The 57,671-nt window shown below is 31.5% G+C and carries 50 protein-coding genes (1 of these 50 cut by a window edge); 34 read left to right on the plus strand and 16 right to left on the minus strand.

Annotated elements, in window-relative coordinates; translation table 11 throughout:
• Positions 1-394 precede the first annotated feature (394 nt).
• The 11 genes from nirB (at position 395) to HMPREF3241_RS05090 (ending at position 14,306) form a co-directional block, all read left to right on the plus strand.
• Positions 395-2,800: a nitrite reductase large subunit NirB gene (gene nirB, locus HMPREF3241_RS05040; RefSeq protein ID WP_070846288.1), complete on the plus strand. Its 2,406-nt coding sequence runs from the start codon at positions 395-397 to the stop codon at positions 2,798-2,800.
• A gap of 2 nt (positions 2,801-2,802) precedes the next feature.
• Positions 2,803-3,117, plus strand: coding sequence for a nitrite reductase small subunit NirD (nirD, locus tag HMPREF3241_RS05045; RefSeq protein WP_001831573.1), 315 nt, complete (start codon positions 2,803-2,805; stop codon positions 3,115-3,117).
• Positions 3,108-4,043, plus strand: coding sequence for a uroporphyrinogen-III C-methyltransferase (cobA, locus tag HMPREF3241_RS05050; RefSeq protein ID WP_002490626.1), 936 nt, complete (start codon positions 3,108-3,110; stop codon positions 4,041-4,043). Before nirD ends, cobA begins: the two co-directional genes overlap by 10 nt.
• A gap of 179 nt (positions 4,044-4,222) precedes the next feature.
• Complete coding sequence (locus HMPREF3241_RS05055; RefSeq protein ID WP_070593071.1) at positions 4,223-7,906, plus strand: nitrate reductase subunit alpha; 3,684 nt, start codon at positions 4,223-4,225, stop codon at positions 7,904-7,906.
• Positions 7,896-9,449, plus strand: coding sequence for a nitrate reductase subunit beta (narH, locus tag HMPREF3241_RS05060; RefSeq protein ID WP_001831534.1), 1,554 nt, complete (start codon positions 7,896-7,898; stop codon positions 9,447-9,449). The genes HMPREF3241_RS05055 and narH overlap by 11 nt, the downstream gene beginning before the upstream one ends.
• The gene (narJ, locus tag HMPREF3241_RS05065) at positions 9,442-10,017 is read left to right on the plus strand and encodes a nitrate reductase molybdenum cofactor assembly chaperone (RefSeq protein ID WP_002495940.1); all 576 of its coding nucleotides are present in this window, start codon (positions 9,442-9,444) and stop codon (positions 10,015-10,017) included. The genes narH and narJ overlap by 8 nt, the downstream gene beginning before the upstream one ends.
• Positions 10,010-10,687, plus strand: coding sequence for a respiratory nitrate reductase subunit gamma (gene narI, locus HMPREF3241_RS05070; protein WP_070853499.1), 678 nt, complete (start codon positions 10,010-10,012; stop codon positions 10,685-10,687). Before narJ ends, narI begins: the two co-directional genes overlap by 8 nt.
• 19 nt (positions 10,688-10,706) lie before the next feature.
• Positions 10,707-11,159, plus strand: a complete 453-nt coding sequence (gene nreA, locus HMPREF3241_RS05075; protein ID WP_070853500.1) for a nitrate respiration regulation accessory nitrate sensor NreA — start codon at positions 10,707-10,709, stop codon at positions 11,157-11,159.
• 9 nt (positions 11,160-11,168) lie between these two features.
• Positions 11,169-12,203 carry a sensor histidine kinase gene (locus tag HMPREF3241_RS05080; RefSeq protein WP_002475311.1) on the plus strand — a complete coding sequence of 345 codons (1,035 nt, stop codon included), beginning with the start codon at positions 11,169-11,171 and terminating at the stop codon, positions 12,201-12,203.
• 28 nt (positions 12,204-12,231) lie between these two features.
• Entirely contained in the window at positions 12,232-12,888 is a 657-nt protein-coding gene (gene nreC / locus HMPREF3241_RS05085; protein WP_002457306.1) for a nitrate respiration regulation response regulator NreC, read from the plus strand.
• Positions 12,889-13,142: 254 nt separating this feature from the next.
• Positions 13,143-14,306 (plus strand): nitrate/nitrite transporter, encoded by a 1,164-nt coding sequence (locus tag HMPREF3241_RS05090; RefSeq protein WP_001831433.1) that lies wholly within the window; start codon positions 13,143-13,145, stop codon positions 14,304-14,306.
• 698 nt (positions 14,307-15,004) lie between these two features.
• Here the strand turns inward: HMPREF3241_RS05090 and HMPREF3241_RS05095 are convergent.
• Entirely contained in the window at positions 15,005-15,451 is a 447-nt protein-coding gene (locus HMPREF3241_RS05095; protein WP_002438330.1) for a MarR family winged helix-turn-helix transcriptional regulator, read from the minus strand.
• 163 nt (positions 15,452-15,614) lie between these two features.
• Here HMPREF3241_RS05095 and HMPREF3241_RS05100 point away from each other — a divergent pair, with 163 nt between their 5' ends.
• From HMPREF3241_RS05100 to HMPREF3241_RS05110, 3 genes are all read left to right on the plus strand, one after another.
• A complete protein-coding gene (locus tag HMPREF3241_RS05100; RefSeq protein ID WP_002475318.1) occupies positions 15,615-16,244 on the plus strand; it encodes a nitroreductase family protein in 630 nt (209 codons plus the stop codon).
• 123 nt (positions 16,245-16,367) lie between these two features.
• Positions 16,368-16,733: a DUF3139 domain-containing protein gene (locus HMPREF3241_RS05105; protein WP_001831482.1), complete on the plus strand. Its 366-nt coding sequence runs from the start codon at positions 16,368-16,370 to the stop codon at positions 16,731-16,733.
• A 166-nt stretch (positions 16,734-16,899) separates the two neighbouring features.
• Positions 16,900-18,180 (plus strand): dicarboxylate/amino acid:cation symporter, encoded by a 1,281-nt coding sequence (locus tag HMPREF3241_RS05110; protein ID WP_002475316.1) that lies wholly within the window; start codon positions 16,900-16,902, stop codon positions 18,178-18,180.
• Positions 18,181-18,401: 221 nt separating this feature from the next.
• On the opposite strand, the gene HMPREF3241_RS05115 is transcribed toward HMPREF3241_RS05110, so the two are convergent.
• The 4 genes from HMPREF3241_RS05115 to HMPREF3241_RS05130 all read right to left on the minus strand — a co-directional run bounded on the left by HMPREF3241_RS05115 (position 18,402) and on the right by HMPREF3241_RS05130 (position 23,106).
• On the minus strand, positions 18,402-18,752 hold the full coding sequence (locus HMPREF3241_RS05115) for a DUF4889 domain-containing protein (RefSeq protein WP_070853501.1): 351 nt from the start codon (positions 18,750-18,752) through the stop codon (positions 18,402-18,404).
• Positions 18,753-18,942: 190 nt separating this feature from the next.
• Complete coding sequence (locus HMPREF3241_RS05120) at positions 18,943-19,365, minus strand: pyridoxamine 5'-phosphate oxidase family protein (protein WP_002487036.1); 423 nt, start codon at positions 19,363-19,365, stop codon at positions 18,943-18,945.
• A 72-nt stretch (positions 19,366-19,437) separates the two neighbouring features.
• Positions 19,438-21,543, minus strand: coding sequence for an AraC family transcriptional regulator Rsp (rsp, locus tag HMPREF3241_RS05125; protein WP_002487020.1), 2,106 nt, complete (start codon positions 21,541-21,543; stop codon positions 19,438-19,440).
• A gap of 1,185 nt (positions 21,544-22,728) precedes the next feature.
• On the minus strand, positions 22,729-23,106 hold the full coding sequence (locus HMPREF3241_RS05130) for a YbgA family protein (protein WP_002490607.1): 378 nt from the start codon (positions 23,104-23,106) through the stop codon (positions 22,729-22,731).
• A 153-nt stretch (positions 23,107-23,259) separates the two neighbouring features.
• On the opposite strand from HMPREF3241_RS05130, the gene HMPREF3241_RS05135 reads away from it, so the two are divergent.
• The gene (locus HMPREF3241_RS05135; protein ID WP_002490587.1) at positions 23,260-24,705 is read left to right on the plus strand and encodes a sucrose-specific PTS transporter subunit IIBC; all 1,446 of its coding nucleotides are present in this window, start codon (positions 23,260-23,262) and stop codon (positions 24,703-24,705) included.
• Positions 24,706-24,794: 89 nt separating this feature from the next.
• On the opposite strand, the gene HMPREF3241_RS05140 is transcribed toward HMPREF3241_RS05135, so the two are convergent.
• Entirely contained in the window at positions 24,795-25,742 is a 948-nt protein-coding gene (locus HMPREF3241_RS05140; protein ID WP_002438349.1) for a magnesium transporter CorA family protein, read from the minus strand.
• Positions 25,743-26,354: 612 nt separating this feature from the next.
• Between HMPREF3241_RS05140 and HMPREF3241_RS05145 the strand changes: the two genes are divergently transcribed.
• The 4 genes from HMPREF3241_RS05145 (at position 26,355) to HMPREF3241_RS05160 (ending at position 29,309) form a co-directional block, all read left to right on the plus strand.
• Positions 26,355-27,599 (plus strand): copper resistance CopC/CopD family protein, encoded by a 1,245-nt coding sequence (locus HMPREF3241_RS05145; protein ID WP_232166287.1) that lies wholly within the window; start codon positions 26,355-26,357, stop codon positions 27,597-27,599.
• Positions 27,600-27,610: 11 nt separating this feature from the next.
• A complete protein-coding gene (locus HMPREF3241_RS05150) occupies positions 27,611-28,198 on the plus strand; it encodes a YcnI family protein (protein WP_002490650.1) in 588 nt (195 codons plus the stop codon).
• A gap of 224 nt (positions 28,199-28,422) precedes the next feature.
• Complete coding sequence (locus HMPREF3241_RS05155) at positions 28,423-28,839, plus strand: DUF2871 domain-containing protein (RefSeq protein WP_002457296.1); 417 nt, start codon at positions 28,423-28,425, stop codon at positions 28,837-28,839.
• 68 nt (positions 28,840-28,907) lie between these two features.
• Positions 28,908-29,309, plus strand: coding sequence for a GNAT family N-acetyltransferase (locus HMPREF3241_RS05160; protein WP_002457295.1), 402 nt, complete (start codon positions 28,908-28,910; stop codon positions 29,307-29,309).
• A gap of 63 nt (positions 29,310-29,372) precedes the next feature.
• Here the strand turns inward: HMPREF3241_RS05160 and HMPREF3241_RS05165 are convergent, their stop codons facing one another.
• The gene (locus HMPREF3241_RS05165) at positions 29,373-30,365 is read right to left on the minus strand and encodes an NADPH:quinone oxidoreductase family protein (protein WP_002490630.1); all 993 of its coding nucleotides are present in this window, start codon (positions 30,363-30,365) and stop codon (positions 29,373-29,375) included.
• A 241-nt stretch (positions 30,366-30,606) separates the two neighbouring features.
• Between HMPREF3241_RS05165 and HMPREF3241_RS05170 the strand changes: the two genes are divergently transcribed.
• The 3 genes from HMPREF3241_RS05170 to HMPREF3241_RS05180 all read left to right on the plus strand — a co-directional run bounded on the left by HMPREF3241_RS05170 (position 30,607) and on the right by HMPREF3241_RS05180 (position 34,359).
• Positions 30,607-31,137 carry a GNAT family N-acetyltransferase gene (locus HMPREF3241_RS05170; protein ID WP_070853502.1) on the plus strand — a complete coding sequence of 177 codons (531 nt, stop codon included), beginning with the start codon at positions 30,607-30,609 and terminating at the stop codon, positions 31,135-31,137.
• Between the two features lie 280 nt (positions 31,138-31,417).
• Positions 31,418-33,583, plus strand: coding sequence for a bifunctional glycosyltransferase/CDP-glycerol:glycerophosphate glycerophosphotransferase (locus HMPREF3241_RS12145; protein WP_002490667.1), 2,166 nt, complete (start codon positions 31,418-31,420; stop codon positions 33,581-33,583).
• Between the two features lie 128 nt (positions 33,584-33,711).
• The gene (locus HMPREF3241_RS05180; protein ID WP_002490609.1) at positions 33,712-34,359 is read left to right on the plus strand and encodes a hypothetical protein; all 648 of its coding nucleotides are present in this window, start codon (positions 33,712-33,714) and stop codon (positions 34,357-34,359) included.
• 131 nt (positions 34,360-34,490) lie between these two features.
• Here the strand turns inward: HMPREF3241_RS05180 and HMPREF3241_RS05185 are convergent, their stop codons facing one another.
• A complete protein-coding gene (locus HMPREF3241_RS05185) occupies positions 34,491-36,170 on the minus strand; it encodes a CDP-glycerol glycerophosphotransferase family protein (RefSeq protein ID WP_002490628.1) in 1,680 nt (559 codons plus the stop codon).
• Between the two features lie 349 nt (positions 36,171-36,519).
• Here HMPREF3241_RS05185 and HMPREF3241_RS05190 point away from each other — a divergent pair, with 349 nt between their 5' ends.
• A complete protein-coding gene (locus HMPREF3241_RS05190; protein WP_002447219.1) occupies positions 36,520-38,121 on the plus strand; it encodes an L-lactate permease in 1,602 nt (533 codons plus the stop codon).
• A 203-nt stretch (positions 38,122-38,324) separates the two neighbouring features.
• Here the strand turns inward: HMPREF3241_RS05190 and HMPREF3241_RS05195 are convergent, their stop codons facing one another.
• On the minus strand, positions 38,325-39,470 hold the full coding sequence (locus HMPREF3241_RS05195; RefSeq protein ID WP_002490661.1) for a glycosyltransferase family 4 protein: 1,146 nt from the start codon (positions 39,468-39,470) through the stop codon (positions 38,325-38,327).
• Positions 39,471-39,801: 331 nt separating this feature from the next.
• Here HMPREF3241_RS05195 and mqo point away from each other — a divergent pair, with 331 nt between their 5' ends.
• Positions 39,802-41,280, plus strand: a complete 1,479-nt coding sequence (gene mqo, locus HMPREF3241_RS05200) for a malate dehydrogenase (quinone) (protein WP_070853503.1) — start codon at positions 39,802-39,804, stop codon at positions 41,278-41,280.
• Positions 41,281-41,424: 144 nt separating this feature from the next.
• Here mqo and HMPREF3241_RS05205 read toward each other — a convergent pair whose 3' ends face one another.
• Both HMPREF3241_RS05205 and HMPREF3241_RS05210 read right to left on the minus strand, forming a co-directional pair.
• Entirely contained in the window at positions 41,425-42,780 is a 1,356-nt protein-coding gene (locus HMPREF3241_RS05205) for a HAMP domain-containing sensor histidine kinase (RefSeq protein ID WP_002447222.1), read from the minus strand.
• Complete coding sequence (locus HMPREF3241_RS05210; protein ID WP_002447223.1) at positions 42,773-43,447, minus strand: response regulator transcription factor; 675 nt, start codon at positions 43,445-43,447, stop codon at positions 42,773-42,775. Before HMPREF3241_RS05210 ends, HMPREF3241_RS05205 begins: the two co-directional genes overlap by 8 nt.
• Before the next feature lie 131 nt (positions 43,448-43,578).
• On the opposite strand from HMPREF3241_RS05210, the gene HMPREF3241_RS05215 reads away from it, so the two are divergent.
• Both HMPREF3241_RS05215 and HMPREF3241_RS05220 read left to right on the plus strand, forming a co-directional pair.
• A complete protein-coding gene (locus HMPREF3241_RS05215; protein ID WP_070853504.1) occupies positions 43,579-44,631 on the plus strand; it encodes an ABC transporter permease in 1,053 nt (350 codons plus the stop codon).
• Positions 44,631-45,299, plus strand: a complete 669-nt coding sequence (locus tag HMPREF3241_RS05220; RefSeq protein WP_070853505.1) for an ABC transporter ATP-binding protein — start codon at positions 44,631-44,633, stop codon at positions 45,297-45,299. The genes HMPREF3241_RS05215 and HMPREF3241_RS05220 overlap by 1 nt, the downstream gene beginning before the upstream one ends.
• 211 nt (positions 45,300-45,510) lie before the next feature.
• On the opposite strand, the gene HMPREF3241_RS05225 is transcribed toward HMPREF3241_RS05220, so the two are convergent.
• On the minus strand, positions 45,511-46,467 hold the full coding sequence (locus HMPREF3241_RS05225; RefSeq protein WP_002447226.1) for a YdcF family protein: 957 nt from the start codon (positions 46,465-46,467) through the stop codon (positions 45,511-45,513).
• A 187-nt stretch (positions 46,468-46,654) separates the two neighbouring features.
• On the opposite strand from HMPREF3241_RS05225, the gene HMPREF3241_RS05230 reads away from it, so the two are divergent.
• The 3 genes from HMPREF3241_RS05230 to HMPREF3241_RS05240 all read left to right on the plus strand — a co-directional run bounded on the left by HMPREF3241_RS05230 (position 46,655) and on the right by HMPREF3241_RS05240 (position 50,046).
• Complete coding sequence (locus HMPREF3241_RS05230; RefSeq protein WP_002447227.1) at positions 46,655-47,110, plus strand: MarR family transcriptional regulator TcaR; 456 nt, start codon at positions 46,655-46,657, stop codon at positions 47,108-47,110.
• Positions 47,111-47,389: 279 nt separating this feature from the next.
• A complete protein-coding gene (locus tag HMPREF3241_RS05235) occupies positions 47,390-48,778 on the plus strand; it encodes a glycopeptide resistance protein TcaA (RefSeq protein ID WP_070853506.1) in 1,389 nt (462 codons plus the stop codon).
• A 56-nt stretch (positions 48,779-48,834) separates the two neighbouring features.
• Positions 48,835-50,046, plus strand: a complete 1,212-nt coding sequence (locus tag HMPREF3241_RS05240; RefSeq protein WP_070853507.1) for a putative multidrug effflux MFS transporter TcaB — start codon at positions 48,835-48,837, stop codon at positions 50,044-50,046.
• Positions 50,047-50,082: 36 nt separating this feature from the next.
• Here HMPREF3241_RS05240 and HMPREF3241_RS05245 read toward each other — a convergent pair whose 3' ends face one another.
• Positions 50,083-50,634, minus strand: coding sequence for a TetR/AcrR family transcriptional regulator (locus tag HMPREF3241_RS05245; protein WP_002475293.1), 552 nt, complete (start codon positions 50,632-50,634; stop codon positions 50,083-50,085).
• Between the two features lie 140 nt (positions 50,635-50,774).
• On the opposite strand from HMPREF3241_RS05245, the gene HMPREF3241_RS05250 reads away from it, so the two are divergent.
• Both HMPREF3241_RS05250 and HMPREF3241_RS05255 read left to right on the plus strand, forming a co-directional pair.
• Positions 50,775-51,422 carry an HlyD family secretion protein gene (locus HMPREF3241_RS05250; RefSeq protein ID WP_001831502.1) on the plus strand — a complete coding sequence of 216 codons (648 nt, stop codon included), beginning with the start codon at positions 50,775-50,777 and terminating at the stop codon, positions 51,420-51,422.
• Between the two features lie 12 nt (positions 51,423-51,434).
• Positions 51,435-53,411: a DHA2 family efflux MFS transporter permease subunit gene (locus HMPREF3241_RS05255; protein WP_020363047.1), complete on the plus strand. Its 1,977-nt coding sequence runs from the start codon at positions 51,435-51,437 to the stop codon at positions 53,409-53,411.
• Between the two features lie 179 nt (positions 53,412-53,590).
• Here the strand turns inward: HMPREF3241_RS05255 and HMPREF3241_RS05260 are convergent, their stop codons facing one another.
• Complete coding sequence (locus tag HMPREF3241_RS05260) at positions 53,591-54,223, minus strand: hypothetical protein (RefSeq protein ID WP_002475059.1); 633 nt, start codon at positions 54,221-54,223, stop codon at positions 53,591-53,593.
• A gap of 217 nt (positions 54,224-54,440) precedes the next feature.
• Between HMPREF3241_RS05260 and HMPREF3241_RS05265 the strand changes: the two genes are divergently transcribed.
• A complete protein-coding gene (locus tag HMPREF3241_RS05265; protein ID WP_002475061.1) occupies positions 54,441-55,340 on the plus strand; it encodes an alpha/beta hydrolase in 900 nt (299 codons plus the stop codon).
• Between the two features lie 150 nt (positions 55,341-55,490).
• Here HMPREF3241_RS05265 and HMPREF3241_RS05270 read toward each other — a convergent pair whose 3' ends face one another.
• Positions 55,491-55,865, minus strand: coding sequence for a hypothetical protein (locus tag HMPREF3241_RS05270; protein WP_070853508.1), 375 nt, complete (start codon positions 55,863-55,865; stop codon positions 55,491-55,493).
• Positions 55,866-55,867: 2 nt separating this feature from the next.
• Positions 55,868-56,344, minus strand: a complete 477-nt coding sequence (locus HMPREF3241_RS05275) for a thioesterase family protein (protein ID WP_002496255.1) — start codon at positions 56,342-56,344, stop codon at positions 55,868-55,870.
• Positions 56,345-56,450: 106 nt separating this feature from the next.
• Here HMPREF3241_RS05275 and corA point away from each other — a divergent pair, with 106 nt between their 5' ends.
• Together corA and fni are read left to right on the plus strand one after the other, a co-directional pair.
• Positions 56,451-57,398 carry a magnesium/cobalt transporter CorA gene (gene corA / locus HMPREF3241_RS05280; RefSeq protein ID WP_002447236.1) on the plus strand — a complete coding sequence of 316 codons (948 nt, stop codon included), beginning with the start codon at positions 56,451-56,453 and terminating at the stop codon, positions 57,396-57,398.
• A gap of 43 nt (positions 57,399-57,441) precedes the next feature.
• On the plus strand, positions 57,442-57,671 hold the 5' end (the start) of the coding sequence (gene fni / locus HMPREF3241_RS05285) for a type 2 isopentenyl-diphosphate Delta-isomerase (protein ID WP_002447237.1). Its footprint extends 820 nt past the window's final position; 230 of the gene's 1,050 nt are visible here — the first part of the coding sequence; its start codon is at positions 57,442-57,444; its stop codon lies beyond the right edge, outside the window.

Here is a 57,671-nt window from a genome sequence, read left to right on the forward strand (position 1 = left end):
TTTTCAATAGAAATTGTCCTTATTTACTTATCTTGGAACTTGCCTACTTAATGCTCGATGATATTGTTTAGATAGTGAATGCGGTTCATTATAAAATAGTTTGTGCTTTAAAATGACAGAGTAAAGTGTCATTTCAATTGCAACATATATTATAAATTAATTTATAATATATGTTTTAATTTTGATCTCAATTCCATCCTAGAAAACCATATCCATGCTATTAGGGAAATCCCCGATTTTCATTTTAAATGTGAATTACATCACAAAAAACTGAAGTTTTGTTATAAGATGAACATGAAGAGAGAAATACAAAATGATTAAATTTCTGACCTTTTATAAAGTTACATTGTGTTTTGTATTAAAAATTTATATTGATAAAAGGGGCATTTAAAGTATGGCAAAACAAAAACTTGTAATGATTGGTAACGGCATGGCAGGGTTAAGAACGATAGAAGAGATTTTAGAACGTTCACAATCACAATTTGATATTACTATTATTGGAAAAGAACCTTATCCGAACTATAACAGAATTATGTTATCCAATATTTTACAGAAGAAAATGACCGTCGAAGATACGATTATGAATTCTTATGATTGGTATCAAGAGAATAATATTGAACTTATAAATAATGATCCAGTGGAAAAAGTTGATAAAGAAAACAAAATAGTTACTACTTCTAAAGGTATTGAAGTAGAGTATGACATTTGTATTTTCGCTACTGGATCAAAAGCTTTTGTATTACCTATACCGGGTTCAAATTTTCCCAGTGTCATTGGATGGCGAACAATTGATGATACAAATAAAATGATTGAAATTGCCCAAACGAAAAAACGTGCAGTTGTCATTGGTGGAGGTCTTCTAGGCTTAGAATGTGCTAGAGGACTTCTAGATCAAGGAATGGAAGTGACAGTTCTTCATTTAGCTGATTGGCTCATGGAAATGCAATTGGATCGTAAAGCTGGAGACATGCTTAAAGCAGATTTAGAAAAGCAAGGTATGAAGATTGAACTTCAAGCAAATTCTAAAGAAATCATTGGTGATAAAGATGTTGAAGCTATTAAATTAGCTGACGGTCAGGTGATTGAAACAGATTTAGTAGTCATGGCTGTTGGTATCAGACCTTATACTGAAGTTGCTAAAGATAGTGGATTAGATGTCAATAGAGGTATTGTTGTAAATGATTATATGCAAACATCTGATTCTCATATTTATGCAGTCGGTGAATGTGCCGAACATGATGGGAAAGTTTATGGTTTGGTGGCGCCACTCTATGAACAAGGTAAAGTGCTAGCAGATTATTTAACTGGTAAAGAAACAAAAGGTTATAAAGGATCTACTACTTTCACTTCACTTAAAGTATCTGGTTGCGATTTATATAGCGCAGGGCAAATTGTTGAAGATGAAGATATCCATGGTGTAGAAATCTTTAATAGTGTCGACAATATTTACAAAAAAGTGTATTTAAGTCAAGGTCAAGTCGTTGGTGCTGTCTTGTATGGTGATACTGATGATGGATCACGATTTTATAATATGATGAAAAAACATGAAACGCTTGAAGATTATACACTTGTTTCTTTATTGCATAAAGGTGATGAAGATGCGGGGACATCTATCGCTGATATGTCTGATGATGAAACGATTTGTGGATGTAATGGTGTTGATAAAGGAACAATTGTCAATGCTATAACAACTAAAGGCTTAACGTCTGTAGATGAAGTAACTAAAGCAACAAAAGCAGGTAATTCATGTGGTAAGTGTAAAGGTCAAATTGGTGAGTTATTACAATATACATTAGGTGACGACTTTATTGCAGCAAAACCAACAGGTATTTGTCCATGTACTGATTTAACAAGAGACCAAATTGTAACTCAAATCAGAGCTAAAAATCTCAAAACATCAAAAGAAGTACGACACGTTCTTGATTTCAAAGATAAAGATGGTTGTCCTAAATGTCGACCAGCAATTAATTATTATTTAAATATGGTTTATCCTTTTGAACATCGAGATGAAAAAGACTCTCGCTTCGCTAATGAAAGATATCATGCAAATATACAAAATGATGGTACTTTCTCAGTGATCCCTCAAATGCGCGGTGGCGTTACAGATGCTGATCAACTTATTCGATTAGGGGAAGTTGCTAAAAAGTATAACGTACCACTTGTTAAAGTAACAGGTTCGCAACGTGTAGGTTTATATGGATTGAAGAAAGAAGAATTACCACAAGTTTGGAAAGATTTAGGAATGCGTTCTGCTTCTGCTTATGGTAAAAAGACGCGTTCTGTTAAAAGTTGTGTTGGTAAAGAGTTTTGTCGTTTTGGTACACAATACACAACTCGACTAGGAATAAGACTTGAAAAAACATTTGAATATATTGATACGCCTCATAAATTTAAAATGGGAGTATCAGGTTGTCCGAGAAGTTGTGTAGAGTCTGGTGTTAAAGATTTTGGTGTCATATCTGTTGAAAACGGCTACCAAATATTTATTGGAGGTAATGGTGGTACTGATGTTACTGTAGGTAAATTGTTAACGACAGTTGAAACCGAAGATGAAGTGATTCAATTATGTGGTGCCCTCATGCAATATTACAGAGAAACAGGTATTTACGCTGAAAGAACAGCACCATGGTTAGAACGTATGGGCTTTGAAAATGTCAAGAATATCTTATTAAATCAAGAAAAGCAAAAAGAACTGTATTTAAGAATTATGGAAGCCAAAAAAGCTGTTGAGAATGAACCATGGGAAGCTATTGTTGAAAATAAAGAAGCACAAAAAATCTTTGAAGTTGAGAAGGTGTAAGAATGAAAGCTAAAGAAAAGGTTAAGGTTACAACAATGAATGAAATGATTCCTCAAATAGGCAAAAAAGTCGTTGTAAACGAAAAAGAAATAGGTATTTTTCTCACAGATAATGGTGATTTATATGCCATTGGGAATATATGCCCGCATAAAGAAGGACCGTTGTCTGAAGGGACTGTAAGTGGTGATTATGTATACTGTCCGTTACACGATCAAAAAATAGCTTTAAAGACTGGAGAAGTACAACAACCTGATACAGGATGCGTAGAAACATATGAAGTAGAAGTTATTGATGGAGATATTTACTTATGTCTATAACTTATCCTGGCACAGTTTATCTAATCGGTGCAGGACCAGGCAATCCAAACTTACTAACTAAAAAAGCTGAACGGTTAATTAGAGCAGCTGACGTGATTTTATTTGATCGTCTCGTGAATCCTTTCATCTTACAGTATGCTTCTTCTCAAACAAAAGTGATCAATGTAGGAAAGAAACCTTATTGTAAACACATTCAACAAGATGAGATTAATCAAAAAATTGTTGAAGCAGCCAAACAATATCGATGTGTGGTGAGACTAAAGGGGGGCGATCCTGCGATTTTTGGTAGAATTACAGAAGAAGTACAAACATTAGAAAATCATCATATTCATTATGAGATTGTCCCTGGTGTGACATCAGCAAGTGCTGCTGTAGCAACTATGAATATGGGATTAACGATGCGTTCTATCGCACCGAGTGTGACCTTCTCAACTGGTCATTTTAAAGATTCGGTTAATCACGATACGGATATTAGGAACTTGATTAATGGTGGCACTTTGGCTATTTATATGGGCGTAAAAAGATTAGGTCAAATTATTAAACAAATTGAATCATATACAAATGAAGACTACCCCATTGCAATAGTGTTTAATGCATCCTGCTATAATGAAAAGATTGTTATAGGTCATTTAAGTACAATTGAAGAACAATTGGCTTCCCAAAAACTAGAAGGTCATCCAGGCATATGCATTTTAGGTAATATACTTGATGACATTAATCGTACTTTGTTGAATAATAATGAGATTGACAAAGGTAATCTATATTTAATCAAGGGAGATAAAAAGCGTGCAATTGCAAAGGCTGAAACTTTATATGATGAAGGAATCCAATGTCTGATTGATTTTGACCATAGCTACCACATTTCTCAACAAAACGTGTATAACGAAATGATTAAACACAAAAGTATTAAAAAAATATATGTATAAAACATTTGGGTCTACAAGTTCATTATGAATTTGTAGGCCTTATTTTTTAGGGAATCTCTAATATCAATTAGGACATTCCCTAATATAATGGCTTTGTGAAAAAATGTACAATAAAGATAAGACACAATACCTATGCATTTATAAAGGATATAAACTTGTATGGTGGGAGGATTAATAAAATGGGAAAATTTGGATTGAATTTCTTTAAGCCGACAGAAAAGTTTAATGGAAATTGGTCGGTATTAGAGCATAAAAGTCGAGAATGGGAAAAGATGTATAGAGAAAGATGGAGTCACGACAAAGTTGTGAGAACGACGCATGGTGTTAACTGTACTGGATCATGTTCATGGAAAGTATTTGTCAAAAATGGCGTAATTACATGGGAAAATCAACAAATTGATTATCCAAGTTGTGGACCTGATATGCCAGAATTTGAGCCAAGAGGTTGTCCGAGAGGTGCATCGTTTTCTTGGTATGAATATAGTCCGTTAAGAGTTAAATATCCTTATATTAGAGGTAAATTATTAGATTTATGGACCGAAGCGCTTGAAGAACAAAATGGAAACCGAATTGCGGCATGGGCATCCATCGTAGAAAATGAAGAAAAAGCCAAACAATATAAAGAAGCAAGAGGTAAAGGTGGACACGTCAGAGCAAATTGGAAAGATGTCACAGATATTATTGCAGCTCAAATTTTATATACCATAAAAAAAGATGGACCGGATCGTATTGCTGGATTTACTCCTATTCCTGCTATGTCGATGATTAGTTATGCTTCAGGTGCAAGATTTATTAATTTGTTAGGTGGAGAAATGTTAAGCTTTTACGATTGGTATGCCGATTTACCACCTGCTTCTCCACAAATTTGGGGTGAGCAAACAGACGTGCCAGAATCCAGTGATTGGTACAATGCTTCATACATTATGATGTGGGGATCAAACGTTCCATTAACACGTACACCTGACGCACATTTTATGACTGAAGTTAGATATAAAGGGGCGAAAGTTATTTCAGTAGCACCTGATTATGCTGAGAATGTTAAGTTCGCCGATCATTGGCTTGCACCACATCCGGGTACAGATGCAGCGATTGCACAAGCAATGACACATGTTATTTTACAGGAATATTATGAAAATCATCCGAATGATATGTTTATTAACTATGCTAAGCAATATTCTGATATGCCGTTTGTCATTATGTTAGATGAAGATGAGAATGGCTATAAAGCAGGTAGATTCTTGCGTGCTTCTGATTTAGGGATGTCAGGTGAAAATAATGAATGGAAGCCAGTTATTCAAGACAAATTGAGTCAACAATTACTTGTTCCTAATGGCACAATGGGCCAACGCTGGGAAGAAGGTAAAAAATGGAATTTGAAACTTGAAACAGAGGACGGTACACCGATTGATCCAATGTTATCGATGGCTGAAAGTGACTATCATGTTGAAACGATTCAATTTCCATACTTTGATAGTAGTGGTGATGGCATCTTTGAGAGACCTATTGCAACGAGAACTATTCAATTATCTAACGGAGAGAAAGTTAAAATCGCTACGGTTTATGATTTAATGACGAGTCAATATGGTGTCCAACGTTTTGAACACGAACTAGAAGCTACATCATATGATGACGCATCTTCTAAATATACGCCCGCTTGGCAAGAACAAATTACAGGTATCAAAAAAGAGTTAGTGACGAAAGTGGCAAAAGAATTTGCACAAAATGCTATTGATACTGGTGGACGTTCAATGATTATTATGGGGGCTGGTATCAACCATTGGTTTAACTCGGATACTATTTATCGTTCAATACTTAACTTAGTACTATTGTGTGGATGTCAAGGTGTTAACGGTGGTGGTTGGGCACACTATGTTGGACAAGAAAAATGTCGACCAATTGAAGGATGGAATACTATTGCATTTGCTAAAGATTGGCAAGGTCCTCCACGTTTACAAAATGGTACAAGTTGGTTTTATTTCGCTACAGATCAATGGAAGTATGAAGAATCAAATGTAGATAAATTGAAATCACCATTAGCTGAAAATATTAAGCATCAACATCCAGCTGATTACAATGTAACGGCTGCTCGTATGGGTTGGTTGCCTTCATATCCACAGTTTAATAAAAACAGTCTATTGTTTGGAGAAGAAGCTAAAGATGAAGGTGATGATTCAAATGAAGCTATCCTACAAAAAGCGATTGAATCAGTTAAAAATAAAGATACACAATTTGCGATAGAAGATCCAGATTTAAGAAAAAACCATCCTAAAACATTATTTGTATGGAGATCTAATTTAATTTCTAGTTCAGCTAAAGGACAAGAATACTTTATGAAGCACTTGTTAGGTGCGCGCTCTGGTTTAATGGCAGAGCCAAATGAAAATGATAAACCAGAGGAAATTAAATGGCGCGAGGATACAGAAGGGAAACTTGATTTATTAGTATCACTTGATTTCAGAATGACTGCAACGCCATTATATTCAGATATCGTTTTACCTGCTGCAACTTGGTATGAAAAACATGATTTATCTTCAACAGACATGCATCCATTTATTCATCCATTTAATCCAGCAATCGACCCATTATGGGAATCGCGTTCGGACTGGGATATTTATAAAACTCTAAGTAAAGCTGTTTCAGAAATGGCCAAAGATTATCTTCCAGGTAAATTTAAAGATGTCGTAACTACGCCATTAGGACATGATTCTAAACAAGAAATTTCAACTGAATACGGTATTGTAAAAGATTGGTCTAAGGGAGAAATTGAAGGTGTACCAGGTAAAACAATGCCTAATTTTTCTATAGTAGAGCGAGACTATACACAAATTTACGATAAATTCGTTACTGTTGGTCCAAAACTAGAAAAAGGAAAAATAGGTGCCCATGGGGTGAGTTATAGCGTTAGTGAAGAGTACGAAGAACTTAAAAGTATGGTTGGAACTTGGAATGATGATAATACTACTTCAGTTAAAAATGATAGACCGAGAATAGATACAGCGAGAAAAGTAGCAGATGTCATTTTGAATATATCCTCTGCTACAAACGGCAAATTATCACAAAAGTCATATGAAGATTTAGAAAATCAAACAGGTATGGAACTTAAAGATATTTCTAAAGAACGTGCTTCTGAAAAGATATCATTTTTAAACATTACTTCTCAGCCAAGAGAAGTGATTCCAACTGCAGTATTCCCTGGCTCTAATAAAGATGGAAGACGCTACTCACCGTTTACAACTAATGTGGAACGTTTAGTGCCATTTAGAACGCTAACTGGACGTCAAAGTTATTATATAGATCATGAGGTATTCCAACAATTTGGAGAAAGTTTACCGGTATATAAACCAACTTTACCTCCAATGGTATTTGGTGCTCGTGATAAAAAAGTTAAAGGTGGACAAGATACATTAGTGCTTCGATACCTTACACCTCATGGAAAATGGAACATTCATTCAACTTATCAAGATAATGAACGCATGTTGACATTGTTTAGAGGTGGGCCAGTTGTATGGATTTCAAATGAAGACGCTGCTGACCATGGCATTAATGATAACGACTGGTTAGAAGTATACAACAGAAACGGAGTTGTTACTGCCAGAGCTGTAACATCTCATCGTATGCCTAGAGGCACAATGTTTATGTATCATGCACAAGATAAACACATAGAGACACCTGGTTCTGAAATTACTGATACTCGTGGAGGTTCTCATAATGCACCTACTCGTATTCACTTGAAACCTACTCAATTAGTAGGAGGATATGCACAAATTAGTTATCACTTTAACTATTATGGACCAATTGGAAATCAAAGAGATGAGTATGTAGCTGTTAGAAAAATGAAGGAGGTCAATTGGCTTGAAGATTAAAGCACAAGTTGCAATGGTATTGAATCTAGACAAATGTATTGGTTGTCATACTTGCAGTGTGACATGTAAAAACACATGGACAAATCGACCTGGTGCAGAGTATATGTGGTTTAATAACGTAGAAACGAAACCGGGCGTAGGATATCCAAAAAGATGGGAAGACCAAGGACAATATAAAGGTGGTTGGGTGCTAAATAAAAAAGGAAAGCTTGAATTAAAATCTGGTAATAGATGGTCAAAGATTGCTTTAGGTAAAATCTTCTATAATCCTGACATGCCACTCATTCAAGATTATTATGAACCATGGACATATAACTATGAACATTTGACCAATGCCAAACAAGGACAACACTCTCCCGTGGCGACAGCACACTCTTTAATTTCAGGTGATAGATTGAATCTTAAATGGGGACCAAACTGGGAAGATGATTTAGCTGGAGGCCACATTACAGGACCAGAGGATCCAAATATTCAGAAAATAGAAGAAGATATTAAATTCCAATTCGATGAGACATTTATGATGTATTTACCAAGACTATGTGAACACTGTTTAAATCCAAGTTGCGTAGCATCTTGTCCATCAGGAGCTATGTATAAACGAGATGAGGATGGTATCGTACTCGTCGATCAAGAAGCCTGTCGAGGTTGGAGATACTGTATGACTGGATGTCCGTATAAAAAAGTATATTTTAACTGGAAAACGAATAAAGCTGAAAAATGTACATTTTGTTTCCCACGAATCGAAGCTGGTATGCCAACTGTATGTTCAGAAACTTGTACAGGACGTATGAGATATTTAGGTGTTTTATTATATGACGCAGATCGTGTTCAAGAAGCGGCTTCAGCTAAAGATGAAAAAGACTTATACGAAAAACAATTAGACCTATTCCTTGATCCATTTGATGAGGAAGTCATTGCTCAAGCTGAAAAAGATGGAATAAATCAAGAATGGATCACAGCAGCTCAAAATTCACCAGTGTATAAATTGGCAATAGAATATAAAATGGCCTTTCCATTGCATCCTGAATTTAGAACTATGCCAATGGTATGGTATTGTCCACCTTTAAGTCCTATTATGAGTTATTTCGAAGGTGAAAATGCAGGTCAAAATCCAGACATGATTTTCCCAGCTATTGAAGAAATGCGTTTACCTATTCAATACTTAGCAAATTTATTAACTGCTGGCGACACAGAACCTGTTAAAGAGGGCTTACAAAAAATGGCGATGATGCGAAGTTATATGCGTTCTCAAATAACAAACCAACCTTTCGATACATCTAAATTAGAACGATTAGGACTTACTGAAAGACAGATGACTGAAATGTATCGCTTACTAGGTATTGCTAAATATGAAGATCGTTTTGTTGTGCCTTCTTCTCATAAAGAAACATATTTAGATACTTATAAAGCGCAAGGAAGTCAAGGTTATGGTGGAGAGTACTTTGGCTCTAATTGTGAAGGTTGTGGTGTTGCAGTTCAATCAGGTAAAACTGGACAAGAAATTTATAATGAAAATTTCTATGGAGGGATCTTCCGTGATTAACCTTGAACAATTAAGTCAATACCAAGATAGCTTAGGCTATCTTGGTCAACAAATGAATTTTCCAGAAAAAGTGACATTTCACCCAAAAATATTTGAAGAAACCATTTCTAAGTCTCATCCTGGCTATGAAGAATTGCTTGCATATAGAGAAATCATGATGAATTATACTTTGTCAGAAATTAAAGCTATCTATACAGATACATTTGATTTTAGTAAAAAACACCCACTCTATATGACATTTAATAAATTTGACACGCAAAAGGAACGTGGACAAATGCTAGCTAAATTGAAGGTTTTATACGAAATGTTTGGACTAAAAATGGTTGATAATGAATTATCTGATTTTCTTCCATTGATGCTACAGTTTTTGCAAGTTGCTGATTTTAAAAATGATAGTCGAGCACAGGAAAACCTTAAACTAGTCATTATGATTATTGAAGATGGCACATATGAAATGGCAAATACCCTTGCTGAAAACAATAATCCCTATGCATATGTTGTCAGTGCATTAAGAAAAACGTTAAAAGCGTGTATCATGCCTTTGAAAGAGGTGGAAAATCATGCTTAATCAATTTGTATGGGTTATTTATCCATATTTATGTTTAGCAATATTTGTTATTGGACATATCGCAAGATATAAATACGATCAATTTTCATGGACAGCAAAGTCGAGTGAAATGATTGAAAAGAAACAATTAAAATGGGGAAGTTTATTTTTTCATTTAGGTATTATTCCGGTGTTCTTTGGTCATGTTGTGGGATTATTGATTCCCGCTAATTGGTTAGAGGCGATAGGTGTAAATAATCATATCTATCATATAGGTGCAGTTTATATAGGTAGTGTTTTTGGTATAATAACATTAATAGGAATGTTGTTGCTAACTTTAAGACGACTATCCATCAAAAATGTTAGACGATTAAGTTCATTTTCAGATATATTCGTGAATCTCGTTTTGTTGATTATTTTAATAATGGGTTGTTATTCTACGCTTGTAACCAATGCGATTCAACCTGAATTTGATTATCGTCAAACCATTGCGATATGGTTTAGACATTTATTCATGTTTTCTCCAAATGCTGACTTAATGTTAAACGTGCCTTGGTCGTTTAAACTGCACATATTATTAGGGTTTACAGTATTTGCGTGTTGGCCATTTACTCGTTTAGTACATGTTTGGAGTGTACCACTGTCTTATATGAATAGAAGATACATTGTTTATCGCAAAAACAAAATTTAATTTATTATGAGGTGAAAGTGTGGAACCAGAATCTTTAAAACATAATCAACATTTACAAATGAATTTAGATAAGTTGAGAGCGCAAGAGGGTTATGATTTTGGTGGTATCGCTTTATATGATTATCATCACACTTCATCACCAATTAAATGGCAATATGTTTCAGGTAATACAAATGATAGATATAAACTTATCACTTTGAGAAAGGGTAGAGGGCTTGCTGGAATGGTGATGAAAACCGGTAAACGTATGGTTATTGCTGATGTAGATACAGCTTTATCTCCAGAAGAGAAAGTTAAATTTCCAATCATTCTTAGTGAGTCATTGACAGCTGTAGTTGCAGTACCTTTATGGTTAGAAAATTCAATGTATGGCGTTTTACTATTAGGTCAAAGAAATCATCAGCCGTTACCTCAGTCATTGGACCAACTTAATATTGAAAAACAAATCGGTATTTTTACAGAAATAAACTAGGTGGTAAATATGTTGGAGCAAACTGATTTAAGTTTAGAGCAATTACTTAAGAATTATTATGAAACCACGAACGAGAAAATTGTATTTGTTAATAGGTATGGAAAAATTATTGCTATGAATGACGCAGCAAAAGATATTTTAACTGAAGAAGATAATTATAATGCTATGACAAATGCGATTTGTCATCGATGTGAAGGATACTCTAATGAATATGATGTACAATCGTGTAAAGATTGTTTTTTAGAAACAACGCAATTACAACATTCAAATTTCCAAGTATTTATGAAGACAAAAGATAACGAAATTAAGCCTTTTACAGCTATGTATCAAAATATTGATGAACAAAGAGGTATTAGTGCATTTACATTACAGAATGTGGCGCCCCAAATTGAAAGGCAAGAAAAGATGTATCAACAAAAAATGTTACATCGTTCAATTCAAGCACAAGAAAATGAACGGAAGCGTATTTCTAGAGAATTACATGATAGTGTAATACAGGATATGCTCAATATAGATGTTGAACTAAGGCTTTTGAAGTATAAGCACAAGGATAAGGTGTTAGCTGAAACATCTCAACGTATAGAAGGACTATTATCACAGCTTATTGATGATATTAGAAATATGTCTGTTGAATTACGACCTTCTTCTCTCGATGATTTAGGTATTGAAGCAGCTTTTAAATCATATTTTAAACAGTTTGAAGAAAATTATGGTATGCATATTAAATATGATTCAAACATTAAAGGCATGCGGTTTGATAGTGAAATTGAAACAGTTGTTTATCGTGTAGTTCAAGAGGGGTTATTTAATGCTCTAAAGTATGCTGGGGTTAATGAAATTGAGGTAAGTACGCATAGTGATGGTAAGCAGCTTGTAGCAGAGGTTGTGGATCGAGGTAAGGGGTTTAGTTTAGATCATCATCCTAAAGGCTCTGGACTTGGATTATACGGGATGAGAGAACGTGCAGATTTAGTTAACGGTCACGTTAATATAGAGACACATATTAATAGAGGTACTATAATTACATTAGATATACCGATTTAAGTTGATGATGTAAGTTGGGGGAATTGAAGTGAAAATAGTTATAGCGGATGACCATGCAGTTGTTAGGACAGGATTTTCAATGATATTAAATTATCAAGAAGATATGGAAGTTGTTGCAACTGCAGCTGACGGGGTTGAAGCTTACCAAAAAGTGTTAGAACATCAACCAGATGTTTTAATATTAGATTTGAGCATGCCACCAGGAGAGTCTGGCTTAATCGCAACCAGTAAAATTTCTGAAAGTTTTCCTGAAACTAAAATTTTAATACTTACGATGTTTGATGACGAAGAATATTTATTTCATGTGTTAAAAAGTGGTGCTAAAGGATATATTTTAAAGAATTCACCTGATGAGCAATTAATATTGGCCGTACGTACAGTATATCAAGGTGAAACTTATGTTGATATGAAATTGACGACGTCTTTAGTCAATGAGTTTGTCAATCAATCTCAAACGGATGAAGTATCATCCTCTTCAGATCCATTTAAAATTTTATCGAAACGAGAGTTAGAAATATTACCTCTTATAGCTAAAGGCTATGGCAATAAAGATATTGCAGAAAAGTTGTTTGTATCAGTGAAAACGGTAGAAGCACATAAAACGCATATTATGACGAAACTAAATTTAAAGAGTAAACCTGAATTAGTTGAATATGCCTTAAAGAAAAAATTATTAGAATTTTAAGTATATCATGATTGATTATTAGGGCTTACTTAGTCTATGGCTAAGTAGTCCTTTTTTTGTAGCTTTATATAGGGAAAAATAAAAGTAGAATCAGGGGATATCCTTATGTTCATAATTTCACAAACATATTAAAATGTATTTGTGATTGGTACTTTGTTTATAATTTTGTTTTATATGATTAATTTTGACCTCTTATTAAGCCCTCACAAAGTACCAATACACCTTATAATTAAATCAGATGAAGGTGAATCAAAATGAACATGAAAAAGGGTGTTTCTCAGCTTACGTTACAGACATTGAGTTTGGTCGCTGGTTTTATGGCATGGAGTATCATTTCTCCATTAATGCCATTTATTTCACAAGATGTTGATATTTCTCCGGGACAAATATCTGTCATTTTAGCTATTCCTGTTATTTTAGGTTCTGTACTACGTGTGCCATTTGGGTACTTAACTAATATTGTAGGAGCTAAATGGGTGTTTTTCTGGAGTTTTATTGTATTATTACTTCCAATTTTTCTTTTAGGTCAAGCTCAATCACCCGGTATGCTAATGCTATCAGGATTCTTTCTAGGAATTGGTGGCGCAATTTTTTCAGTGGGTGTTACTTCTGTACCCAAATACTTTTCAAAAGACAAAGTTGGTTTAGCAAATGGTATATATGGTGTAGGTAATATTGGTACTGCAGTATCCTCATTTTGTGCCCCAGTGTTAGCAGGTGCAATTGGGTGGCAAAATACAGTACGTAGTTATTTAATTATTCTTAGTATATTTGCAATTTTAATGTTTCTTTTAGGGGATAAAAATGAGCCAAAAGTGAAGATTCCTTTGATGGCTCAAGTCAAAGACCTATCTAAGAATTATAAGTTGTATTATTTAAGTTTGTGGTATTTTATTACTTTTGGAGCTTTTGTGGCTTTTGGGATTTTTTTACCGAACTTCCTAGTTGATCATTTTAGTATTGATAAAGTTGATGCGGGTATTCGTTCAGGTATATTTATAGCACTAGCGACGTTCCTGAGACCCGTTGGCGGAGTTATAGGTGATAAATTTAATGCAGTACAAGCGCTTATCATCGACTTCGTGATAATGATTATTGGTGCACTTATTTTAAGCTTATCTAGTCATATTGTTCTGTTTACAATAGGCTGTTTAGCAATTAGTATCTGTGCGGGTATAGGTAATGGTTTAATATTTAAATTAGTACCTTCATACTTTTCTAAAGAAGCAGGTTCAGCGAATGGTATTGTATCCATGATGGGGGGACTAGGTGGTTTCTTCCCACCACTAGTGATTACTTTTGTGACGAGTATCACTGGTTCAAGTCATCTCGCTTTCTTCTTCTTAGCTATATTTGGTGTAATTGCTCTTATTACAATGATTCATTTAAATAAAAAAGAAAAAGCTGTTCGTATATAAATAAAAATTGTGTCCTAAGGTGAGCATTAAAGTTTGTTCAAATTAGGGCACATTTTTGTTTAATATCAAAATAAATGATTCAAAAAATTTTGCTGTTTTTCGTTTCAGTAGAATGAAATAACTAACAGTCAGTTGTCATACACATACTGAACCAAAGACTATCAATGAATTAGGAAACAATCATCTTTTTAAGACATTGGCAGTTGATAGATCATTTAAAAAAATACGTATATCTTAATGTTTTAACATAATTCCACGTTGTTATATGTGTGAATAACTGATTTTACTATCACACCCTCTACTTCCATCAAAATAGCTATACAATTGCTTCTTTCAACCTCCTTTATATGAAGCGAAACAAACAACACTACATCTTGATAGTCTATTTAAATACCAACTTAATTTACATTTTCAGATGTTAAAATGGATAATTATTAAATTATCTATAATCATTCACTAGTGATCTCTACAATGTTTGTAATTGATAACGTATAAATAAAGTGATGTAACTTGTAAAAAAGAGGTATTTAGATAAGTTTAGTAGGAATTAGGTGTAAAAAAATATACTGACTGTACGAGAGAATAAGACAAAAGCTTACTTTAGACATACTATTACTATTAAATTGTGTCGCTATTGCTAAAGTTGAAAGTTTTGTTGTATTTAAAAAGCTTACTTTTGTCTCTAGTCTCTATAAGTATCACTTTTCCACTGTTTTATCAAAATTTTTCGTTACAAAATTTTGCAAGTCTTCAACTAAATTTTGGGTTTCTTCTTGAGTAATATTAAATTCATTAAAAACACTTTGTGAAATATCAGAAAGAACATTTTGAATATCCTTGCCACGTTCTGTCAAAGAAATTTGAAGGTTACGTTCATCTTGTTCTTCACGAGTTCGAATGACATAATTCTTTTTCTCTAATTTTTTTAATAATGGTGTTAGCGTGCCAGAATCCAAGAAGACTCTTTCGCCTAGTTTTTTAATGTTAAGTTTCTCATCATCTTCTATCGCCATTAATACAATATAACCTGTATATGTAAGACCATACTCTTTTAGGTAATCTGTATATTTTTTGATGATTTCTTTAGAGGAAACATAAAATAAAAAACATAATTGTTTGCTCAAATAACTATTCTCTACATACATTTAATCACTCCTTGTTAAGGTAACAATATTATGAAGCGTATCACTTGTCAAGTACTGATTTCATCACTATAATTCAAATTGTTTTAAATTAAATTTATCAAATATTTGAATGAGTTTAATTTGATAACAAAGTAATTTTTTTAAAATTGGAGGGGTGTGAAAATTGACACGTATCAATGACTTTAACGAAGTGCTTAACAGTAGAAAATCAGTAAAGGTTTTTGACGAGAATTATAAAATTTCTCGAGAAGAAATGGATGAAATCATTACTAAAGCAACACAAGCACCTTCATCGGTTAATATGCAACCATGGAGAATTGCTGTTGTAGAAAGTGATGAAATGAAAGAAAAAGTTAAAGAATCATTTGGATTCAATTCCAGACAGTTAACTACATCCTCAGCTATGTTAATTATTTTTGGAGATTTACAAAACTACGAAAAAGCTGAACAGATTTATGGCGATGCTGTAGAACAACAATTGATGACGGAAGATATCAAAGCACAACTGTTAGATTGGATATTACCTTATTATAAAAACTTATCTAGAGAAGGCATGAAAGATATTGTGAATATAGATAGTAGTTTAATGGCAATGCAATTAATGCTTACAGCAAAAGCTCACGGTTACGATACAAACCCTATTGGTGGTTTCGATAAAGAAAATATTGCGGATATTATCGGTTATGATTCTGACAGATATGTGCCAGTTTTAGCGATTGCTATAGGTAAAAAAGCACAAGATGCACACGATTCAGTGAGACTTCCGATTGATGATGTAAGGGAATTTTTATAAAACTTCTTAAAATTTTCACATTTACAAACGAACATTTTGTTACAATTTAACTAAATCTTTCTTTTCTATACGAATTAATCGTCTATAATTGTGTTTGATAAGATAAAAGGAGTTTCTATAATAATGAGTAAGAAACAAGTTATTTTTAGGGTAATCATTATTTTGATTATCTCTCTAATATTAGCAATTGCATTTTTCTTCGGACTCAAAGCTTATCAAGGTCATAAAAATCTTGAACTGATTGATAGCTATATGAGCGACCATCATCTTAATGATAAAGTGAAAAAAGACAAAACATCATATAGCACTAAAAAGGGACTATACTATAAAGAAGTCGTTTTCAAAGATGAACCTAACGTGACATATGTGATTCAACCTATCAGTACTTCAAAAGGAATATTCATTGAAGGTTTTGATAGCGAAACGAAGAAAAGTATTAAAAAAGCAAAACATAGTGATTTTGATCAAAAATATAAACCTTCTAAATAAAGGATTAACACACAGTTTTATTTAAACATAGAGCTGTGTGTTTTTTATTGGCGTTTTTAATAGGAAGAAATGCAACATGCATATATTTCTAGTGGGAAAAATTATATAGCTATTTTGATGTTATCTGATATAATTAAGTGATGTCAGATGAAGGGGAGTTTGCATAATGGCTCTATTCAAGAAAAAAATAAGTCTACCAACGCAAGTAATTATTGCTTTGGTACTCGGTGTCATCGCTGGTCTATTACTATATGGACAAGATGATGTTGCAAATTATATTAAGCCATTTGGTGATGTATTCTTAAATTTAATTAAGATGATCATCATTCCGATTGTATTTTGTTCATTAGCCTTATCTATTTCAAATTTAGGGGATTCTAAAAAGGTAGGAAGCTATGGATGGAAAGCAATCCTTTATTTCGAGATTATTACAACTATCGCCATAGGTTTAGGTCTTATCATTGGTAATCTATTCAAACCAGGTTCAGGTTTAGATCCAGATAAATTACCTAAAGGCGATATTACTAAATATCAATCATCTGCACATTCAGCAGAACAAGCGACTACTTATGGTAATCATCTTATAGATACATTAGTTCATATTGTGCCAACGAATTTATTTGAATCTATGGCAAAAGGTGAGTTATTACCGATTATCTTTTTCGCAGTATTTTTTGGATTAGGATTAGCTGCGATAGGAGAAAAAGCAGAACCCGTTAAAGGATTCTTAAATGGTACTTTAGAAGCTGTATTTTGGATGATCAATAAAATCTTAAAATTAGCTCCAATTGGAGTATTTGCATTTATTTGTACGACAGTAATGACTTTTGGTGCTTCAGCATTAATTCCATTATTTAAATTACTAGTTGTTGTAGTATTTGCTATGGTTTTCTTTGTTATCGTAGTGTTAGGAATTGTTGCAAGAATGGTTGGAATAAGTATTTTTTCAATCATGAAGATACTTAAAAGTGAATTGTTACTTGCCTTTTCTACTTCAAGTTCAGAAGCAGTATTGCCGATTATGATGAAGAAAATGGAACGTTTTGGTTCGCCAAAAGATGTTACTTCATTTGTTATCCCTATCGGTTATTCATTTAATTTAGATGGCTCAGCTTTATATCAATCTATAGCTGCTTTATTTGTTGCTCAAATGTATAATATGCATTTATCATTAACTCAACAACTTGTATTAATGGCCACACTTATGATTGCTTCAAAAGGTATGGCTGGAGTGCCGGGCGTATCTATTGTAGTTTTATTAACAACATTAAGTTCTATGAACATACCAGCACAAGGTCTTGCTTTAATTATTGGCGTTGATCGTTTATTAGATATGGTACGTACATGTGTTAATGTTATTGGTAATGCACTCTCAACAGTTGTTATTGCTAAATGGGAAAACGTTTATGATAAAGAGAAAGGTCGAAACTACTTAAATTCAATTTAAAAAATTTATATATCTGACATTTTAGAGCCACTTACAATCTATGATTGATAGTGGCTCTTATGCATTTTAAAAAATGTAAACAAAAGCAAAACAATTTATGATTGATAGTGGCTCTTATGCATTTTTAAAAAATGTAAATTTAAAAAGCACAAAAATGACTTTTTAGTTTAAAATCATCTTTGTGCTAAATTGTTCTAATTTAAATGCAAGTTTTAATACTTCTACATTCCGTGTTTCATATTACCCATATCATGGATTTTTGACATTAAACCATGAGGTACGTCATCGTGATCAACTTTCTTAACTTTAGTAATTTTTCCAGTCTTTTCATCTTTAAAAAGCATGACAAAATCTTCTTTATTAACTGACACATTAGCATCTTTTGGTAATTCTACGTTTTTTTCAATCTTTTCATTTTTCGTATTAATCATTTTATCGATAGTCGTGCTATCTTTCATAATACCGTAGTATGAATCTTTTTTACCACCCACGAACATCATGATTACTAGTACAATACATACAATAACCATAACTGCGATAAGGACTATACCTAATCCTTTTTTATTTTTCATTATTGAAAACTCCTTTATCTATATTAATTCATTTATACATAATTTTAAGTCATTTTGCAATTATATATTGTAGTATAAAGAAAATAAAGTTTATAAAATGGAGCTTGATGATATGATTGACAAAAAATGGACAATAAATAACCGCATCATAATCTAAAATGATTATAATACGGTAAATTTTGATATGACTTTATAATTCAATTGTAGCTGGCGTATCTAGTTCATCATCATTCATTAATTTAATTGAACGCGGTATAACTTTGAGTACACATAATTCTGGATCTTCTTTTGAATTGAAAAATGTTTTGTCTTGAGTTTCCCATAACCAATCAATAACTTTTTGATCTTTGACAACTTCTATAGTGGCATCTATTTCAACAAAGCTATTATTTGTTGTTTCGTTATAGCCTAATAAAATGTGAGCATCAGGATTATTTTCTATTTCTTCGACTTTTAGTGAATTGATATTCGTTTTTGTATATAAGTTTAAGTCATCATTGTAAAAGACCATATATCTGCTATTAGGTTTATTATGATGTGCAGTTGATAGGACACCAATTTTTGAAGAACTTAATACCTTTTCTATTGCTCTTGTCACTTGTTGTTTATTCAAAATTATCATCTCCTTATTATTGTGTATATCCTTATCACACATAATTTAAACGATACAACCTTATGATGATTTTTAAGAAGGTTTAAAACAAATATATTTGACTTCATCGTGTTTTAAGGTGACTTGGAAAGGAAGATGATGGTCATGTTGTATAGCTAATTCTGTTTTTGGTTGATTTGATTTATCAAGTTCATCAAGAATACTACGTTCAATATAAAATTGTTGTTTAGTTTGTGGTAGAAGATTTTGAATTGCGCCATGCTCATGATTTAACGTTTTAATAATAATTAATGAGTTGGTTGATAATGTATTTTTAAATACGTAGCGCTGTTGACTATCAGATAGATAACGATCATTTATTTTATTAAATAATAAAAAGTGATAGTTACCATCTTTGCGACTCATTAAAAAATTGTTGGCTATCTCTAAAGGTTCATTTAAAAATGATTCAATTAATTTATAGAGGTGCATGAGAGGTAGAGGACTACCATAACGATTAAATAAGGCAATAAAAGGGCTCTCATCTTCTATCAGTTGATAACTTACACCACCCCCGTAACGCATTAATGCGACTAAATGACAAACAAGGTCAGATAATTGAAGTGGATAAGTACCATTGTTTGTATATTTAAAACACTTTAAAGATAAATTATTGTAAACAAATTTAGTTGAAGGTATACCAGAATCTAATATAAATTGTTTATAATTTTCAAAGTGTGTGGACGAATGTAAGTACGATTTACGTTTGGTAATTAATGAGTTTTTGGTTTCTAGATTTTCAATGTCTATAAAATAGTAATCGAAATTCAATCGCTTCATCATATCATAAGTTCGATCAATAGAAGAATTTTGGTGTAGTAATCCTTCAACAGTTATACTATAACGAATAGCCTTATTTTTATTTTTAATTTTTAAATGGCATAAATGTATATCGTTCACTGACAAACTCTCAGTATCAAAGACTAACATAAATTTAACCATTTTTTTGTTCATTTTATAATCTTGGTGGCTATTAAGAAATAATAAAATTATTTCTTTGATAGATTCAAATTCATTTGTAGATGTTAATCTCATGGCTAAACCTATATTTTTTTCGAATAATTTTTCAAAGCATCGATTTAATAAATTAAAGTTCACCTCTCGCGTCGAAATATCAGTAATATCATTGATAAAAATTACAGCTTGTGGCATGGAGGTAAGATCAATGTTGTAATATTCATTAAAAACAAATTGAAATAATTCGTTGAAATTTTGAAAACGTATAAACGCTTTAGAGTTTTTAGTCTGATCTTGAGGATAAAATTCATTGATATCTCTTTCAGTTGTTTCAGTAGCCAAATGATCACTAAACTCAAATTGATTAATTAATTCAATATATTGTGAAAAGTCAGTATCACTAAAACTTATCGAAGGTAAGGGGTCTAACTTAGAGTTAAGCGTTCGGTATTGTTTTGGGCTACAACCTAAATAATTTTTAAATTGATTTGTAAAATTGGTATGACTACTAAATCCAGATTGTTCTGAAATAGCGTTAATCGAGTCCTCAGATGAAAGTAGCCTTTTTATAGAGTCAATCACTTTTAAGCTTGTAAAATAATCTTTAAAATTCATATTAAGATATCTTGCAAATAGGTTAGAACAATAAGATTCAGATATATTACAATGTTGAGCTACTTCTCGTAGTGAGAGTGACTGTGATACTTTTGAATGAATAAATGTTAATCCTTCAGTAAACACTGAATGATTAACTGCAATTTGAGGAATATATTTTTTCTTATATCGAATGACTGCTTCTTTTAGAAGCGTCTGTATTATTTTAGAGATGGATTGCTCATCTTGATTTTCTCCTTTTATTAAATGTTGAATAGCTTGTAAAATAATTGTTTTAACAAAACTGCTTGATTGTAATAAATGCCTGTCAAAATAACATTTAAAAAATTTATTGTCTTTACTATAAAAATAAATAACTGGAATAGAAAGTAATACGAGATTCGAAGCACTATTAATAAAATAGATGTCAGATTGATTAATGATAGCTATATGATTACCTAAATCTTTTGTTTCACCATTTATTGTGATTTTTAAGTCATTTGTAAGTGAAAACATTAGAATAATTCTATTAATATTGCGTTCAGGGGGAGAATGATATTCTTTATATATATTTAAAAAACATGTCATTGTATATTACATTAGCTCCTTGAATGAATTGAATAACTAAATTTAAATGTGACCGTGTATATCTATTTCGCTCAATTATTTAGTTGTTTTGATAGAATAATAAATGTAATTATAAGCGATTGATAAAGAAATAGTAATAGTAAAAAATAAAATTTTTCTTGGCTAAATATAGAAAATTGTTAGAAATTATAAGTTTCGCACAATATAAAAGTTGATTTAGGAATATAGGGTCATTATTTTGGAAAATTTAGATAGAGTCAAAAAGAGATTTTTACTACATAATTAATGTTAGATTTCGTTTCCTTTTAAAAATCTAAAAGAGTAATTTAGAGGTTTAGGGGAAGTTCGAATGAATTATAAAACGAAGTCACTGTAATTAAATGTACGCTGCTCATTTCAACGTTAATCGAAAGAACAATAAAAGGGATATCGACCATAACAAGACTCAACATGTTAGATGTGTCATTATTTAGCACTTATTACTAATTGAGTAAAAATGTTTCATGCTTATGTAATCTTTTAAAACTTTTCCAATTACATCAATGAATTTAACAACTAGAAAACACAAGCACCATGATCTGAAAACAACTCCATTAAAATTCTATTTCTTGATTATTAATTTTTTAAATTAAGATGAATAAACATTAGTATATGGGTAGTTTTGATGAAAGTTAAACATTTTATTTCAACATCAAGAATCAACATCGATGCACGTTTTAAATGTACCATAAGTTTATGTTCATTATTGAAGTAGCAACAATTAGAATTTTAAATTAAAATGACTCTCCCCCAAAGTAACATTTAATTTAAATTTTAAGCATTGTCATGGTGTTCGCCGAAAAGTTTTAGATTTTATTAAGTATTCATATCGCTTTTAATTCTTTTCAACAAATAGTTTAAGGACATAGTCTCAAACATACTTATAAACTCCATTGTCTTATAAACTATAAATGTGAGTGATTTGATAAGTAGAATTCTCATATAGATGTCATCATCTATAGGCGTACATTTTCGCAAGATTTTCTGTATAAACGATATGTACAGATTTTAAACTGCCTGCAAAGTTTTAAACCACTGTGCCGGCAGTTTTTTTATGTTCAAACCAAATATGACATATAAATAAAGATGTGTTTTTACGTATTCATCTTGTATGACGTAACATAATTGTTAAATGATTTTGTCACTTCAGTTTGTAATATTGAGTATAGTACTTTGTTGTAAGTACTCGACAGCATATTTATCTGCTAATTTTTTTAAAAAAGACAACAGTTCAAAATAGTCAATTTGATTTTCAATATACAACTCCTTTAATTCTCGACTATGTTGTTTTTCATATTGTGTACATTGTTTTTTGAAGTACCCCCACATATGTTCAAAAGCATTGATGACTGAGCCTTTGGTCGGTGTAATGGTTAAAGCGTGCGCAATATGTTCTTCCACTTCATCCAATGTGGTAGGTGATTTTAGTAACGTTCTTATCGAATGATATGCATTTTGATCATGAAATAACACACGATATTTTTCCTCACGCCACAATTTTTCTATTTTTCCGCGTTCTTTCAACTAAAGACCCTCCATAGTGATATTGATTTAACTGCAGATATTAAAGCTAGTTTAATATTTTTCAAGAAAAATGAATAGGGGTATTGTGTAAATGATTGGAACCGGTTACAATATAAGTAAGTGATTGGAACCGGTTCTAAAAGGAGGATGAATATGAGTTATAAAAAATCTGCTGAAGAAATACTTAAAGCAATTGGCGGTGAAGAAAATTTAGATGCAATGGCACATTGTGCAACTCGATTACGTTTAGTACTAAACGATGAGAGTAAAGTAGATGAAGATACCTTGTCTAATATGGATGTCGTCAAAGGAACATTCTCTACAGGTGGTCAATACCAAATTATTATAGGTTCAGGGACAGTAAATAAAGTATTTAATGAATTAGAAAAAATAACTGGAAAAGAAGCATCTACGACTTCAGAAGTTAAAGATAAATCATCTAAGCATATGAATCCATTCCAAAAATTTGTGAAAATGTTATCTGATATCTTTGTTCCTATTATTCCGGCTATTGTAGCTGGTGGTTTGTTAATGGGATTAAATAATATTTTCACAGCTAAAGATTTGTTCTATGATGGTAAATCTATCATAGATGTGCATAGTCAATTTTCTGGCTTGGCTGATATGATTAATATATTCGCAAATGCACCTTTTACGTTATTACCAATACTTATTGGTTTTAGCGCAGCTAAGCGATTTGGTGGCAATCCTTATTTAGGTGCAGCGCTAGGTATGATACTCGTTCACCCTGGATTGATGAGTGCATATGATTTTCCAAAAGCTTTAGAAGCAGGAAAAGTTATTCCACATTGGGATGTCTTTGGGCTACATATTAATGAAGTTGGTTATCAGGGACAAGTATTACCTATGCTCGTAGCAACATATATTTTAGCTACAATTGAAAAATGGTTACGTAAGGTTATTCCAACTGTGTTAGATAATTTATTGACACCATTATTATCAATTTTTATTACAGCATTTATAACATTTTTATTTGTAGGACCTGTCACTCGTCAATTAGGTTATTGGTTATCTGATGGATTGACTTGGTTATATGAATTTGGTGGAGCTATCGGTGGACTTATATTTGGTTTATTATATGCGCCAATCGTCATTACAGGAATGCACCATAGCTTTATTGCAGTTGAAACGACATTAATTGCTGATGCGACTAAAACAGGTGGCTCATTTATCTTCCCAATCGCAACTATGTCAAATATTGCACAAGGTGGCGCAGCTTTAGCTGCATTCTTTATCATTAAGCAAAATAAAAAATTAAAAGGTGTTGCTTCCGCAGCGGGTATTTCAGCTTTACTAGGAATTACAGAACCAGCAATGTTTGGTGTCAATCTTAAATTGAGATATCCATTTATAGGTGCTGTTGCAGGATCAGGTATAGGTGCTGCTTATATTTCATTCTTCAAAGTAAAAGCGATAGCGCTTGGTACAGCTGGATTACCAGGATTTATATCTATAAATCCTACACACGCTGGTTGGTTGCATTACTTAATAGGAATGATAATTGCATTTCTTGTTTCAGTTGTCGTCACTTTAGTACTTTCTCGTAGAAAAGCAAATAAGACAGCTGTTGAATCATAGTAGGGACTTAAAATTTTGACACAATTTTAAATATATAATAATACCCTTAGTTAGATTGAGTGCCAATCTATAACTAAGGGTATTTGTTGTTATAACTTTTGTTTTTTCCATAAAAAGATACTAACGATAGCTACTAGAATAAGTGAAATTCCTACAACAATAATCCAAGACACGTAACTATGATCATCAATTGGTAAGGGTACATTCATACCAAAGAAACTAAAGACGAGTGTAGGAAGGGTCAAAAGAACCGTAAACAACGTTAATGTTTTCATGATGTTATTCATATCATTTGATAATAATGAAGCATACGAAGAAGTGATACTCTCAAGTATTCGTTGATGTAATTCAGTTGTTTCAATAGCTTGGTTGTTTTCTATCACCAAGTCTTCAAGTAGCTCTTCATCCTCTTCAAAACGTTTGATTGCAGGAAGGCGAAAGAGTTTTTTAATAATTGTGTCGTTACCTTTTAGTGCAGCTAAGAAGTATACTAAACTTTTTTCTACTTCCATTAGTTTAAAAAGCTGTTTGTTTGTAATGTTATTTTTGAGTTCTCTTTCAATACGAATCCTAGATTTATTCAGCAATCTTAAATTTCTATTGTAGTGATTAGCTATTGTTGTTAGTATTTCAAGTGCAAATCGACTGTGAAATTTTAAGTTAATATCTTCTTGTTTAGCAAAGTTTTCTAAAAATTCATTTTCAGCATCGCAAACAGTCATAACGATACCATTTCCAATAATAATACCTAATGGGATGGTCACAAAGGACAAGACACGTCGATTGGTAGAATTGACGATAGGTAAGTCAATAATAATTAGCGAGTATCCTGTATCTTCGTCATATTCAATACGTGCACTCTCTTCAGAGTCTAACGGATCTCGAATAAAATCCTCAGGTATATTGTAAAATTCCATCAAACCTTCAATCTCTTCTCTATCTGGTTCTACTACATTTATCCATGAAGCGCTATGATTGATTTCAGTTTCAATAATTTGTGAAGGATGATGAAGTGCGTGCTTATAAGCTGTAATCATAATTAATAGTTCCTTTCAAAGTCCACTAGAATAAGGATGATACTAAAGTTAGTTAAATAAATTTTAAACTTTTAAATTTGTGGCATCAAACTTCTTAAACTTCGGACATAATTTTTAAATATCATACTCTCTTGGCCTAAATATGATATATAAAGTTGAATCACATTCCTATTGTATAGTTAGTTATAAGAAAAGCAGATGAATTTTGCTATATTATCAATCTAGCTACTAATAACTTTAGATTGTACATTAATCATTAAATATATAATTTATCTTTAAGGCATATGCAGATTGCTTAAGATTTAATAGTATGGTTAATTATAATAAACTTTATACAACTTATTCAATCTTCGAATTTTTGTTGATCACTTAGTAAGGTGATTCTAAAATGAGTAAACTTTATTTTATATTACAAATTGCCATTTTGCTACATTCTTAATTGATTTATTAACTTTATGATTTATCTATACTTGTATTTAGTTTACTAGTTAAAATTTCTATTTTTATATTTGTGTCTAATTCGAAAAAATTAGAATAGTTATTGTTAAAACAAGTGATTATGTCTAATATGAAAAACGGAGCAAAATTTTTGTATGAAAGGAGGAGGGTTCGGTGTTAAAAATAATGTCTAAATTTAGTGCTACGTTAGTTATTATGTTTTTAATAACTTTATCGCCTATTTTTCAATATCAAGTTTCTGCACATGCGACTTTAGAAAAATCAACACCACAACAGCAAGGGATTATTAAACACAAACCAGAAGTAATCAAGTTAGAGTTTAATGAACCTGTGAATACCAAATACTCAAGTGTGACCTTATTTGATGATAAAGGTAAAAAGATTAAAGACCTTAAACCAATCACAACTGGATGGTCACAGACAGTCGTATTTTCATCTGATCAAATTGTTAAAGGAACGAATAAAGTTGAGTGGCATGCAATATCTGCAGACGGACATGAAGTTGGTGATACGTATGAATTTTCAGTAGGAAAAGTGACGGCTAAAGATGTAGATACATCTTCTCCTTTTTATGAACAGTCTAAATTTTGGTTTGGATTATTAAGATATGTTACAGAAGGTGCAACCTTTCTACTTATTGGCTTGTTTTGGTTAAATGGTATTGCTAAGAAACGAGGATTAAGACAATTTAATGTGTTACCAAAGCAATCAGAAATTGCATGGATTATGGCTATGTCAGTACTCGTGAGTCTCGTTGTTTACATGATGACACTCACATCTGATATATTAGAAGATATTTTATCATTTAAATTAGAAGTGATAATGCAATTTCCATATATATTAAGCTCTATTTCACTAATCATTTTGTTTATACTTTTCGTATTAAAGGATATGGAAAAAATATGGTACTGGCTCATTTCAATAATTATGATTGCTGTGATAAGTATGTCTGGACACGTGTGGTCACAACAAGTGCCATTATGGTCAATCATCATAAGAACAATTCATCTTATAGGGCTAACGTTATGGTTAGGTTCACTCGTATATCTCATTTGTTATGCTATTAAAGTGAAAACTGATCAGTTGACGAATGTAAGACGCATGCTTTTAAAAGTTAATATCATTGCTGTGATTATGCTCGTTTTTACAGGGATTTTAATGGCTATTGATGAAACGAATATTTTAACACTTTGGAATAACATCAAAGCGTGGTCCATATATCTTATTATAAAAATTGTGGGAACAATGACAATGATGCTACTAGGTTTGTATCAGACGATGCGAGCTTTGAAACAGCGCCAACAGGTCAATCGTTATGCGCTTATATTTGAGTTGTTAATCGGTATTATTTTAATTTTTGCAGGTATTATGATGAGTCAAATGAATATACCTAGTTAAGGAGGAAAACGATGTTACGCAAGTTACTACCACTGACTTTAATAGTGTTTTTTGGTTTAGGATTTTTTAAGTTTGCAGATGCACATGTCACACTGAATCCAAACGAAAGCGAACCTGAGTCGTATGATAAGTACGATGTACGCGTACCAGTTGAGCAAAATGATCATACAGTGAAAGTAGAATTAGATGTGCCGAAGGGATTAAACGTTGAGAGTGTTAAACCTGTCCAAGGTTTTGAACATCATTTTTCGAAAGATAAAAAGGGAAATATTACCAAAGTTACTTGGACAGCTACTGGTAAAGGTATTGGTCCACACGAATTTATTGAGTTCCCTATTGTAGTGGCAAATCCTAAAGAAGAAGGAAAGTTCAAATGGAATGCTATTCAAACTTATGATAATGGAGATGTAGTTAGATGGACTGGTAAAGAAGATAGCGAACACCCAGCACCAACTACAACTGTAAAAAAAGGAGCAAATCCAAATGACACGCATTCTGACCCAAGTCAAGGTGATTCTATCGCTTTATGGATAGTTGCTATCGTGGCAATTGTGATTTCGTTGATTGCACTTTTTAAACAAGCGCGTTCTAAAAAGTAATCATTAACGGGTTAGAAATATATATATACATTTTTCTAATTTAAAGCAATCCACTTAGATCTATATTTTAAAAATTGCATTCATCATTTATTAAGATTGATTAGGATGTGAGTTATTTAATTCAAATATCTTTCTCACTTGATTGCGTTTATTCTATGGTCGCTATTTTGTCACTTTAACTAACACAAATATGTTTTATAATATAATCTTAAGGAGGATTCTTTATGCGTAGATTATTATACTCTTTTTTATTTTATATGATCATAGGCTTATTAAGTGGCTTTTACTACAGAGAATTAACTAAAGCGCATGACTTTGTGGGTGACACGCAATTGTCTTTAGTGCATACACATACACTTATCTTAGGCATGTTTATGTTTTTACTCTTATTACCACTTGAAAAAGTATTTAAATTAAGTAGTTACTACTTATTTAATTGGTTCTTTTTCGTGTATCATTTAGGTGTGTTAATCACGATTTCAATGATGACAGTTAAAGGTACATTCCAAGTTATTGGTAAAAAATTTTCACCTGAAATGTTTGCGGGATTTGCAGGCATAGGTCATACAGGTATGCTTGCTGGTTTACTGTTACTGTTTTTCTTATTAAGACAGGCTATTCTTACAGAACCTAAAAAATAAAGTCGAAATACTAAAAAATGTTTGGTAGAGTGGATTTAGATTTTAAATAACCAGATAGGTGATAGGTAATGACTAAGATTCACTTTGAAGCACCCAGTCCCGAGGATTACTGTAATTTAAGAGCTAATGCTGGAATGAGTAGTAAATCGATTGAAGCGGCAATAAAGGGGCTTCCTCATGCATGTTTTAATGTGACCCTTTATGAGAATGATATGTTGATTGGTATGGGGCGAGTGATTGGAGACGGTGGCACAGTTTTCCAAATCGTCGATATTGCTGTGAAAGATACATATCAAGGGTTGGGTCATGGAATGACAATTATGCATGAAATAATGAAGTATATTGAGAGTGTTGCTGAAGAAGGTACATATGTGAGCTTGATAGCAGATTATCCGGCAGATCAATTATACGAGAAGTTTGGATTTAAAAGTACTGAGCCCTATTCAAAAGGTATGTATATCAAATATTAAATATTAAAGAAAAAACGTCATAAAATGCATTTGCTTTTGCATCTTGTGACGTTTTTTAGTTATTTAAACATTGAAATCAATGACAATACGTCCAGTATTATGATGATTGATGACTTGATCGATAGCTTTTGGGATTTCATCGAATGAAATAACATGTTTGATGTCATGTAATTGTTGTGGTTTTAAGTCTTTTGCAAGTCTTCTCCAAACACGTTTTCTTAGTTTAATTGGAGTAAATACTGAATCAATACCAATTATACTTGCTCCTCTTAAAATGAAAGGAAAGACGGTTGTTTCAAAATTGTTACCACCAGTCATGCCAATTAATGCAACACTTCCATTGTTATCCAATCGTTTGACGATGTACGGTAAGTTTTCACCACCAACTGGATCAATAGCTGCTTGCCATGTTCTCTTTTCTAATGGTTTACTATTATCTTCTGGTAAACGGCCAATTACCTCTTTAGCACCAAGCTTTTTAAGTTTTTCTTCAGCATCATCTCTGCCTGTACTTGCAATAACATCATACCCTAAGTTATTTAACATGAGTAATGAAATCGTACCGACGCCTCCAGTGGCACCTCGTACAAGCACTTCTTTACCTTCAATAGACATACCTGATTTTTCAAGTTGTTCTATAGCTAAACCTGCTGTATAGCCAGCAGTACCATAAATCATAGCTTCTTCCAATGTTAAATCTTCAGGTAATTCAATCACCCATTCTGATTTAACACGTGCATATTCACTGAACCCTCCATAATGACTTACACCTAAATCATAACTTGTTACGATGACTTTATCTCCAACTTCAAAGCCTGGAGCATTTGTTTCTTCAATGGTACCTGCTAAATCTATACCGGGCACCATCGGATATTGTTTTACTATTTTGTTATGGTCCTGAGTGGCTAGTGCGTCTTTATAATTTATGCCAGAATAATGTACTTTTATTAAAACGTCACCCTCAGGTAAGTCATCTTTAGTAAGTTCTTTATAACTATTTGAAACAATACCGTTATCATCTTGATCAACTACAAAAGCTTTGAATTTTTCTACCATATTTCTACACTCCTCTAATGATGAATTGAATCAATATTAAATTTTAAAGATATTCTTTCATGGTTCCCTTGATATTACCCTGTTTTTATTTTTAATATAAGGAAACTTCTTTTCTAACAAACTTTACATCTTTCATTGTATAATTTAATTTGAAAATTTAAAACTTATTAATAGCAAAAATGTCAATGTACACATCTAATTCACAAAATTAACTTTTTTAAGGTTTTAGAGGGGGATTTAAATGGGGGAAAGGATAAGAAGTGTTCAAATAACTGAGGTAGAGCAACTACAACTAATTGCTAAAAGAACATTTTTTACAACGTTTAGAGAATCTTATAGTGATGAGGACTTCAAGCAATTTTTTAGTGATGCATATGATATAGATGTGTTGAGAAAAGAATTGGAACAAAGTAATTCTTTTCATTATTTTTATGAAGTTGATCAAAATATAGTAGGTTTCTTGAAATTGAACATTAATGATGCTCAGACTGAAAATAAAGGACATGCATATTTGGAAATACAACGCATTTACTTTGATGAAGCATTTCAAGGGAGTGGAAGAGGACAATTATTTATCAATCTAGCTATTGATCAAGCTATTAAATTTGGGAAATCGAAAATATGGCTTGGTGTTTGGGAGCATAATCCTAAAGCGCTTAGCTTTTATAAAAATAGGGGATTTAGAGTTACAGGGTCGCATCAGTTTTATACCGGAAGTGTAGTAGATAATGATTTGATTATGGAATTGGATGTTCCTACAAACTATAAATAAAGTTTATAGTTCAATCACAAAATATAAATGAGCTAGGGTTATGTTTAATATTGTTCGCATTTAGCATTAATATTAGATATAATTGTAGCGTTGAATTTTAGTACAATATCTATGTAATTGTATTCAAAGTGAAGTCATCGAAATTAAAAATGCAATCAATATATACAGATTAGGTTTATATTTTTAATAGGTAATGATAGTTATTATAGTGACATTTAAACATACAACCAAAATTTTATAAGATGTTGTCGATTTAATATAGAGAGAAAGGACGTATAGTATGAATAAACTGACAATTATTGTCACGTATTATAATGCGGAGGAATATATCACAGGTTGCTTAGAGAGTATTAAGCAACAACGTACACAAGATTTTAATTTGATTATTGTGAATGATGGGTCGACAGACCAAAGTAAAAAATTAATGGATGAAGCTATTAAAGACTATGATAAAAACATTCGATTTATCGATTTAGATGAAAATAGTGGTCATGCACATGCGCGTAATATTGCATTAGAAGAAGTGGAAACACCTTACTTTATGTTTTTAGATGCAGATGATGAATTAGCTTCTTATGCAATCACGTTTTACTTAGAAAAGTTTAATGATACTGATGGTTTAATTGCTCCAATACATTCTTTTACTACACAACGTCCGCAATTTGTTGATTTAGATCGAGTAAGGGTTGAATATTTTAATGCCGAAGGGAATATTAATTCATTTTTAAGAAAACAGTCAGCTTGTAATATTATTTTTAGAACAGCTATTGTCAAGGCGCATCATATTCGATTTAATGAAAATTTAAATACATATGTGGATTGGTCATTTGTTCTTGAGTATATGAAGTATGTAAATAAGTTTGTTCGTATTTTTAACTTCCCATTTTATTTCCGTGGGGAAGTCTATGATCCATTTGAAACACTTACTTTAAGTGAACAAAATTTTGATATTTTATTTAAAGATTACGTCAACAGCTTTTATGATGCCATTAAACGAGCAACAAACCCAAAAGTTCGAGAATTTATTGTCACTAAAATGGGAAATAAAATCGCTAATGAATTTGAACCAACTCGATATGATATTAATGAACGCTATCAAACACATAAGGATACGCTTGTTGAATTATCGAAATTTTTACATGTTCATTTAGTTAAAAATCAAAAACTAATAAATAAAATTGAAACAATTTTGTTAATGAATAATGAAACTGATAAAGCTTTTAAAGTTAATCAATTTAGAAAAACGTTGCGACATGTTAAAAATATTGTTTTAAGAAGAAAAAATAAAGAACGTTCATTGTATGACTTAACAGATAAAGAAGATAATGTTAAACCGAAAACGATTGTCTTTGAATCGTTCGGTGGTAAGAATTACAGTGATAGTCCAAAGTATATTTATGAATATATGCAAAAGTATTATCCTAATTATCGCTATATATGGTCATTTAAGAATCCCGATAAAAATGTGGTACCAGGTAGTGCTGAAAAGGTTAAGCGTAATTCAGCAGAGTATTATCAAGCTTACTCAGAAGCAAGTCATTGGGTATCAAATGCCCGCACACCACTTTATTTAAATAAAAAAGAAAATCAAACGTACATTCAAACTTGGCACGGTACACCATTAAAACGGTTAGCGAATGATATGAAAGTGGTTCGTATGCCGGGCACTACGACTCCAAAGTATAAGCGTAATTTTAATCGTGAAACATCACGTTGGGATTATTTAATTTCGCCAAACAGATATTCAACTGAAATATTTAGAAGTGCTTTTTGGATGGATGAAGAGAGAATATTAGAGATAGGTTATCCTAGAAATGATGTATTAGTGAATAGAGCCAATGATCAAGAGTATCTAAATGAAATTAGAACTCACTTAAATTTACCTAGTGATAAAAAGGTTATTATGTATGCTCCGACCTGGAGAGACGATGAATTTGTGAGCAAAGGAAAATATTTGTTTGAATTAAAAATTGATTTAGACAACCTTTATAAAGAACTCGGTGATGATTATGTAATTTTATTACGCATGCATTATCTCATTTCTAACGCACTTGATTTATCCGGTTATGAAAATTTTGCAATTGATGTTTCAAACTATAATGACGTCTCTGAATTATTCTTAATAAGTGATTGTTTAATTACAGACTATTCATCAGTAATGTTTGATTATGGTATTTTAAAACGCCCTCAATTTTTCTTTGCATATGATATAGACAAATATGATAAAGGATTACGAGGATTCTATATGAATTATATGAAAGATTTACCAGGACCAATTTATACAGAACCATATGGCCTAGCTAAAGAACTAAAAAATTTAGATAAAGTGCAACAGCAATACCAAGAAAAAATAGATGCATTTTATGATAGATTTTGCTCTGTAGATAATGGTAAGGCGTCTCAATATATTGGAGATTTAATTCATAAGGATATCAAGGAACAATGATAAATTTCATACTTAATTAATAATTATAGGGTATAATATTAATGAGCAATTAATATTATGCCCTTTTTAATATTTTAATTGAAATTCAATTCAACATGATAAAGAGACAAAGTAGGAGGCGGTTTCAAATGAAAAAAGTATTAGCAAGTGCAACGATTTTATCATTAATGTTAGTAGGCTGTTCCAATGGAGGAAATGATGAATCAAGTCATAAAGATGATAGTTCCAAAACAGAACAAAAGGATAAATCATCATCTCAACATGACTCAAAAAAAGATTCGAAACGTAATGATACGATTAATAAGCAAGACAATCAGGAAAATAACAATAATAAAGAACGAACAAGTAATCAAAATCCAAATGTAGGAGAGCAACGAACAAGCGAAAGACCAACAACAAATTCAAACGGAAATTTATCGGATAATCAAAATAAACAACAGCAATCAGTACAAGATAATCAGAATAAATATGTAGCACCATACCAAAGTGAAAATGCGACACGTGTTGCTCGATATCTTTCTCCATTTGAGGGCGACCGCAGTCAAGCTTTGCAGCAATTACCAAATTTTGAAACTGCACTTTCCATTGCCAAAAATGAAGCTAATATGTATGGAAGCGAAAATAAATCATATAATGATTATTCAATAGAACAAACAGAAGATGGATTTAGATATGTGTTTAGCTTTAAAGATCCATCAAAAAGTAATACTTACTCAATTGTAACGCTTAATCGACAAGGTCAACCTACTGTTGTAGATCCTAACTTCCAACCTTAGTTGTAAGTAAAGTGAATTTCAACACGAATGAGTCATACTAAGATAACTATAAAAAGCGAGCAAAATCATTTCTGTATTCCATAATGAGTTTGCTCGCTTCTATATTGAAAATCATCAATAAGATGAATCACTTATTTCAATTGATTAGAAATAAGTTTACTAATATATTCAAATGACTGATTATTTTTATTTGTATATTTATTGTTTAATTGTGGAATGCTATCAGTAATTAAATCATTCATTAATAGTTCAGCATCGGTATACCAAACAGGTTTTAAGGTGTCTATTACGTCTTGATAGACACCACGTTCTTCGACATATTGAGAGTGATTGGGTGTATATAAGCAACCTTTTTTATCTACGGTTAAAGCATCAAAAATAATTGATGAGTAGTCTGTCAAAACAACATCTGAAATAATAATTAAGTCTTGTGTTTCAATATTATTAGGCGGAATAATTACACCTTCAGGAACCAAGTCATTCTGACTCTCGACGTGTCCTTTATAGATAACATTATAATGTTTTAATAACTGTTCATTAATAGGAAATACATCATCATCAGATGAATTTGTTTTCCATGTTGGAGCATATAATAATACTCGCTTAGTAGGATCTATATTTATCTCGCTAAATATACGTTTATGTAAACCTACATCATTGATACGATTTAATAAATAATTATTTCTAGGATATCCTACAGGTAATATATCAATTTTTTGACTAGGAAACGCTGATTCAAAGTATGTTTTTGATTCTTCTGAATCTACAACTAAATAATCTTGTTGTGTCCATTTATTATATTTTCGAGCTCGGTAGTTATATATATTTAAATTTTGATGTGGCTCTTTACTATCTAAAAATAGTTTTTTAATAGGTGTCCCATGCCATAATTGAATGATTTTACCATTAGGGTGAATATCGTCAGGAATATAGCTTTCCGTGATGACAAAAGTAGCTGTTTCAATTAAATTCTTCACATTTTCATCGTTAGTTGAAATAAAATGTGGTCCTGTTCTCTCATCTGTTATAAAGTAAGACTCTATCATAGGATTATGTTTAACAAAGTAATTAAATAAATACTTAGAGTTTCCTCGATACCCAAAATCAAATCCTAGAAAAACGACGTGGTTCTTATGTTTTGATGAATCCTTTTTATAAATATAGCTAATCTCTTTGTGTTTTCTAACTGAATAATTCTTAATAGGAGTTACTAACCATCTTGGAGCTTTAAATTTAGTACTAAGTAGTACTGAATCATAATATCTAATACTATCGTGATCGTTAAATGGTACACGCGTAAATGGGATTCTTTGTTTATGTGCATAAGCGATGGTGTTTAAAAAGAATTTATCTCTATAAGTTAAATCATTACGATCAAATGAGCGCCAAAATCCCTTGCTCGTTTTTAATGGTTCTTTAAAGTCTAATACGACATGACCTTCAACTGCGATATGCCCTTTTAGAATTGTTAATAATGCTAAATCAAAGATATTTTCAACTTCAAATTTATCAATAAGTTCTAATGTTGAATTAATTTCATAAATAACATTTGGATATAAATTAATATTTTTAACCCAGTCCTCAAAATCAACAAAGTCTAACCCGAAGTATTTACAATCGTTTAAATAATAATTGTTAATTGTATAGTCAACTAAAAATGAAGTCTTAGGTAAAGTGATGGCTTTAATCATGGACTGATGAATTTGAATTTCATTCGAATAGGGAATGACATGCGTATAGCCGTCGCTAAGTGCACGTTCCATTTGCTCTTTTAATTTGTCCATATTTGAAATATTTATTTGCTTTATCATAAATCTTCCTTCAATCTCTTAACGATATTTGTTAGTTTTTATTTTATCATGGCCCATAATATAATTCATGTAAACATAACATAAAAATAAATATATATGTTTTTAACCTGTGAAATTAAAGCGCTTAACTACTATAAATATTAAGGTTTATTAATTTTTAATACCCCTTTACATTCATGTCACACCATTGTAAATTATTTAAGAAAATGTTATATTTTTCTTGTGAAAATGGTCACGATATGCTTGTGGGGATCGTACTGATTTAATAGGTATTTATCACATATTAATAAGGGGACAGTATGCGTCTACCTAGTCTTCATGACTAAAGATTTAATGAGGAGAGTTCAATATGTTAGTAGAATCTTTTAATCCATTTGGTAATTTACTATTATCATCTTTAATTGCGGCAATCCCTATCATTTTATTTTTACTGTGCCTTACAGTATTTAAAATGAAAGGAATTTATGCTGCTATCACAACCCTTGTGGTTACATTATTAATTGCAATTCCTTTCTTCAAATTACCAGTAGGAATTGCCTCTGGCGCGGTTGTTGAAGGTTTCTTCCAAGGTATCTTCCCAATCGGATATATTGTTATTATGGCAGTATTATTATATAAGATTACTTTGAAATCGGGGCAATTCGCAACTATTCAAGACAGTATTACAAGTATTTCACAAGACCAAAGAATTCAGCTTCTTTTAATTGGTTTTTCATTTAATGCATTCTTAGAAGGCGCTGCAGGATTTGGTGTTCCAATTGCAATTTGTGCACTTTTATTAGCGCAACTTGGCTTTAGACCACTACAAGCAGCTATGTTATGTTTAGTAGCTAACGCTGCATCTGGTGCATTCGGTGCAATTGGTATTCCGGTTGGTGTTGTAGATACACTTAACTTACCTGGTCATGTAGAAGCGATGGGAGTTTCACAAACATCAACATTAACTTTAGCAATTATTAACTTCTTTATTCCTTTCTTGCTTATCTTTATCGTAGATGGTTTCAAAGGAATTAAAGAAACTTTACCTTCAATTCTTGTTGTTTCTGTCACTTATACAGTTTTACAAGGATTACTTACAGTGTTTAATGGTCCAGAATTAGCTGATATCATTCCATCACTTGCTTCTATGTTAGCATTAGCTTTATTCTCTAAGAAATTCCAACCTAAGAATATCTTTAGAGTTCAAAAAGATGTTAAACCAGAAGCACCGAAAAAACTTAAAGGTAAAGAAGTCTTATTTGCTTGGAGTCCATTCATTATCTTAACTGTCATTGTTATGATTTGGAGTGCACCTTCATTTAAAGCATTATTTGCACCAAAAGGTAAATTATCTGCTTTAGTTGCAAACTTTGACTTACCTGGTACATTCAGTAATATTTCACACAAACCAATTACTTTATCATTAAACTTAATTGGTCAAACAGGTACAGCAATCTTAATTACAATTATTATTACTGTTTTAATGGCTAAAAAAGTTAACTTTGGTGATGCTGGTCGTTTATTTGTTGAAGCATTTAAAGAATTATGGTTACCAATCATAACAATTTGTTTCATCTTAGCAATTTCAAAAATCACAACATATGGTGGTTTAAGTAATGCTATGGGACAAGGTATCTCAAAAGCAGGAAGCATATTCCCAATATTATCACCAATCCTTGGTTGGATCGGCGTATTTATGACTGGTTCAGTTGTTAATAACAACTCTTTATTCGCGCCAATTCAAGCTTCTGTAGCACAACAAATTGGTACAAGTGGTTCACTACTTGTAGCTTCAAATACAGCAGGTGGAGTTGCGGCGAAACTTATTTCTCCACAATCAATTGCCATTGCAACAGCAGCTGTTAAAGAAGTAGGTAAAGAATCTGAATTACTTAAAATGACATTACGTTATAGTATTGGATTACTTGTATTTGTCTGTATCTGGACATTTATCTTGTCATTCATTCTGTAAATCAAAATTTATTGAAATGTATTTTTCATATACAAAGCCCGAAATGAAGCTATAAAGCCATTCATTTCGGGCTTTCAATATCTTACTTTTGGATGTCGAATTTTAGGTAATCTTTTAAAATGATGCAATTGTTATATAAATTCTCATTTGAAAAATAGGAGTGAGACAGTTCGTTTTAAATGAACTAAGTCTCACTCCTATTTTTATTTAAACATAGACATAAATAATTGATATATATGATCCGGACTAAATTGTTTCAACGTATCTTTACTATTTTCAACGATGTGATCTAACTCATTATAATGTTGTGTTGTTAAATCGATACGTTTTGCAAGTTCAGACACATTTTCATAGTTTACTAAATAACCATTATCTCCGTTATTAATGATTGAATCTGGCCCTACATTGCCTTCAAAACTTATTACTATATTATCTTGCACCATTGCCTCTAAAATAATCATTCCGAAACCTTCATTGCGTGAAGGTACAACAACGATTTTACTTTGTGCAAGTTTATTATTTAATTCTTGCGTTGGCTCATATATTTTAATCAAATCATTTAAATGATATTGATTAATAAAGTCAACAAGTAATGTTTTCTTACTACCAGAACCATAGATGTGAACGTCATAATTCAATTGACGCAAGTCTTCTTGTATTAAACGAATACTCTCTAATAATAAATCATACCCTTTTTCATATTCTAAACGTCCGGCGCTAATAATACGATTTTTCTTTGGAGCAGCAATTCTTTTTTCAGTAACCATATTAGGTATAACATATACAGGAGTTTTAAGTTGTGATTGATATTTTTGCTGATCTGCGACTGTTAACGTTGTAATCTTATTGATATTACGGTACGCAGCAATAATTTCCTTTTGATACTGATCAGGGTGAGCATCAAAATTCATATGTTCCATTGCGATGGTCACTATTTCAGCTTTAGCATATTTAGAAATGAGAATATTAAAGCTAGCTCTTGTTCCAACGAGTACATCAGTTTTAGTATGCCTAATTGCTTTAATCATTTTTTTCTCTACATAACTCGAAAACTGACTTTTACCTGGCTCAAATTGAGAAATCACTTTTGTATTTAAAAAGGGGGTATATTTTTTGATACGATTTGCCGTAATAGACCTAATATTTTTAATCTTTAAGCGATAATCCACTAAGACTTTAACTTTTATTGCAGAATGTAATTCAAAATATGGAGAGTCTGTGCCTCTAAAAACTGAAATAATTGTTACAGGATGTCCTTTTTCTGCAAGTGTATTTGCAAGTTGTGTCACCGACTTTACCGTTCCGCCCATTGCATAAATATTATGCATAAAAAATGTGAACGACTTCATTGCGTTAAACACCTCATTGTTTTCTATGATATTTAAGTTATTATAACATTAGTTCGTGTATATGGGTTAACATGTAAACAATTGTAATTTGAATTGTGTAATGAAGCTATTCTCATAATGTTGACTTTTATTCTTTTGTGTAACACAATTTATATATATAATTAAATTAGTTTAATTAATGGTTATGATAGGGAAGAAATGAGCACTTCCTTAAAAGACGCTTAGATTTTTTTGCAATATAGAGAAAGCGCTTTAATGTTATTAAAGACATCGACATCTATGAGTGTCAATCGTTCCATTTATTTAATAAAAAAGGGGGACTGTGTTTGTTATGAATACTCAACATAGCAAAACAGATGTCATCTTAATAGGTGGCGGAATTATGAGCGCAACATTAGGAACTTTACTAAAAGAATTAACACCAGAAAAAGATATCCAATTATTCGAAAGATTGAGTCAACCTGGAGAAGAAAGTTCAAATGTTTGGAATAATGCGGGAACAGGTCATTCAGCACTGTGTGAATTGAACTATACGAAAGAAGGTCAAGATGGTTCAGTAGATATTACTAAGGCAATTCACATCAACGAGCAATTTCAATTATCTAAACAATTTTGGGCATATTTAATACGTGAAGGTCATATTGAAAGTCCGGATAAATTTATTCAATCAGTGCCACATATGAGCTTTGTCAAAGGGGAAGAAAATGTTAAATTTTTAAAAAGTCGAGTGGCGAGTTTGCAGAAAAATGTATTATTTGAAAAAATGAAAATATCTCAAGATCCAGAAAAAATTAATTCATGGGTTCCTTTAATGATGGAAGGACGCAAATCAGATGAAGCAATTGCCATCACGTATGACGAGACAGGTACAGATGTTAACTTTGGTGCTTTGACTAAAAAGTTAATAGCTAATTTACAACAAAAAAATGTTGGCATTAATTATAAACATGAAGTTTTAGATATAAAAAAATTAAATAATGGTAACTGGCAAGTTGTGGTTAAAGATTTAAATACATCAAATGTAATGAATTATGAATCTAAGTTCGTCTTTATCGGAGCTGGTGGTGCAAGTTTACCTTTATTACAAAAAGCAAAGATTAAGGAATCTAAACACATTGGTGGTTTCCCGGTAAGTGGCTTATTCTTACGATGTAAAAATCCAGATGTCATACATAGACATCATGCAAAAGTCTACGGTAAAGCCGAGGTAGGTGCACCTCCAATGTCAGTTCCACATTTAGATACACGATTTGTTAACGGTGAAAAATCATTACTATTTGGACCTTTTGCAGGGTTTTCGCCGAAATTCTTGAAAAATGGTTCATATTTAGATCTAGTTAAATCTGTAAAACCTAATAATATGATTACAATGTTAAGTGCTGGCGTAAAAGAATTTAATTTGACGAAGTATCTAGTTTCTCAATTAATGCTTTCAAATGAAGAACGGATCAATGATTTGCGTGTATTCTTACCAGAAGCGAAAGATGAAGATTGGGAAGTAATTACTGCAGGTCAACGTGTTCAAGTAATTAAAGATACAGATAAGTCTAAAGGTCAATTACAATTTGGTACGGAAGTGATAACATCAGAAGATGGTTCACTTGCAGCACTATTAGGTGCTTCACCTGGTGCTTCGACTGCTGTTGATATCATGTTTGATGTCTTGCAACGTTGTTACAAATCAGAGTTTAAGTCATGGGAACCAAAAATTAAAGAAATGGTCCCATCATTTGGTTTAAAATTGTCAGATCATGAAGATATGTATCATTCAATAAATGAAGAAGTAAAAAAATACTTGAATGTAAAGTAATATTTTAAAAAATCACCATTAAATGATTAAAAATAAGTTATCATTTAATGGTGATTTTATATATGGCGTATAGTTTAATTAATGAAATGTTTTAAATACATCATATTTTGTTATGAATCCAATTGATAGTTTAAAGAATACATACTAAATAAATAGTTTTACAATAAATTGTGTTTTATCATCTGAAGTGAGAGTAATGTTACCATGATGAAGATGAATGATTGATTGGGTAATGGCAAGACCTAGACCATTACTACTAGATTCGTCACTCAGTTTATAAAAGCGATCGAAGATATGTTTCGCATCTTCTTCTGCAATCGTTCCATCATTTTCAATATTAAATATAATCAAATGATTTGTACTAGTTAGAGTGACATTAATCATGCTATTTTGAGGAGCATATTTCATTGCATTAATGATGAGGTTATTGAAAGCTTGATGTAATAGTCTTTCATTTCCTCGGAAATACAAATCTTCCAATTCAGTAAATAAAACTAAATCTTTTTCATCAGTTCGAAATTGTTCATGTCTAATAATATCCTTTATTAAAGTATTTAAATGGACATTATCGTTAAAAGTAAGGTGGGAAGCATTATCTAATTCAGATAAAAGTAGCAATTCCTTAGTTAGTTCACTTACTTGATTAGTGATTTCAAACATTTCATTGATATATAGTTGTTTCTCTTCTTCATTTTGCGTCAATTCAAGTTGTGTAAGCAATCGTTGTAAATGTGTAAGCGGTGTTTTAATTTCATGAGATACATTTTGGACAAAATGTTGTCTCATTTGATCTACTTGTCCTAAATTTTGACGCATTGTATTGAAACGTGATTGCAGCGTTCCAATTTCATCATGACGTGTTTGTTTGATAGGCGTACTGAAATCACCTTTCATAATTCGAGTTGTTGCATTTTTTAATGCGGTCACTGGTTTAATAATAGAATATGTTGATGCAATGACTAGTGAAATTGAAATAATAAGTAAAAGTGTTATCAATACAGCTAAGAAAATTCTAAATTCGCTAAAAGTTTCCCCGATATCTGGACGCATAAAAACTGCTAATGCCCCATCATCTGTTTTAAATTGAATACCTACTGTATTATCCGTTTCATTATCGAAGAACCCTGTTACAAAAAATGCATAAGGTTTATTTTTAATACCGTGATAATCTTCACCGTTGAGCACTTTTTTGATTGCAGACTGACTTATAGTATTTTTACGAAAAGTTTCCCCATAAAAATGTTTGGTTCCATGTTCGTTGACAGTCATAATTTGATAATTCATTTGACCTAAATGTTTCAAATACGTATCTAGAGGTTTAGGTTTTTGTGTTCTTTCATATTCACGAGCTTCTTTAAGTGTGCGCATAATTTTTGCATCATTAGAAGCTTTCAAATGAAAGTGATAATAAATATTCGTAAAAAGAAAACTCATTAATGCACTAAACAAAATGACTGTAATTGCATATATAGCAATTCTCGAATATAATGTTTTAAACATTTTGGTCCACCCTATATCCTTGACCTCTTACAGTTTGAATCGATACTGATGATTTCAATTTAGATAAACGTTGACGTAATCTTTTAATATGAACATCAACAGTACGATCATCTCCTTCATAATCAAAGCCCCAAATTTTTTCAATAATATCATCTCGAGTGAAAATATGTTTAGGATTAGAGGCTAATAAAAATAACAACTGAAATTCTTTGTTTGGAAGATTCATCGTTTTTGAACCCACGGTAATTTCCATATAAGACTGATTTAATATTAAGTTGCCAAGTTGTAACTCGTTATCAGCATTAATTTGATATCGTCTTAAGACAGCTTTAATTCTAAATAATAATTCTTTAACCTCAAAAGGTTTAGTGACATAATCGTCAGTGCCACTTAGGAATGCACGTTCTTTATCACTTAATGCATCTCTAGCTGTCAACATTATGACAGGAATATGATAATCATCTTTCAAAGTCTGACAAAGCTCAAAACCATCCATTCCACTCATCATAATATCTACTATCGCAATATCAACATTTTTATTTTCAAGAAAATCTAGTGATGCTTCTCCACTTGTGAAAGTATGTGTTTGAATACTTTCTCTTTCTAAATGACTTGAAACATATTGCAATAACTTTTCATCATCGTCTACGATTAAGCAATTAATCATATGTTTACGCTCCTATACTTTTTAATAATTATACTACGATAAAGAAAATTATGAACAAAATCATACTTGTTCATATTGAGTTCATATTTTCTTCTTAAACTTAACATATAAAGAAACGGGAGAGGATATCAATGAATCTAGCTTGGAAAGAGATTAAATTTTATAAGTTCAGATTTATATTAATCATGTTCATTATTTTTCTAATGGCGATTATGGTTTTATTTATCAGTGGACTTGCTCAAGGCCTAGCACGAGAAAATATATCAATATTTGATCAAATTAAAGGTAATCAATTTGTTGTTCAAAAAATGAAAGAACCACAATTAGAAAAATCTATTCTATCACAAAGTAAACAAGACAATATTTCAAAAATTATTGATGAAAAACCTTTTAAAATGGCAGGTAAAACTTTCAAAATCAATGGAAACGAAGAAAACGTGATGGCTATAAACAGCGTGAAAAATCATCAGCCAAATTTGAAATCTGGTCATTATCCTAAAAATAAAAATCAGATAGCAATAAATGAAAAACTAACTGCAGAAGGTCTTTATTTAGACGATAAAGTTAAAGTCAAAGGTGACGATACAACTTATAAAGTTGTAGGTACATTAAAAAACACGATGTATTCTCATAGTAACATTGTTATGATGGACCAATCTAAAATAGAACAAAGTAGTAATGTCGCAACATTTTATGTTACGAACCAATTATCTAAATCGGATAAAAATAAAATAAATCACATCAAAGGCGTTCAAACAGCTACTACAGACGATATAACAAGTAATATCGCAAGTTATAAAGCAGAGCAAACACCATTGAATATGATGATTATCAGTTTATACGTTATTACGGCGATTGTGTTAAGCGCATTCTTTTATGTAATGACGATACAAAAGACATCTGAAATCGGTATTTTAAAAGCAATTGGTATTACTACAAAGCATTTATTGACATCATTGATTTTACAAATTTCAATGATTACATTTATAGGTGTAGTTATAGCAGAAGTAGTCATTTTGCTAATCAGTAATATATTGCCAGTTTCAATGCCATTCCATATTGACATGCAAAATATTATCTTTGTACTTGTCGTATTTATGATAGTTGGATTAATCGGTACATCATTATCATTTATTAAGTTAATTAAAATTGATCCTATTGAAGCTATTGGAGGTGGCCAATAATGGGTCTAGTTGTTAAAGACATAAGTAAAACATTTGGTGAAAAAAGCTCAAAAACAGAAGTGTTAAAAGACATTAATTTTGAAGTGAAAGATGGAGAATTCATCATTTTAAATGGCGCTTCAGGTTCAGGAAAAACGACGTTATTGACTATTTTAGGTGGTCTGTTATCTCAAACATCAGGTGATGTAATATACGAGGGGAAATCCTTATTTGAACGACATACTAATAAAGCGCACTTAAGACTAAATGATATTGGTTTTATCTTTCAAGCCTCTCATTTAGTTCCATACTTAAAAGTTTTAGACCAACTTACCTTAGTAGGTAAAGAAGCTGGAATGTCTAGAAAAGAAGCCCAAGCAAGAGCTAAAGCATTATTAACAAAAATTGGATTAGAAGAGCAACTTAATAGCTACCCACATATGCTTTCAGGTGGACAACAACAACGTGTAGCGATTATGAGAGCACTTATGAATCATCCGAAAATTGTTTTAGCAGATGAACCAACAGCAAGTCTTGATGCTAGTCGTGCTCAAGAGGTTGTTGAAATGATCAGAAAACAAATAAAAGATAACCAAATGATAGGTATCATGATTACTCATGATGAAAGCTTGTTCAAATACGCTGATCGTATTATAGAATTGTACGATGGTAAAATAAAAAATAGTTAAAAGGGAAGTAGGATAGAATAGATAGAATAAATAATACTTCACTCTAGAACCCCAACTTGCCTTGTCCGAGGAATTTCGTACTGAAATTCTCTGTGTTGGGGCCCCGAACCCAACTGTGGAATTGTTGTATAACATACTATAAATTAAAGAAGCTTGTGACATGTTTGTGTCTCAAGCTTCTTTAAATATATTCAATTTTGCTAAGAGAGGTTTATATGGTTTGTAGTATTGCAAGCCAAAACAACATAGCGAAATAAATAGTAAGTATTGTTTTATATTGATACATTAAACCCAAAAAGTCTATAATCATAGATTGTGCCAAAAAGTGGTATGGTGTACGACTTCCAATGCCATCGAAAGAAAGATGAGCTTTTTTAGCAAATTTAAGCGCTCTTAAAACATGAAATTGACTTGTTACACACAACATCTGACTTGAAGTAGGCATCATCGAATGAATGATAGATTTAGAGTATAAGAAATTGGTTCGTGTATTCGTGGATTGATTCTCCATAAATATATAATTTTCCGGAACGTTGTGAGCTATAAGGTATCTTTTCATCGCAAGTGCTTCTGAAATTGGTTCGTCAGGACCTTGGCCACCACTTACAATGATGATAGGTTTAGTTCGTTGTGAATGATAAACGGATAAAGCTTTATCAAGTCTTGCAGCAAGAAGTGTAGTCACTTCTTCAGAGAAAATTCCAGCTCCAAGCACCATAATTAACTTTACGTGTTTATGATATTGATGATTTTCAAAAGCTGTAGACCAAGATAGGTAGCCGATAAACGAGTAAATTGTACTAAATGCAATGGTTGCGACCCATAAAGCTAAGCTATTAATGATAATTAGGGGAATAGTACTTATATATAAACAACTCACAGCAAATAGCCCCATAGTATAAAAATGGTGACTAAGTTTTAAAATAAAAAAACGACCTGTTTGCAACTTGAAAATATAACGATATTTAATCAATAACAGTATCATTGCTACAATTACAATGATAAACATTTCATATGGTATTGATACAGTTACCACATGATAAGTCATCATAACAAAACCAATGATGGTATATAAGATAAAACTAAATAAATTAAGAGTAAACGATTGTTTCGTATATAATGAAACAATAAGTAATAATTCGATTAGAAAACATAAAAAAAGTAACATTGTTTTGATACCTCAGTAGTTATATTACTTATAAATTTAGCTTATGAAATTATAATTAGCAATGTTTATGAATATGGCAATTTTAATACATATTTATGGTTTAAATTTTAAGGTATTATTGCTATGATTTAAAAGGATTAAACATAATTTTTTTATATAAATCGTTTAGATTAATTAGGGGATAAAAATGGTAAGAAGAATAGAAGATCACATCTCATTTTTAGAAAAATTTATTAATGATGTTAATACATTAACAGCAAAGTTACTTAAAGACTTGCAAACTGAGTATGGCATATCAGCTGAGCAATCTCATGTGTTAAATATGCTAAGTATAGAGGCGTTAACTGTGGGGCAAATTACAGAGAAACAAGGTGTTAATAAAGCTGCTGTTAGTCGAAGAGTCAAAAAATTGCTCAATGCTGAATTAGTTAAATTAGAAAAACCACATTCCAATACTGACCAACGTCTTAAAATAATTAAATTATCTAATAAAGGAAAGAAATATATTAAAGAGAGAAAAGCGATTATGAGCCATATTGCTAGTGATATGACGAGTGACTTTGACAGTAAGGAAATTGAAAAAGTTAGACAGGTTTTAGAAATTATCGACTATCGTATACAATCTTATACTTCTAAACTTTGATAGAATCAGTGAAAGAGCCTATACAGTTAGAGACGAATAGGAATATAATAATATGAGTGGGGAAATAAGAAAATGAGACTAAATCTGTATGTTTTTGACTAGCGTTTATTTATATAATTTAGATAAGTCTGTAACTTTCTTTTAATGGAATTACAATGAAAACTACATGTAATGGAAATTGTATTTTATCATTGCTAAATGTAAAATATATCGAGTAGGTAATGTGTTTATGACATGTAAATATAATCATAATGTAGTGAGATGAGTAGAGGTGATAAAATGAGTCAATGCCCAAATTGTGGTCATCAAGTGAAAGATGATACATCGCAATGTCCAAACTGTGGGCAACTATTAACTAAGAAGAAAAAAAGAAAGATTAAAGACCAATCATCTCAATCGAGTAATGAGAATTCTACCAATATGCGTCTTCGTAAAATTGTTCCGATAGGTATTAGTGTATTTATCTTAATACTTATTATCGTGTTATTTTTCCTTTTAAGAAATTATAATTCTCCTAATGCACAAGCTAAGATATTAGTTAATGCTGTAGATAATAATGATGCACAAAAAGTTGCTACATTATTGAGTACTAAAAATAAAAAAGTAGACGATGTTGAAGCGCAACAATATATTAATTATGTAAAAAAAGAAGTAGGTATTAAGAAGTATATTCGAGATATCAATAATACTGTAGATAAATTGAATAAAAGTAATTCAAGCGTGGCATCTTATATACAAACGAAAAGTGGACAAGATGTACTTAAAATAAGTAAAAATGGTACAAAGTATTTAATTTTTGATAATATGAGTTTCACAGCTCCGACAAAAAAGCCAATTATTAAACCTAAAGTAGAAACTAAATATGAATTTAGAACAAGTGGAAAAAAGAAAACTGTCATTGCTGAAGCAAATAAAAATACACCTTTGGGTGAATTTATTCCTGGTACATATCATTTACCATCTAAGAAAATTACAGAAAACGGTACATTCAATGGGCATTTAAATTTTGACTTTAGAGAAAGTCATTCTGAAACCGTAGATGTAGCTGAAGATTATGATCAATCATTTATCAATATCAAATTTAAGGGTGCGAGTAAATTAAGTGATAAATCAGAAAAAGTTCAAATCAATGACCGTACATTCACTTATTCTCATTCTAAAGAATTTGGTCCTTATCCAAAAACAAAAGATATAACGATTTCTGCAACTGGTAAGGCAAAAGGTAAGACGTTTAGTTCTGAGACGAAAACAATTAGTGCAGATGATTTGAAAGATAATACGAAAGTTACATTGGAATTTGATAGTGATAAAATAAATAGCTATGTTGAGAAGAAAGAAAAAGAAGAAAATAGTTTGAAAAATAAATTAACTGAATTTTTTACTGGTTATGCAACGGCTATGAATTCAGCATTTAATATGAATGATTTTAACTTTATATCGAGTTATTTTAAAAAGAATTCGTCTATATACACATCAATGAAAAGTAATTTCCAAAATCGAACGAACGTCACTATGATATCTCCACAAGTGTTAAGTGTTCATCGAAGCGGACATACTGTAAGAACAACTATTCAACATATTAATCATATAGGGAATTATATAAATAAAGATTATGAATTAGAAATAGATAATGATGATAGTAATATGCAGTTGGTTAAAGAATTATAAAAACAAAATGGATTTTATCAAACATTCAAAATATTTTTGTTAAAGGGGGAGGAAGCTTGAAAAGGGTGTATCAGTCAGAAAATCAATCATTACTTTTTATTGTTATATTAGGTTCATTAACAGCATTTGGCCCATTGGCTATTGATATGTTTTTACCTGGACTACCTAATATTAGTCATGATTTTGATATTTCTGCATCTACAACTCAGCTCACTATCTCCTTTTTTATGATTGGATTAGCGTTAGGAAATTTTTTGGCTGGACCCATATCTGATATTACTGGTAGAAAAAAACCATTAATTTTCTCACTGATTATTTTTACTATTGCGAGTTTAGGTATTATATTCGTCACAAATATATGGATTATGATTATTTTACGATTTATTCAAGGATTAACTGGTGGTGCAGGTGCAGTCATCTCAAGAGCCATTGCTAGTGATATGTACTCTGGTAATGCGCTAACTAAATTTTTATCATTATTAATGCTCGTCAATGGTATTGCACCAATTATCGCACCTGCGCTTGGCGGTATCATTTTAAATTATGGGCCATGGCGAATTGTATTTGTAATACTAACAATGTTTGGGATTGTCATGTTAATAGGGACTTTATTTAAAGTACCTGAGTCGCTTGAAAAGAGCCTAAGAGTAAATAGTAACATAGGTACAATGCTAATCAATTTCAAAGAACTTTTTAAAACACCCCGCTTTGTATTACCCATGTTGATACAAGGGGTGTCATTTGTATTGCTATTTACTTATATTTCTGCATCGCCTTTTATAGTTCAAACAATTTATGGTTTAACGCCATTAAACTTCAGTATTATGTTTGCTTTAATAGGCGTTACACTCATTATTTCAAGCCAATTAACCGGAAAACTTGTTGACTATATAGATAGATTACTGTTGCTAAGAATCATGTCTACTATACAAGTTATTGGTGTTATAATCGTATCACTAACGTTACTCAACCATTGGACTTTTTGGATACTTTCTTGTGGCTTTGTGGTTTTAGTGGCACCAGTTACAGGGATTGCAACGTTAGGATTTTCGATAGCAATGGATGAGAGTAAAGGGGCCAAAGGTAGTTCTTCAAGTTTGTTGGGATTGTTTCAAACTTTACTTGGTGGCATCATCTCTCCACTTGTTGGTATTAAGGGAGAGAGTAATGCGATACCTTATATAATCGTTATCGTTATTACAGCAATAATTCTTATGATTTTACAGTTGATTAATGTGAAGATATTTAAAAAAGCTAAAATTCATTGATAAAATTGAGTGATTTTTCAATGAGTTTTAGCTTTTTTATCGTTGTAATTTAATTGTATTTGCTAAAAGAACTTGAGCAACCTCTTGAGGAGATTCGAGGCATCCATTACGTAACCAATCGATAAATACACCTGCTTGACCACCAACTGAATAAATGATAAACATACGTTTATTATTTATTGAGGTTTCATATCTATCCATGACTTTTTCATAACATGTTTTAGTGGCGTTAATGTAATCTAATGCAATATCTTTATTAGGATATGTTACAAGCGTTGCTCTGTAGAACGCTTCTTTACGTTTAATATATTTGGCTATCAATAAGAAAAATTTATATAATTTTTTTTGATCTGTTTTGATATGATGAAAATCGTTATAGAAGGCTTGTAGTAATGACATATATTTGTTTAAATGATAATTTTGAATCTTATCTAGTAATTGATATTTATCTTGAAAATGATCATAAAAAGTAGAGCGATTCACGCCACTATAAGCACATATCATTTTAATGGTTATTTCATCAAAAGGATAGTATTCTAAAAGTTCGATTAAACTTTTTATTATTTTATATTTCGCACGTTGTTTCATATATTCACCTAAATCAAAAAGAAAATTTAAATAAATAAACTCTAAACCAACACAATTATTAAAAATGTTGGTGTATTTTTTATTTACACATCTCTATAATAGATAAAGTGAATTTTAAAAGCAAATAGGAGGGTATATTCATGAAAAAAATGATATTAATCAATGTGATTACTATCATTGTCCTAGTTGTTATTGGTGTGTTAGGCTTTTGGTTCTGGCATAACACAACAAGTTATGTGACAACTGACAATGCAAAAGTTGATGGAGATCAAATAAAAATCTCAAGTCCTGCATCTGGACAAATTAAATCTCTTAATGTTAAGCAAGGAGACAAACTTGATAAAGGTGATAAAGTAGCAGAAGTTTTAGCACAAGGCCAAGATGGGCAATCAAAAGATATGAACATCAAAATGCCACAAAAAGGTACGATTGTTAAAACAGATGGTATCGAAGGTTCTATGACTCAAGCAGGGAACCCAATTGCATATGCATATAATTTAGATGATCTATATATAACAGCTAATGTAGATGAAAAAGATATTTCTGACGTGGAAAAAGGCAACGATGTTGATGTAGATATCGACGGTCAAAAAGCATCAATCAAAGGTAAGGTTGAAGAAGTAGGCCAAGCGACTGCAGCTAGCTTTTCATTGATGCCTTCATCAAATAGCGACGGTAACTATACGAAAGTTTCTCAGGTAGTACCCGTAAAAATCTCTTTAGATTCTAATCCATCTAAAAATGTTGTCCCAGGTATGAACGCTGAAGTTAAAATTCATAAAAATTAAGGGGGTCATTTTATGACAGCGACCTTCATTATTATATATATTGTAGTAGCGCTCATACTCATTGGTTTTATTAATTTCTTTTTAATTAAGCGTAAAAGAAAAAATAAAGACAAAAGAGTGGAACAACGTTCGACAATAGATTCTAAGAGAGAAAGTAATCAATCTAAATTTAAAGCAAGCGATTTAGAACAAACAACTAAGTCAAATACTGATTCAACGCAATCAAACGATATTGAAGATGAAAAACGAAAAAATCACTTTGACTCAGAAATAGATAATGCATCTCAATCTATCAATACAGATAGTAAAGAGGATAGAAACGCGTTAAGTCATAAGAACCAAGAGGAAGATGACGCATCGAGCGATGTGTTGAACCCTATCGATCCAAATTCTACTGAAGGTAGAGTTAATGAAAGAATTAAAAATCAAGAGTCTAACTTTATTTTTGGTAAAGGTATAACTAGAGGTAAAATATTAGCGGCAATGTTATTTGGTATGTTTATCGCGATTCTAAACCAAACTCTATTAAATGTTGCATTGCCTAAAATAAACACAGAGTTTAATATTTCTGCCTCAACTGGTCAATGGTTAATGACTGGTTTTATGTTAGTGAACGGTATTTTAATACCTATTAGTGCCTTTTTATTTAATAAATATTCTTATAGAAAATTGTTTATTATAGGTTTAGCACTATTTACGTTAGGTTCCTTAGTTTGTGCAATCTCATTTAATTTCCCAATTATGATGAGTGGACGTGTATTACAAGCCATAGGCGCAGGTATATTGATGCCGTTAGGTTCTAACGTTATTGTTACCATTTTCCCACCTGAAAAACGCGGTGTGGCAATGGGGACAATGGGCATTGCAATGATATTAGCACCTGCAATCGGTCCAACACTTTCAGGTTATATTGTGCAAAATTATCATTGGAATGTGATGTTTTACGGCATGTTCTTTATAGGTATTATTGCTATCGTAATTGGTCTGTTTTGGTTTAAGTTGTATCAAAGTACGACAAATCCGAAAGCAGATATCCCTGGAATTATTTATAGTACGATTGGATTTGGTTCCTTATTATATGGTTTCTCAGAAGCCGGTAATAAAGGATGGGGATCAACCGAGATTGTAACAATGTTTATTGTTGGTACGGTTTTCATTATCTTCTTTATTTTAAGAGAACTAAGAATGAAAGCGCCAATGTTGAACTTGGAAGTATTAAAATATCCAACTTATACACTTACAACTATTATCAATATGATTGTGATGATGAGTTTATACGGAGGAATGATTTTACTTCCATTATATTTACAAAATCTTAGAGGTTTTTCAGCATTAGACTCTGGATTATTACTATTGCCAGGTGCATTAGTCATGGGAGCATTAGGTCCGGTGGCAGGTAAATTGTTAGATACAATCGGTATTAAACCATTAGCAATATTTGGTATTGGTATTATGACGTATGCGACATGGGAATTAAGTAAATTAAACATGGATACAACATATCTTCATATTATGTGGATATATATTGTGCGTTCATTTGGTATGGCGTTTATAATGATGCCTATTATGACAGCAGGTATGAATGCTTTACCACCACGCTTAATTTCTCATGGTAATGCGTTTGTTAATACAATGAGACAATTAGCTGGTTCAATTGGTACAGCTATTTTGGTTACGGTTATGACGACACAACAAACAAATCATCTTTCTGCTTTTAGTGAAGAGTTAGATAAAACGAATCCCGTCATTCAAGACCATATGCGTGAACTTGCCCAACAGTATGGTGGTGAGTCAGCAGCAATGAAAGTATTACTCGAACATGTCAATAAACTTGCATCTGTAGAAGGTGTAAATGATGCATTTATTGTTGCTACAATTATTAGTGCGATTGCACTGATATTAAGCTTGTTCTTACAGGGCAAGAAAAAGGCTCAATTATCAGCTGAAAAAGCAAATGCTGAAGATTATCCTTCGCAACAAGATAAATAATTAAGAGATGTAAATAACCACCTACGACGTTAAGAGCGTCTAGGTGGTTATTTTTATAAAAAGACAAATTCTATATTATTTCAATAGAATTTGTCTTTTTCACTTATCCAGAAACTTTATGTCGCGGAATCATAAACAAAAGAGATGATTCTCGTATTAAAAGAACATTAAAATCATCTTTATTTAATACGTGGTAAACGATTACGGAAAAACAAACTTACAATCAATAACGCAATACTACATCCAATGAGTATCAGTGCATTGTGAATCGCATCTGCTTCAGTTAATACTTGTTCTGGTGATACTGTTAAATAATATTGTTTTAGAGATTCGGAAATTTTCTGAGCAATTGTATGTATGATATAACTGAAATACAATGTAATGACTAGCATAATAGCTAAAAGTAATATATTGACTACTTTAAGTGCTGTGCGATTAAAAATAATTGTAATTACGGTTACAAACAAACTAATAAGACATAGGACAAAGAAAATATTAAATATAATGATGAGATTATCGACAGACTGTTGTAATTGATCAATATTACCTAAATTTAAATTGCCGATTTGCGTAACGGTATCTTGAAAATTTCTTAATTGATGAAAATTTATAGTTTCATTTACAAATGAAATTTTAAATATAGGTTGTTTAAGCATGCTATAGCCAGTAATAGCAGTTAATACTAAAACGAAAACTTGAATAATGAGACTTACCCATGAGCGTTTCTTTTTACCATATCTTTTCCCACGATGGATCTCTTGATGCTCAAATTGAGAGTTGAATTGTTTTTGGTTTTGTAATGTTTCAGACATTTAAATGCCTCCTTTAGATGCAAATTTACTAAGTTTATCTTTTTAATTTTATGTCTGTTATAATTGGGTTTAATCTAGTATCCTAAGTATTGATTAAAAAATATTTCTTTAAAATGACATACTTATCATTATATCTTTTTTTTGCAAAGGTATATAGATATTTAAACAAATTATTTCTTAAATTTAAAATTTTAAATAGAGGTAGGTAGATTGATTAATGAAAAATAGAATGATGAATCGCGTGGTTAATAAATACATCCTTCACAATAGATCGATATTTTTTAGTAGTCATGATGAAGTTAAAAAATTTTTAGAAAAGAGAAGTATCGAAAATAGTAAAAAACATCAGCAACCTGCGACACTTAATGTAAAGTCAAATTTAGATAAACTTACTCTTAATGATATGCAAGTGTTTAGATTTAATTTTAGACATGAGAAGAATCAAAAGATACTCTATCTGCATGGTGGATATAATACTTTGCAACCTTCTCCATTTCATTGGAGACTTTTGGATAAACTAACTTTAAATACATTGCATGAGGTCGTTTTACCTATCTATCCCAAGTCACCGGATTATCACTACTTAGAAACGTTCAAAGCGATTCGTGACGTTTATAATCAATTAGTTGAAGAAGTTGGTGCGGACAACATTGTTATGATGGGGGATGGTTCTGGTGGGGGACTAGCATTAAGTTTTGTTCAATCACTTATCAATGATAATCAAGAAGTGCCTAGAAAGTTATTTTTACTTTCACCACTTTTAGATGCCACTTTAACTAATCCTAATATTACGCAAACGTTGGAAGAAAATGATATCTTAGTTAGTCGATTTGGTGTTCATCAACTCATGAAATCTTGGGCAAATGATTTACCTTTATCAGACGCGCGTATATCACCATTATATGGTACTCTAAAAGGGTTGCCACCTATATATATGTATGGAGGTGGCAGAGAAATATTAAGCCCAGACATGCATGCATTTACTCATGCTCTAGAGGAATGTGGGAACGATGTTGAGTTTAAAGAGTATCCTAAAATGGTGCATGATTTTCCTTTCTATCCCATACGCCAATCCCACAAGGTGTTAAAACACATCACTAAATCAATTTTAGAGTAGGAATTGAATAGATTGCTAACTGAATTTTAAAAGTGATATGAATGTTGTTCTAAAAGGAAGGATGAAGTCAATTACCAATGCTATGCTTATCAACTGGTGATGAATGAGATAATCATTTTGTTTAAACAATAGTATTTATTAAAGGAAAGTTTATATTTTGCTGATGATATCATATTTGCCTTTATTTACATAGTAAGTTGATAGAAATGATTCGAAGTCCTTTGACTGATTTATTTGGTGAATAATATCTTCTTGTAAAGAGAATTGTTTACGTTGAATTTGTTTTTGATAGTCATGACAGTGATCTAGTAAGACATTCTCATGGCTAGTGTCGATGAGTAATAAAAGGTAATCAATTGCTTCTTTTTGGCCTAGAATATAGCTCATTTTCATAGCACGCTTCATCAATTGAGGTGCTGGGCCGTTCATAAACAAATATTGTTGTTCATTTAATTCTGACAATTCGTATTTTACAGTGTCTTTTAAATTCATGAGCTCTATTACTAATTTTTCTCTTATAGACATTATTATTCTCCTTTATGTGGTATTCCAATTGAGTGGCCTAATTGTGGTGGCCATTCAATTTTTTCTTGCTTATGAGCATAATCTTGTATAGCATTCAGATAATGTTTTGGAAATGGTGCAACACGACGTTGTGTCCTATCTATTCCTAACATCATAACCTCATTGGTTGCAACAACTTCTTGATTATCAATTAACATTCTCAGAAAGAAATGAGTTCGTTTGTCATCGTAATTATAAAGGAATAACTCTATATTGAATTCTTGACCAAGTGTTAATTCATGTAAAAAAGTAGTATGTGTTTCAACAGTAAAAACTGTATACTGTAGACGGTCTCTCTCTGGTAATGATAAACCATGAACCTCATTGAATTTATTAATGACTTCGCTAAAAATAATATTATAATATGCGTCATGCATATGATTATTATCATCTATAGCATCTTCTGTCACAGTTCGGGTTACGGTAAATGTCTTGTTCATTTATTTAACCTCCTTAGTTATAACACTATACTAACCGAAAAGAGCACATACATGTAACATAATTCATGATAAAATGTAATTTATAAAGTATGAGGGGGTAAGAAAGATGACGGTGACCGTTAGATTTCAATCTTTATCGCAACCTCTTACATTAGTTTCAAATGTGAAAGAGATTCCTAAAGATGCAACGATTATATGGTATGATTTTGAAAATGCCACTGATGAAGAAAATGAATATTTAAAAAATCATTTTGATTTCAATTACTTAGAAATAGATGATGCTATCAATGGTGACCCACGAGTTAAATATAAAGAATATGACGCGTATCAATATATGATATTTCATAGTATTATTAATGATGATTACTCACCAATCTCACTAAGTGTATTTTTAGAAGGTAATGTTTTAGTGACATACCATCACAAACATTTCCCATCATTAAAGCGTGTAGCTCAATACAATTCAGAAAATCATGATAGTGAATTAGATTGTGCAGATATCGTCATTCATATTCTGGATTGTATGGTGGATAAATATTTTAACTTTGTTTATGGTATTGAAGATAAAGTGTATAATTTTGAAGCTAAGCATGTCGATGACCGCTATAGTAAGAGCGTTATGGAAAATGTTTTTCAATTACGTTCGGATTTAATTAAAATTAAACGCGTATTATTTCCGATGCAAGAAGTTGTAGATACAATGAAACAAGAAGGAAATATAATTAAAGATGCCAAACATAGAATGTATATTCAACATATTGATGATCATCTTATTAAACAAAGAAGTGTTATTCGGACTTCTCAAGAAATGACGAATGAGATTCGTGAAAATTATGAATCATTCACGTCATTTAGGATGAACAGTATAATGCAGATACTTACGCTTGTATCTGTTATATTCTCACCACTCACTTTTATTGCTGGTGTATATGGAATGAACTTTGAATTTATGCCTGAGTTGAAATGGCATTATGCTTATTTCGTGTGCTTAACTCTAATGCTAATTATAACAATAATATTAATCATATTCTTTAAAAAGAAAAAATGGTTTTAAAACTTTATATATATAAATAATTTAACAAAGGTAGGGTGTTTTAATGAGTGACTCACAAAGAGAACAGAGGAAAAATGAACATGTAGAAATCGCAATGTCACAGAAAGATGCGCTGGTTTCAGATTTTGATAAAGTGAGATTTGTTCATCATTCCATCCCCAGTATTGATGTTAGTCAGGTCGATATGACAAGTCATACAACGAAATTCGATTTGGCATACCCAATCTATATAAATGCAATGACTGGTGGAAGTGATTGGACAAAACAAATTAA

Origin of the sequence: Staphylococcus sp. HMSC34G04, assembly GCF_001838765.1 — a bacterium.
Lineage (GTDB): Bacteria > Bacillota > Bacilli > Staphylococcales > Staphylococcaceae > Staphylococcus > Staphylococcus epidermidis.

Bases quoted from the DNA above. Each gene is read 5' to 3' on its own strand.
- nirB (WP_070846288.1), top strand. From the start codon at position 395: ATGGCAAAACAAAAACTTGTAATGATTGGTAACGGCATGGCAGGGTTA.
- nirD (WP_001831573.1), top strand. From the start codon at position 2,803: ATGAAAGCTAAAGAAAAGGTTAAGGTTACAACAATGAATGAAATGATT.
- cobA (WP_002490626.1), top strand. From the start codon at position 3,108: ATGTCTATAACTTATCCTGGCACAGTTTATCTAATCGGTGCAGGACCA.
- HMPREF3241_RS05055 (WP_070593071.1), top strand. From the start codon at position 4,223: ATGGGAAAATTTGGATTGAATTTCTTTAAGCCGACAGAAAAGTTTAAT.
- narI (WP_070853499.1), top strand. From the start codon at position 10,010: ATGCTTAATCAATTTGTATGGGTTATTTATCCATATTTATGTTTAGCA.
- HMPREF3241_RS05080 (WP_002475311.1), top strand. From the start codon at position 11,169: ATGTTGGAGCAAACTGATTTAAGTTTAGAGCAATTACTTAAGAATTAT.
- HMPREF3241_RS05090 (WP_001831433.1), top strand. From the start codon at position 13,143: ATGAACATGAAAAAGGGTGTTTCTCAGCTTACGTTACAGACATTGAGT.
- HMPREF3241_RS05095 (WP_002438330.1), bottom strand. From the start codon at position 15,451: ATGTATGTAGAGAATAGTTATTTGAGCAAACAATTATGTTTTTTATTT.
- HMPREF3241_RS05105 (WP_001831482.1), top strand. From the start codon at position 16,368: ATGAGTAAGAAACAAGTTATTTTTAGGGTAATCATTATTTTGATTATC.
- HMPREF3241_RS05110 (WP_002475316.1), top strand. From the start codon at position 16,900: ATGGCTCTATTCAAGAAAAAAATAAGTCTACCAACGCAAGTAATTATT.
- HMPREF3241_RS05115 (WP_070853501.1), bottom strand. From the start codon at position 18,752: ATGAAAAATAAAAAAGGATTAGGTATAGTCCTTATCGCAGTTATGGTT.
- rsp (WP_002487020.1), bottom strand. From the start codon at position 21,543: ATGACATGTTTTTTAAATATATATAAAGAATATCATTCTCCCCCTGAA.
- HMPREF3241_RS05135 (WP_002490587.1), top strand. From the start codon at position 23,260: ATGAGTTATAAAAAATCTGCTGAAGAAATACTTAAAGCAATTGGCGGT.
- HMPREF3241_RS05140 (WP_002438349.1), bottom strand. From the start codon at position 25,742: ATGATTACAGCTTATAAGCACGCACTTCATCATCCTTCACAAATTATT.
- HMPREF3241_RS05150 (WP_002490650.1), top strand. From the start codon at position 27,611: ATGTTACGCAAGTTACTACCACTGACTTTAATAGTGTTTTTTGGTTTA.
- HMPREF3241_RS05155 (WP_002457296.1), top strand. From the start codon at position 28,423: ATGCGTAGATTATTATACTCTTTTTTATTTTATATGATCATAGGCTTA.
- HMPREF3241_RS05160 (WP_002457295.1), top strand. From the start codon at position 28,908: ATGACTAAGATTCACTTTGAAGCACCCAGTCCCGAGGATTACTGTAAT.
- HMPREF3241_RS05165 (WP_002490630.1), bottom strand. From the start codon at position 30,365: ATGGTAGAAAAATTCAAAGCTTTTGTAGTTGATCAAGATGATAACGGT.
- HMPREF3241_RS05170 (WP_070853502.1), top strand. From the start codon at position 30,607: ATGGGGGAAAGGATAAGAAGTGTTCAAATAACTGAGGTAGAGCAACTA.
- HMPREF3241_RS12145 (WP_002490667.1), top strand. From the start codon at position 31,418: ATGAATAAACTGACAATTATTGTCACGTATTATAATGCGGAGGAATAT.
- HMPREF3241_RS05180 (WP_002490609.1), top strand. From the start codon at position 33,712: ATGAAAAAAGTATTAGCAAGTGCAACGATTTTATCATTAATGTTAGTA.
- HMPREF3241_RS05185 (WP_002490628.1), bottom strand. From the start codon at position 36,170: ATGATAAAGCAAATAAATATTTCAAATATGGACAAATTAAAAGAGCAA.
- HMPREF3241_RS05190 (WP_002447219.1), top strand. From the start codon at position 36,520: ATGTTAGTAGAATCTTTTAATCCATTTGGTAATTTACTATTATCATCT.
- HMPREF3241_RS05195 (WP_002490661.1), bottom strand. From the start codon at position 39,470: ATGAAGTCGTTCACATTTTTTATGCATAATATTTATGCAATGGGCGGA.
- mqo (WP_070853503.1), top strand. From the start codon at position 39,802: ATGAATACTCAACATAGCAAAACAGATGTCATCTTAATAGGTGGCGGA.
- HMPREF3241_RS05205 (WP_002447222.1), bottom strand. From the start codon at position 42,780: ATGTTTAAAACATTATATTCGAGAATTGCTATATATGCAATTACAGTC.
- HMPREF3241_RS05210 (WP_002447223.1), bottom strand. From the start codon at position 43,447: ATGATTAATTGCTTAATCGTAGACGATGATGAAAAGTTATTGCAATAT.
- HMPREF3241_RS05215 (WP_070853504.1), top strand. From the start codon at position 43,579: ATGAATCTAGCTTGGAAAGAGATTAAATTTTATAAGTTCAGATTTATA.
- HMPREF3241_RS05220 (WP_070853505.1), top strand. From the start codon at position 44,631: ATGGGTCTAGTTGTTAAAGACATAAGTAAAACATTTGGTGAAAAAAGC.
- HMPREF3241_RS05225 (WP_002447226.1), bottom strand. From the start codon at position 46,467: ATGTTACTTTTTTTATGTTTTCTAATCGAATTATTACTTATTGTTTCA.
- HMPREF3241_RS05230 (WP_002447227.1), top strand. From the start codon at position 46,655: ATGGTAAGAAGAATAGAAGATCACATCTCATTTTTAGAAAAATTTATT.
- HMPREF3241_RS05235 (WP_070853506.1), top strand. From the start codon at position 47,390: ATGAGTCAATGCCCAAATTGTGGTCATCAAGTGAAAGATGATACATCG.
- HMPREF3241_RS05245 (WP_002475293.1), bottom strand. From the start codon at position 50,634: ATGAAACAACGTGCGAAATATAAAATAATAAAAAGTTTAATCGAACTT.
- HMPREF3241_RS05250 (WP_001831502.1), top strand. From the start codon at position 50,775: ATGAAAAAAATGATATTAATCAATGTGATTACTATCATTGTCCTAGTT.
- HMPREF3241_RS05255 (WP_020363047.1), top strand. From the start codon at position 51,435: ATGACAGCGACCTTCATTATTATATATATTGTAGTAGCGCTCATACTC.
- HMPREF3241_RS05260 (WP_002475059.1), bottom strand. From the start codon at position 54,223: ATGTCTGAAACATTACAAAACCAAAAACAATTCAACTCTCAATTTGAG.
- HMPREF3241_RS05265 (WP_002475061.1), top strand. From the start codon at position 54,441: ATGAAAAATAGAATGATGAATCGCGTGGTTAATAAATACATCCTTCAC.
- HMPREF3241_RS05270 (WP_070853508.1), bottom strand. From the start codon at position 55,865: ATGTCTATAAGAGAAAAATTAGTAATAGAGCTCATGAATTTAAAAGAC.
- HMPREF3241_RS05275 (WP_002496255.1), bottom strand. From the start codon at position 56,344: ATGAACAAGACATTTACCGTAACCCGAACTGTGACAGAAGATGCTATA.
- corA (WP_002447236.1), top strand. From the start codon at position 56,451: ATGACGGTGACCGTTAGATTTCAATCTTTATCGCAACCTCTTACATTA.